Source organism: Methylobacterium sp. Leaf117 (assembly GCF_001422985.1).
GTDB lineage: Bacteria > Pseudomonadota > Alphaproteobacteria > Rhizobiales > Beijerinckiaceae > Methylobacterium.
Map to the genome: position 1 here is coordinate 174,952 of NZ_LMNL01000036.1, position 57,671 is coordinate 232,622.

Annotated in this window: 45 protein-coding genes (2 of these 45 only partly in view); 20 read left to right on the plus strand and 25 right to left on the minus strand. The window is 69.2% G+C overall.

All coding sequences use genetic code 11. From position 1 onward, the window contains the following. The 3 genes from ASF57_RS19900 to ASF57_RS19910 form a co-directional block, all read right to left on the minus strand. Positions 1-813, minus strand: the 5' portion of a protein-coding gene (locus tag ASF57_RS19900) for an adenosine kinase (protein WP_056486548.1). 201 nt of this gene lie to the left of the window's left edge; only the first 813 of its 1,014 coding nucleotides appear in the window; its start codon is at positions 811-813; the stop codon falls past the left edge of the window. 92 nt (positions 814-905) lie between these two features. After that, positions 906-1,181, minus strand: a complete 276-nt coding sequence (locus ASF57_RS19905) for a hypothetical protein (protein WP_056486740.1) — start codon at positions 1,179-1,181, stop codon at positions 906-908. A 271-nt stretch (positions 1,182-1,452) separates the two neighbouring features. Further along, positions 1,453-2,379, minus strand: a complete 927-nt coding sequence (locus ASF57_RS19910; RefSeq protein WP_056486551.1) for a protein-methionine-sulfoxide reductase heme-binding subunit MsrQ — start codon at positions 2,377-2,379, stop codon at positions 1,453-1,455. A gap of 244 nt (positions 2,380-2,623) precedes the next feature. Here ASF57_RS19910 and ligA point away from each other — a divergent pair, with 244 nt between their 5' ends. After that, a complete protein-coding gene (ligA, locus tag ASF57_RS19915; RefSeq protein WP_056486554.1) occupies positions 2,624-5,077 on the plus strand; it encodes an NAD-dependent DNA ligase LigA in 2,454 nt (817 codons plus the stop codon). Between the two features lie 88 nt (positions 5,078-5,165). Continuing rightward, positions 5,166-6,041, plus strand: a complete 876-nt coding sequence (locus tag ASF57_RS19920) for a 3'-5' exonuclease (RefSeq protein ID WP_056188541.1) — start codon at positions 5,166-5,168, stop codon at positions 6,039-6,041. Positions 6,042-6,106: 65 nt separating this feature from the next. Here ASF57_RS19920 and ASF57_RS19925 read toward each other — a convergent pair whose 3' ends face one another. Continuing rightward, positions 6,107-8,311: a 3-hydroxyacyl-CoA dehydrogenase NAD-binding domain-containing protein gene (locus ASF57_RS19925; protein WP_056486557.1), complete on the minus strand. Its 2,205-nt coding sequence runs from the start codon at positions 8,309-8,311 to the stop codon at positions 6,107-6,109. A 119-nt stretch (positions 8,312-8,430) separates the two neighbouring features. Here ASF57_RS19925 and ASF57_RS19930 point away from each other — a divergent pair, with 119 nt between their 5' ends. Next, positions 8,431-9,231, plus strand: coding sequence for an EAL domain-containing protein (locus ASF57_RS19930; protein WP_056486743.1), 801 nt, complete (start codon positions 8,431-8,433; stop codon positions 9,229-9,231). An 89-nt stretch (positions 9,232-9,320) separates the two neighbouring features. Here the strand turns inward: ASF57_RS19930 and ASF57_RS19935 are convergent, their stop codons facing one another. The 3 genes from ASF57_RS19935 to ASF57_RS19945 form a co-directional block, all read right to left on the minus strand. Continuing rightward, positions 9,321-9,812 (minus strand): hypothetical protein, encoded by a 492-nt coding sequence (locus ASF57_RS19935; RefSeq protein WP_056486560.1) that lies wholly within the window; start codon positions 9,810-9,812, stop codon positions 9,321-9,323. A 173-nt stretch (positions 9,813-9,985) separates the two neighbouring features. Continuing rightward, positions 9,986-11,194: an acetyl-CoA C-acetyltransferase gene (locus ASF57_RS19940; protein WP_056486562.1), complete on the minus strand. Its 1,209-nt coding sequence runs from the start codon at positions 11,192-11,194 to the stop codon at positions 9,986-9,988. Positions 11,195-11,399: 205 nt separating this feature from the next. Next, positions 11,400-13,187, minus strand: a complete 1,788-nt coding sequence (locus ASF57_RS19945) for an acyl-CoA dehydrogenase C-terminal domain-containing protein (protein WP_056486565.1) — start codon at positions 13,185-13,187, stop codon at positions 11,400-11,402. A gap of 307 nt (positions 13,188-13,494) precedes the next feature. Between ASF57_RS19945 and ASF57_RS19950 the strand changes: the two genes are divergently transcribed. Together ASF57_RS19950 and ASF57_RS19955 are read left to right on the plus strand one after the other, a co-directional pair. After that, on the plus strand, positions 13,495-16,794 hold the full coding sequence (locus tag ASF57_RS19950) for an SEL1-like repeat protein (RefSeq protein ID WP_156376250.1): 3,300 nt from the start codon (positions 13,495-13,497) through the stop codon (positions 16,792-16,794). A gap of 294 nt (positions 16,795-17,088) precedes the next feature. Then, positions 17,089-17,526, plus strand: a complete 438-nt coding sequence (locus ASF57_RS19955; protein WP_056188523.1) for a DUF3429 domain-containing protein — start codon at positions 17,089-17,091, stop codon at positions 17,524-17,526. A gap of 16 nt (positions 17,527-17,542) precedes the next feature. Here ASF57_RS19955 and pdeM read toward each other — a convergent pair whose 3' ends face one another. The 3 genes from pdeM to ASF57_RS19970 are packed head-to-tail and all read right to left on the minus strand — an operon-like array spanning position 17,543 to position 21,898. Further along, positions 17,543-18,256: a ligase-associated DNA damage response endonuclease PdeM gene (gene pdeM / locus ASF57_RS19960; protein ID WP_056188519.1), complete on the minus strand. Its 714-nt coding sequence runs from the start codon at positions 18,254-18,256 to the stop codon at positions 17,543-17,545. Positions 18,257-18,296: 40 nt separating this feature from the next. Continuing rightward, positions 18,297-20,939 (minus strand): ligase-associated DNA damage response DEXH box helicase, encoded by a 2,643-nt coding sequence (locus tag ASF57_RS19965; RefSeq protein ID WP_056486746.1) that lies wholly within the window; start codon positions 20,937-20,939, stop codon positions 18,297-18,299. Further along, entirely contained in the window at positions 20,936-21,898 is a 963-nt protein-coding gene (locus ASF57_RS19970) for an alpha/beta hydrolase (RefSeq protein ID WP_056188515.1), read from the minus strand. Before ASF57_RS19970 ends, ASF57_RS19965 begins: the two co-directional genes overlap by 4 nt. A gap of 214 nt (positions 21,899-22,112) precedes the next feature. On the opposite strand from ASF57_RS19970, the gene ASF57_RS19975 reads away from it, so the two are divergent. After that, positions 22,113-22,460: a DUF6460 domain-containing protein gene (locus tag ASF57_RS19975; protein ID WP_056188512.1), complete on the plus strand. Its 348-nt coding sequence runs from the start codon at positions 22,113-22,115 to the stop codon at positions 22,458-22,460. A gap of 93 nt (positions 22,461-22,553) precedes the next feature. Here ASF57_RS19975 and ASF57_RS19980 read toward each other — a convergent pair whose 3' ends face one another. From ASF57_RS19980 to ASF57_RS20005, 6 genes are all read right to left on the minus strand, one after another. Continuing rightward, a complete protein-coding gene (locus tag ASF57_RS19980; protein ID WP_056188509.1) occupies positions 22,554-23,216 on the minus strand; it encodes a L,D-transpeptidase in 663 nt (220 codons plus the stop codon). A gap of 193 nt (positions 23,217-23,409) precedes the next feature. Beyond that, positions 23,410-24,288, minus strand: coding sequence for a carboxylating nicotinate-nucleotide diphosphorylase (nadC, locus tag ASF57_RS19985; RefSeq protein WP_056486572.1), 879 nt, complete (start codon positions 24,286-24,288; stop codon positions 23,410-23,412). A 69-nt stretch (positions 24,289-24,357) separates the two neighbouring features. Then, positions 24,358-25,902 (minus strand): L-aspartate oxidase, encoded by a 1,545-nt coding sequence (locus ASF57_RS19990; protein ID WP_056486577.1) that lies wholly within the window; start codon positions 25,900-25,902, stop codon positions 24,358-24,360. Beyond that, positions 25,899-26,960 carry a quinolinate synthase NadA gene (nadA, locus tag ASF57_RS19995; protein ID WP_244477033.1) on the minus strand — a complete coding sequence of 354 codons (1,062 nt, stop codon included), beginning with the start codon at positions 26,958-26,960 and terminating at the stop codon, positions 25,899-25,901. Before nadA ends, ASF57_RS19990 begins: the two co-directional genes overlap by 4 nt. A 151-nt stretch (positions 26,961-27,111) precedes the next feature. Next, positions 27,112-28,110: a hypothetical protein gene (locus ASF57_RS20000; RefSeq protein WP_056486580.1), complete on the minus strand. Its 999-nt coding sequence runs from the start codon at positions 28,108-28,110 to the stop codon at positions 27,112-27,114. 125 nt (positions 28,111-28,235) lie between these two features. Further along, positions 28,236-28,799 carry a sugar O-acetyltransferase gene (locus ASF57_RS20005; RefSeq protein WP_056486751.1) on the minus strand — a complete coding sequence of 188 codons (564 nt, stop codon included), beginning with the start codon at positions 28,797-28,799 and terminating at the stop codon, positions 28,236-28,238. Positions 28,800-28,942: 143 nt separating this feature from the next. Between ASF57_RS20005 and thiE the strand changes: the two genes are divergently transcribed. The 3 genes from thiE (at position 28,943) to ASF57_RS20020 (ending at position 31,213) form a co-directional block, all read left to right on the plus strand. Next, positions 28,943-29,653 (plus strand): thiamine phosphate synthase, encoded by a 711-nt coding sequence (gene thiE, locus ASF57_RS20010; RefSeq protein ID WP_056486753.1) that lies wholly within the window; start codon positions 28,943-28,945, stop codon positions 29,651-29,653. 25 nt (positions 29,654-29,678) lie between these two features. Next, positions 29,679-30,485: a bifunctional hydroxymethylpyrimidine kinase/phosphomethylpyrimidine kinase gene (gene thiD, locus ASF57_RS20015; protein ID WP_056486582.1), complete on the plus strand. Its 807-nt coding sequence runs from the start codon at positions 29,679-29,681 to the stop codon at positions 30,483-30,485. Positions 30,486-30,583: 98 nt separating this feature from the next. Next, a complete protein-coding gene (locus ASF57_RS20020) occupies positions 30,584-31,213 on the plus strand; it encodes an XRE family transcriptional regulator (protein ID WP_056188490.1) in 630 nt (209 codons plus the stop codon). Between the two features lie 30 nt (positions 31,214-31,243). Here ASF57_RS20020 and ASF57_RS20025 read toward each other — a convergent pair whose 3' ends face one another. The 5 genes from ASF57_RS20025 to ASF57_RS20045 all read right to left on the minus strand — a co-directional run bounded on the left by ASF57_RS20025 (position 31,244) and on the right by ASF57_RS20045 (position 36,430). Beyond that, positions 31,244-31,795, minus strand: a complete 552-nt coding sequence (locus ASF57_RS20025; RefSeq protein ID WP_244477042.1) for an ABC-type transport auxiliary lipoprotein family protein — start codon at positions 31,793-31,795, stop codon at positions 31,244-31,246. A 179-nt stretch (positions 31,796-31,974) separates the two neighbouring features. Then, the gene (locus ASF57_RS20030) at positions 31,975-33,057 is read right to left on the minus strand and encodes an MlaD family protein (protein ID WP_056188485.1); all 1,083 of its coding nucleotides are present in this window, start codon (positions 33,055-33,057) and stop codon (positions 31,975-31,977) included. A 68-nt stretch (positions 33,058-33,125) separates the two neighbouring features. After that, positions 33,126-33,848 (minus strand): ABC transporter ATP-binding protein, encoded by a 723-nt coding sequence (locus ASF57_RS20035; protein WP_348528145.1) that lies wholly within the window; start codon positions 33,846-33,848, stop codon positions 33,126-33,128. A 136-nt stretch (positions 33,849-33,984) separates the two neighbouring features. Next, positions 33,985-35,094, minus strand: a complete 1,110-nt coding sequence (locus ASF57_RS20040; protein WP_244477034.1) for an MlaE family lipid ABC transporter permease subunit — start codon at positions 35,092-35,094, stop codon at positions 33,985-33,987. A gap of 88 nt (positions 35,095-35,182) precedes the next feature. Further along, entirely contained in the window at positions 35,183-36,430 is a 1,248-nt protein-coding gene (locus ASF57_RS20045; protein WP_082504209.1) for an MFS transporter, read from the minus strand. Positions 36,431-36,579: 149 nt separating this feature from the next. Between ASF57_RS20045 and ASF57_RS20050 the strand changes: the two genes are divergently transcribed. Together ASF57_RS20050 and ASF57_RS20055 are read left to right on the plus strand one after the other, a co-directional pair. Next, positions 36,580-37,749 (plus strand): hypothetical protein, encoded by a 1,170-nt coding sequence (locus tag ASF57_RS20050; protein ID WP_056486756.1) that lies wholly within the window; start codon positions 36,580-36,582, stop codon positions 37,747-37,749. 81 nt (positions 37,750-37,830) lie between these two features. Then, positions 37,831-38,283 carry a DUF1489 domain-containing protein gene (locus ASF57_RS20055; RefSeq protein ID WP_056486589.1) on the plus strand — a complete coding sequence of 151 codons (453 nt, stop codon included), beginning with the start codon at positions 37,831-37,833 and terminating at the stop codon, positions 38,281-38,283. Between the two features lie 94 nt (positions 38,284-38,377). Here the strand turns inward: ASF57_RS20055 and ASF57_RS20060 are convergent, their stop codons facing one another. Next, positions 38,378-45,982 carry a hypothetical protein gene (locus ASF57_RS20060; RefSeq protein WP_056486591.1) on the minus strand — a complete coding sequence of 2,535 codons (7,605 nt, stop codon included), beginning with the start codon at positions 45,980-45,982 and terminating at the stop codon, positions 38,378-38,380. Positions 45,983-46,302: 320 nt separating this feature from the next. Here ASF57_RS20060 and ASF57_RS20065 point away from each other — a divergent pair, with 320 nt between their 5' ends. Together ASF57_RS20065 and ASF57_RS20070 are read left to right on the plus strand one after the other, a co-directional pair. Next, on the plus strand, positions 46,303-46,617 hold the full coding sequence (locus ASF57_RS20065) for an Hpt domain-containing protein (protein ID WP_056486759.1): 315 nt from the start codon (positions 46,303-46,305) through the stop codon (positions 46,615-46,617). A 180-nt stretch (positions 46,618-46,797) separates the two neighbouring features. Beyond that, positions 46,798-47,118 (plus strand): 2Fe-2S iron-sulfur cluster-binding protein, encoded by a 321-nt coding sequence (locus ASF57_RS20070; protein ID WP_056188467.1) that lies wholly within the window; start codon positions 46,798-46,800, stop codon positions 47,116-47,118. Here ASF57_RS20070 and ASF57_RS20075 read toward each other — a convergent pair. Together ASF57_RS20075 and ASF57_RS20080 are read right to left on the minus strand one after the other, a co-directional pair. After that, positions 47,087-47,545: a VOC family protein gene (locus ASF57_RS20075; protein WP_056486594.1), complete on the minus strand. Its 459-nt coding sequence runs from the start codon at positions 47,543-47,545 to the stop codon at positions 47,087-47,089. The genes ASF57_RS20070 and ASF57_RS20075 overlap by 32 nt on opposite strands. Positions 47,546-47,591: 46 nt before the next feature. Then, positions 47,592-48,767, minus strand: a complete 1,176-nt coding sequence (locus ASF57_RS20080) for a VWA domain-containing protein (RefSeq protein WP_056486597.1) — start codon at positions 48,765-48,767, stop codon at positions 47,592-47,594. 240 nt (positions 48,768-49,007) lie between these two features. Between ASF57_RS20080 and ASF57_RS20085 the strand changes: the two genes are divergently transcribed. Beyond that, a complete protein-coding gene (locus ASF57_RS20085) occupies positions 49,008-49,538 on the plus strand; it encodes a hypothetical protein (RefSeq protein ID WP_244477035.1) in 531 nt (176 codons plus the stop codon). Between the two features lie 24 nt (positions 49,539-49,562). On the opposite strand, the gene ASF57_RS20090 is transcribed toward ASF57_RS20085, so the two are convergent. Beyond that, a complete protein-coding gene (locus ASF57_RS20090) occupies positions 49,563-51,413 on the minus strand; it encodes a cation:proton antiporter (RefSeq protein ID WP_056486600.1) in 1,851 nt (616 codons plus the stop codon). A gap of 301 nt (positions 51,414-51,714) precedes the next feature. Between ASF57_RS20090 and ASF57_RS20095 the strand changes: the two genes are divergently transcribed. From ASF57_RS20095 to ASF57_RS20120, 6 genes are all read left to right on the plus strand, one after another. Then, positions 51,715-52,968, plus strand: a complete 1,254-nt coding sequence (locus ASF57_RS20095) for a hypothetical protein (RefSeq protein WP_056188455.1) — start codon at positions 51,715-51,717, stop codon at positions 52,966-52,968. Beyond that, a complete protein-coding gene (locus tag ASF57_RS20100; RefSeq protein ID WP_056486603.1) occupies positions 52,965-53,615 on the plus strand; it encodes a hypothetical protein in 651 nt (216 codons plus the stop codon). The genes ASF57_RS20095 and ASF57_RS20100 overlap by 4 nt, the downstream gene beginning before the upstream one ends. Before the next feature lie 228 nt (positions 53,616-53,843). Next, positions 53,844-54,695 (plus strand): MoxR family ATPase, encoded by an 852-nt coding sequence (locus tag ASF57_RS20105; protein WP_056188445.1) that lies wholly within the window; start codon positions 53,844-53,846, stop codon positions 54,693-54,695. 112 nt (positions 54,696-54,807) lie between these two features. Further along, the gene (locus tag ASF57_RS20110) at positions 54,808-55,326 is read left to right on the plus strand and encodes a histidine phosphatase family protein (protein ID WP_056486606.1); all 519 of its coding nucleotides are present in this window, start codon (positions 54,808-54,810) and stop codon (positions 55,324-55,326) included. 226 nt (positions 55,327-55,552) lie between these two features. Beyond that, positions 55,553-56,689: a hypothetical protein gene (locus tag ASF57_RS20115; protein WP_348528144.1), complete on the plus strand. Its 1,137-nt coding sequence runs from the start codon at positions 55,553-55,555 to the stop codon at positions 56,687-56,689. Positions 56,690-56,823: 134 nt separating this feature from the next. Continuing rightward, positions 56,824-57,671, plus strand: partial view of a YcjX family protein gene (locus ASF57_RS20120; RefSeq protein ID WP_056486612.1) — the 5' portion only. 592 nt of this gene lie beyond the right edge of the window; 848 of the gene's 1,440 nt are visible here — the first part of the coding sequence; the start codon lies at positions 56,824-56,826; its stop codon lies off the right edge, out of view.

Consider the following 57,671-nt stretch of genomic DNA (forward strand, 5'->3'; position numbering starts at 1 on the left):
AGCGGGGACCGATTGCACGTCGCCGCCCTGGATTACCAGGGCGCCCTCGGCCGAGCGGGTGACGAGGCCAAGCAGGTCGTTGCCGCGCGCGGCGCTCTCGTCGCGCAATGCCCGGATCGCCGCATCGGCGTCCTCGGTCTCGTACAGGCTTTGCAATTCGGCCATGTTGGCGAACAGAATGTCGACGCTGCCGTCGCGGATCAGGCCCAGGAATTCCTTCCGGTAGCGTCCGACGCAGAAGGCATCCGACAGGGTGAGGGCTGCGGCGTTCCCGGCCTTGTGCGCGATGGTCACGGCCTTGCGGAACGCGTCCTTGGCGGCCGGCGGGTCCCACAGGTAGCCTTCGAGATAGACCACGCGGGCGGATGCCACCGTCGCCTCGTCAACATCGGCCGGGGACAGGCCCTGGCAGGCGCCCAGATAGGTGTTCATGGTGCGCTCGCCTTCCGGCGTCACCAGGATGAAGCAGCGGGCGGTGGCCGGCCCGTCGGTGGCGGCGGCGATCGGAAAGCGGACGCCCGTGGCCTTGAGGTCGTGGGCGAACAGGCCGCCGAGTTCATCGTCGCGGACCTTGCCGACGAAGCTCGTCCTAGCGCCCAGCATGGCGGCGCCCACCGCCGTGTTGGCGCCGGACCCACCCGACACGATGGTGGCCGGACCCATGGCGGCGAACAGGGACTCGGCCCGCGCCTCGTCGATCAGTTGCATCGCACCCTTGGGCACGCCCTGGGCCGCGAGGAAATCCTCATCGGTCTGGGCGATCAGGTCGACGATGGCATTGCCGAGGACGAGGAGGTCGAGGGATTCGGACATCGGGCCGTCCAGTCTGGCGTGCGGGATAAAAACTGCGTTGCGCTGTGGCATCGCCCCTCGCGGGGGTCAACCCGCGGTCCGACGCCAAGGGTTCACTGGAAAATCTTGACCTCGCACTGGGCGTACTCGTTGCTCGCCTTCACGTAGTTGGTCAGAGCCTGGATATAGGCCTCCAGCTTGGGTCGGAACGCGGCGATCTCGACGTTGTAGGCCTTGATCGCGTCATTGTAGCTGTAGGCTTCCCAGCCCGGGCATCCACCCTTTGCGTCCAGGCAAGGCGGCTTGGCGGGCAGCGTTGGCTTGACCGGACGCGTCGCGGTCGACGGGGCCTCCGGCAGCGTGCAGGCCGCCGAAGCCGCATCGCTCATCAGCAGGCACCCGAGCGCGAAAGCCCCGAGCGGGCCGCGGCCAATCCACTTGCGCATGCTAGGCGTTCCTTGCGTGTTGCTGGTTCGGTTCATGCCCGCGGGATGACGGGTCGACAAGCGCCACACTGGTAAACGCCTGAGCGCCGAGCCGACGCAACGCGTATCGGACCGGCTCGGCTTGTCATCGAGGGCATCCCGCTGGAACAGACCTGTCGCTGACGGGAATTTTCGATTGAAACGATCATCACGCAAAATTCCGGGTGCTCGGGGCTCAGCCGGCATGCACCGGCCGGCGCGCGGGCATCGCCGCGGCCGGCTCCGCGACCGGACCCGTAGCGGCCTTTCCGGATGCCCCCCGCCCCTTGCCGCCCAGGCCTACCCGCACCGCGTTGACCACCGGTACGCACAGCCCGAGGGCCAGTACCCACCAAGCCGGCCTGATGGTGTCCGGAACGTCGAGGTTGGCCGCAAGCACCAGGCTCGCTGGAATGCCGCTGGCCGCGCCGTACCAGGCTGCCTCGAGCAGGGCGGTGAGGAGAGCGACCGCCACGGCTAAGCCGAGCAACGTCAGCGGGTTGGTGGGCCACCGGAGCCGCTGCATGGCGCGATGGCCCATCAGCAACAGGAAGGCGCCGGTCCAGAACACCGGGTCGGAGACGTCGATCTTGGCCTGGAGATAATAGTGGATCAGGCCGAGGACAGCGATCGCGTAGACCATCCTGTGAAGGCGCGGCCAAGCCTTGCCGAGCCGGCGAATCATTCCGTCCGTCGAGGTGACGCCGAGCACCACGAGGCCGAGGAGCGCCACGAAGCCGATGGTCAGGTAGATCCGGGTCAGGATCTCCGTGACGACCTTGGTGAGCACGAAGTTCTGATCGACGACGTAGAGCATCAGGTGGATCAGCCCGTAGGCCAGCACGGTCAGCCCGAGCATGCGCCGCACCAGGATCAGCTTCGGCAGGTTCGCCACGCGCCGCAGGGGCGTCACCGCCAGCGACAGCATGAGGAATCGGACCGCCCATTCCCCGGTGCCGTGCAGCAGGGCGGTGATCGGCTTGGCCCCGAGCGCATCGGCCGCGTAGGCGCCCGCGAGCCAAAGGCCCGGCACCAGGGCGAACAGGAAGGTGGCGAGCTTCAGGCCGGAGACGCGACCGGCGCGGTCGCGCCAGGGCGCGGAGAAGGCGGGCGGGGCTGGCATGGCGATCCGGAATCGTTGATCGGTTGCGTGAAGAGATAGGGTCTGGGTGGACCCGGTGAGGCGGCGCGGCGTCGCAGGCAGGCAGGCGGGTCACGGCGATGCGACGGCACCAGGGACTCATTCGCCAGCGGCGCGCGCGGGTTACAGGCTGTGGAGGGCGGCGCGTCAGCCGGAACCTCTTCCCGTGCGGCGGCGGTTTCCGATTGCTATAAGCGCACCCCGCACCCGACCACGAAGCCGCTTCATGTCCGCAGACAACGCCGTCGACAGCCTCGAGACGATGACGCCGGAGGCGGCGCGGGCCGAGCACGCCGATCTCTCCGAGCGGATCGCTGAAGCTGACCGGCTCTATCACCAGGAGGACGCGCCCGAGATTACGGATGCGGAATACGACGCCCTGCGCCGGCGCCTGGAAACGATCGAGGCGCGGTTCCCGGATCTCGCCGGGACGGGTACTGCCAGCACATCGGTGGGTGCCAAGCCATCCGAGAAATTCGCCAAGGTCCGGCATGCCGTGCCGATGCTCTCGCTCGGCAACGCCTTCGCGGACGAGGAGGTGACCGACTTCGTCGCCCGCGTCCGGCGCTTCCTGAACTGGCCGGAGGCGGAGCCGCTGGCCTTTACGGCCGAGCCGAAGATCGACGGGCTCTCGCTCGCACTCCGCTATGAGGACGGGCGCCTCATCACCGCCGCGACCCGCGGCGACGGCGAGGTCGGCGAGGACGTCACCGCCAATGCCCGCACGGTGTCGGACATCCCGCAGCGGCTTGCAGGTCACGACGTGCCGCCGGTCTGCGAGGTGCGGGGCGAGGTCTACCTTTCGCACGCGGATTTCGCCGCCATCAACGCCCGCCAGGAAGCCGCCGGCAAGGCGCTGTTCGCCAACCCGCGCAACGCCGCGGCCGGATCGCTGCGGCAGCTCGACCCGGAGATCACCCGGTCGCGTCCGCTCAAGTTCTTCGCCTATGCGTGGGGCGAGGTGGTGCCGGCGCTTAACCGGACGCAGCACGGCGTGCTGGAGCGGTTCCGCACCTGGGGCCTGCCGGTCAACGACCGGACGAAGCTGTGCCCCGACGCAGAGGCGATGATCGCGCATTACCGCAGCATCGAGGCGGAGCGCGCCAGCCTCGGCTACGACATCGATGGCGTGGTCTACAAGGTCGACGACCTCGCGTTGCAGCGCCGCCTCGGCTTCGTCTCGCGCTCGCCGCGCTGGGCGCTCGCCCACAAGTTCGCGGCCCAGAAGGCGCTGACGGTGGTCGAGGACATCGAGATCAATGTCGGGCGTACCGGCTCCCTCAATCCGCTGGCGAAGCTCAGGCCGGTGACGGTGGGCGGTGTCGTGGTGTCGAACGCCACCCTGCACAACGAGGGCTACGTCCAGGGCGTCGGGGCCGACGGCGAGCCGATCCGCGACGGGCGCGACATCCGGGTCGGCGACACCGTCGTGGTGCAGCGCGCCGGCGACGTGATCCCGAAGGTCATGGACGTGGTGCTGGAGAAGCGCCCGCCCGATGCGAAGCCCTACGTCTTTCCAACCCGCTGCCCCGCCTGCGGCAGCCGGGCGGTGCGCGAGATCAACCCGCGCACGGGCAAGCCCGACGCCGTGCGACGCTGCACCGGCGGTCTGATCTGTCCCGCGCAGGGAGTGGAGCGCCTGAAGCACTTCGTCTCGCGCAACGGCTTCGACCTCGAGGGCTTCGGCCAGACCTATATCGAGGTTCTGTTCGAGGCCGGGCTGGTTCGCCAGCCGGCCGACCTGTTCCGCCTCGACTTCGAGCCTCTGAAGGCCGCCATCGTGGCCCGCCGCGAAGCCCTTTCGGCCGAGCGCCGGACGGAGGGCGCGCCGGCCCCGAAGAAGCCGACCAAGAAGAAGGGCGAGGAGGAGGACAAGGCGATCAAGAACCTCCTCGCCTCGGTGGAGGATCGCCGCAGCCTGCCGCTCAACCGATTTCTCTTCGCCCTAGGCATCCCGGACATCGGCGAATCCACCGCCAAGGCGCTGGCCAAACGGTTTTCCGACATGCCGGCGCTGATGGAGGGCGTCGCGGCTGCGAGCCACGATCAGGCCGGACCCGACTGGATCGAGCTGTCCGCGCTCTCGCGCATCGGGCCGACCACCCGCGACCGGCTCCTGGAATTCGGTTTTCCCCGCGACGGGACGGTGGTTGACGCGGTCGAGGGGGACGAGGCGCAGCCGCAAGGCCATGTCCGCCTCTCCGCCCCCCAGCGCGCCAGCCTTGTGACCCATTACGGCGACGCGGATGCCATCGCGGCGGGCTTGGCGCGGGCGGCCGGGCAGCGCCCCGGCGATGCGTATCGCCACTTCGCCGACGATGGCGAGATCGGCCCGGTGGCGACGGATTCGCTGATCGCTTTCTTCGCCGAGCCCCACAACGATGCGGCGGTCCGGGCCCTGCTCGCCGAAGTGAAGACCGAGCCGATGGCGGCCCCGGCCTCCGCCACGGCCTTCGCTGGCAAGACGGTGGTGTTCACCGGAAGCCTCGAACAGATGACCCGCTCCGAGGCGAAGGCCACCGCCGAGCGCCTGGGTGCCAAGGTCTCGGGTTCTGTCTCGGCCAAGACCGACCTCGTGGTGGCGGGTCCGGGCGCGGGTTCCAAGCTGAAGGACGCCCAGAAGCACGGCGTCGAGGTCATCAGCGAGGAGGCATGGCTGGCGCTCGTCGCCAGCGCTTGAGCCGGGAATTGCGGGCGCCTAGACTCCGGTGATCATCTTTCCGAGAGCCTGGCTGCGTTCGGCCGGGACAGGCCCCCGCGACCCCCGCATGACCGTCATCGCCATCGATTTCGAGACCGCCAACGAGCGGCGCGACAGCGCCTGTGCCGTTGGGCTCGCCTGGATCGCCGGCGGCCGGGTGGTGCGGCGGGAATCCCGCCTGATCCGTCCGCCGGAGCTGCGCTTCTCGCCCGGCAACATCCGGGTCCACGGAATCGTGCCGGCCGACGTGCGCCACCGGCCGGACTTCCCCACCGTGATGGCGGAGTTTTTGCCCGACCTCGCCTCCGGCCTGATCCTCGCGCACAATGCCGGATTCGACATGGGCGTGCTGCGCGCCTCGCTCGCGGCTTATGGCGTGCAGCCGCCGGCCTTCGCCTACCTCTGCACCCTGCAGATCGCCCGGCGGGTATTTCCGGCGGAGGAGGGCTGCGGCCTCGGCAAGGTGGCGGCGCGCCTCGGCATCCGCTTCGAGCACCACGATGCCGGCGAGGATGCCTATGCCTGTGCCGAGATCGCGCTTGCCGCCGCGCGGCAGACCGGCGCGCCGGACGTGCCCGCCCTGGCGCGGGCGATCCACCTGCCGATCACTCGGTTGCCGGAAGGGCCCGATGCGGCCGCGCGCGCCCCGAGCCGCCCGGGCTCGCTCACGGACCGCGCCCGGATGGCGGCGGGTGCGCGCTCCGCTTCGTCGCCCGGCCTGCACTTCGCGGTGCGCGGCAGCAGCGGCAACCGCTACGCCGTCACCCTCGAGGATCGCAGCACCGGGCCGCACCTGCGCTGTACCTGCATGGCCGGGCGCTACGGCACTCGCTGCCGCCACGTGAAGGCTCTGCTTGATGGCGACATCACCGACCTTCTGTCGAGCAACCACGACGACGTCGCAGTGCTGCGGGTTCGGATGACGGCAACTTCATCGGGGTGAGGCGCGGCGTCCGCCTCACCCGTCGTGGGGTCCGCCCGGAGACATGCCGGGCGGTAGTCTGCGGCCTACGCCGCCTTCTTCGCCGCCGCGTCGCCATAGAACGTGCCGCCCCGGGCGGCCATGTCCAGGAGGTTTTGCGGCACGGCGAAGCGCGGGCCGTGCTTGGCTTCCAGCCCCTGCGCCAGCGTCACGAAGGCCTGCGCGCCCATGAAGTCGATGTAGGACAGGGCGCCGCCGGTGAAGGGGGCGAAGCCGAAGCCCAAAATCGAGCCGACATCCGCTTCGCGCGGATCGGTGACTACGCCCTCGCCGACGGTGCGGGCGGCTTCCAGCGCTTGCACCACCAGCAGGCGCTGCTTCAGCTCCGTGAAATCCACCGCGTCGGGATCGACCTTGGTCGCCTGCAGGGCGGCGAGCCCGGGCCACAGGCGCTTCGGCGCGCCCTCGGGGTAATCGTAGAACCCCTTCTTGTTCTTGCGCCCCAATCGTCCCTCGCCCTCCACAAGGGTGGTGAGCAGCGCCTTCTGGGCCGGGTCGATGCTGCCGGCGCCGAGCTGCGCCTCCGTCGCCTTGACGATCTTCAGGGCGAGGTCGACCGCGACCTCGTCGGTCAGCGAGAGCGGTCCGACCGGCATACCCGCCTGGCGGCCGGCATTCTCGATCATTGCCGCCGGGATGCCCTCGTTGAGCATGGTGTGGCCCTCGAGCAGGTAGGCGCCGACGCACCGGTTGGCGAAGAAGCCGCGCGCGTCGTTGACGACGATCGGGGTCTTCTTGATCGCCCGGACGTAATCGAGGGCGGTGGCCAGCGCGGCGTCGCCGGTCTGGTCACCCTTGATGATCTCGACCAGCATCATCTTCTCCACCGGCGAGAAGAAATGGATGCCGACGAACTGCTCCGGCCGGGACGACGTCTTGGCAAGCCCGGTGATCGGCAGGGTCGAAGTGTTCGAGGCGAAGATCGTCTCCGGCCGGATCGCGGCCTCGACCTTGGCGATGACCTCGGCCTTGACCTTCGGGTCCTCGAACACTGCCTCGATAACGAGGTCGCAGGCGCCGAGATCCGCATAGTCGGCGCTGGTGCGGATGCGACCCAACAGGGCTTCGCGGTCGGCGGTCTTGGCCCGGCCCTTGTTGATCTGGTCGGTGACCAGCTTGTGGGCATAGGCCTTGCCCTTCTCGGCTGCCTCGATCGACTGGTCGACGAGCACCACCTCCATCCCGGCATTGGCGGAGACATAGGCGACGCCCGCGCCCATGAAGCCGGCGCCGACGACGCCGACGGTCTTCACCACCGTGGCGGGCACGTCCTTCGGGCGGCGCGCGCCCTTGTTCAATTCACCCATCGAGAGGAACAGCGTGCGGATCATCGCCGCCGCTTCCTTGGTGCGCAGAATATGGGCGAAGTAGCGGCTCTCGACGCGCAGGGCCTGATCCATCGGCAGCTGCAAGCCCTCGTAGACCGAGGCCAGGATCGCCTTCGCGGCTGGGTAGTTGTCGTGCGTCTCGCGCCGATAGATGGCGTTGGCCGGGGGCCAGATCATCATGCCGGCCGGCGAGTAGACCTTGCCGGAGGGCGCCTTGAACTTCGGCTGGTCCCAGGGGGCCACGGCCGAGCCACCGGCGGCGATCCAGGCCTTGGCCCTGGCGACGATCTCGTCCCTGGGCGCGACCTCCTGCGCGAGGCCCATGTTCTTGGCCATCGCGGGGCGGATCTGCTCGCCCTTGAACAGCATCTGCAGGGCGTCCCCGGTCTGCATCAGGCGGGCCACCCGCTGGGTGCCGCCGCCGCCCGGGAACAACCCGACCTTGATTTCCGGCAGGCCGACGCGGGTCTTCGGGTCGTCCGAGAGCACGCGGTGATGGCAGGCCAATGCCAGTTCGAAAGCGCCGCCGAGACAGATGCCGTTCACCGCCGCTGCGAAGGGCTTGCCGCAGGTTTCCAGCTTTCGGAATACCAAAGTGAGCTTGCGCGACTCGTCGAAGAAGTGGCGCATCGCCGCCTCCTCGCCACGTTCGGCCTTCAGCGCCTCGTAGGCGCGGCCGAGGCCCTGCAGCATCGTCAGGTCGGCGCCGCCCGAGAAGTTGTCCTTGCCCGAGACGATGACGCAGCCCTTGATGGCGGCATCCGCCACCACGGCGTCGATGATCTGACCCAATTCATCCATTACCGCGTCGGTGAAGACGTTCATGGAGCGGCCCGGCATGTCCCAGGTCGCCAGCGCGATCCCATCGGCATCGGTTTCGAGACGGAAATTGGTGAGATTCATCGCTGATCCTCGGATTCGTGACCGGTGGGCGGCTTTGGCTTGCGCGCTTAAGCCAATGTCAAAACTTGCGGATGCATGCCGAATTGCCGGGGGGCATGCTGCTGGGACAGGACAAGACCATGACCGCTCGGATCGGCTGCAAGGGCTGCAGCGAAGGAGCCGAACTCGACTTCACCTTTACCATGGCGTTCCAGCCGATCCTCGACCTCGCCGAACAGCGCGTCTGGGGCTACGAGGCCCTGGTGCGTGGCGCGGGCGGAGAATCCGCCGCCTCGATTCTCGGGCGGGTGACGCCCGAGACCGTCTACCGCTTCGATCAGGCGGCGCGGGTGAAGGCGATCGAGCTGGCCGGGCGTCTGTTCCCGGCCGACGACGCGACCCGGCTGTCGATCAACTTCATGCCGAACGCGGTCTACGAGCCGGCGGCCTGCATTCGTTCGTCCCTGGAGGCGGCGCGCAAGGCCGGCTTCGCCCATGACCGGATCATGTTCGAGTTCACCGAGAACGAGAAGTTCCGCGACACCGCCCATGTCACCCGCATCGTGGCGGAGTACCGCCGCCAGGGCTTCCTGACCGCCCTGGATGATTTCGGCGCCGGCTTCGCCGGGCTGAACCTGCTGGCGAATTTTCAGCCCGACCTGATCAAGATCGACATGGACCTCCTGCGCGGGATCGACAGCGATCACCGCCGCCAGATCATCGTGGCGGGCATCATCGGCATCGCCCGCTCGCTGGGCATTGCGGTGATCGCCGAGGGTGTCGAGACGGCGGCCGAACTCGACACCCTGCGGAGCCTCGGTGCGAATCTGTTCCAGGGCTACCATTTCGCCAAGCCCCATCTCGAAGCGCTGCCGCAGGTGTCCGGCTTCCCGGTGGCAAGCACCCCGAGACCCGCTTTGCAATGCCCGGTTTGGCAATGACCGGTTTGGCAATGACCGGCTCTTCCGGGGGCGGGCTCCCCCGCGCGCAAGTGGCTTGAGCCGGCCATCGGGACGCCCGCCTTTCCGCCTCAGCGCGCCGGCATCGGCATCGGCGCGCCCGGCGCACCGGTGCCTTGCGAATCTCCGGCCGACGCGATCGCCAGCATGTTGAGGAGCTTCGTGACCGAAGCCTGCGAGACCGCCGTCACGGTGGAGGCCGGATCGGCGTTCACCGCCTGAAACTTCTGGTAGGTCTTGTCGCCGTAGATCTCGGAGAGATGCTTCAACTCGTCGAGGCTGAACTTCTCCGCATAGGCCTTCGACAGGCCATCGAGCATGGTCTCGCGCTGCTTATCGAACTCGGCGCGGATCTCCTTGCGGACCGCCTCGGCCTTGTCTTCCTTCATCGGCGCCACGGTCTTTTCGAGGGCCGCCGAGAAGCCGACCTCCAGGTTCTTGAGCGTGGTCTTCTGAACCAGGTCCTTGGCAGCGGCGACCCGATCGGCCGCATCATCGGCGCGGGCGGCGATCGGCAGGCACAGGGCCGTGGTCAGGCAGAGGGTGGCGAGCAGGCGCGTCATCGTGGCGTGTCCTCGGAATTTCTCGGAAGCTTCTTGCTTGTGAGCCCATCGTCGAGCGACGGCGGGCGCCGCCGTCTAACCCACTTGGCCCCCCTTGGGGAGGCGACTCCCGCATCCGCGTGGTCACGGCCCGGTGTTCGCCAAACCCGCCGCATCCCGGATCGCCGCCCCGCTCACACCCGTTCGATGATGGTCGCGGTGCCCATGCCGGCGCCGATGCAAAGCGTGACCAGGGCGCGCTCCTTGCCGGTGCGCTCCAGTTCGTCGAGGACGGTGCCGAGGATCATGGCGCCGGTGGCGCCCAGCGGATGGCCCATCGCGATGGCGCCGCCGCAGACATTGATCCGTGCCGGATCGACATCGAAGGCCTGCTGGAAGCGCAGCACCACTGCGGCGAAGGCCTCATTGACCTCGAACAGGTCGATGTCGGACAGGCTCATGCCGGCGCGGGCCAGGACCTTCCTGGTCACGTCCACCGGCCCCGTGAGCATCAGGGCGGGGTCCGAGCCGATATTGGCGAAGGCGCGGATGCGGGCGCGGGGCTTCAGGCCAGCCGCGCTGCCGGCCTCGGCCGAGCCGATCAGCACCGCGGCCGCGCCATCGACGATGCCGGACGAATTACCGGCGTGGTGGACGTGGTTGACGGTCTCGACATCGGGATGCGCATCGACCGCGACCGCGTCGAAGCCGCCCATCTGTCCCATCTGGACGAAGGACGCCTTGAGCTGGCCGAGAGACTGCATGTCGGTCGAGGGCCGCATGTGCTCGTCGGTGGCGAGCAAGGTGATGCCGTTGATGTCGCGCACCGGCACCACGGCATCGGCGAAGCGGCCCTCGGCCCAGGAGGCGGCGGAGCGCTTCTGCGACTCGACCGCGTAGGCGTCGCAATCGTCCCGGCTGAAACCGTATTTCGAGGCGATGAGATCGGCCGACACGCCCTGGGGCATGAACCACGACTTGATCGCGATGGCGGGATCCACCGGCCAGGCGCCGCCAGAGGCACCGAGGCCGACGCGGCTCATGGATTCGACACCGCCGCCGATGGTCATGTCGTGCTGCCCGGCCATGACCTGCGCGGCGGCGAAGTTCACCGCGTCGAGGCCCGAGGCGCAGAACCGGTTGATCTGCACTCCCGGAACGTGATCGCCGTAATCGGCCACCAGGGCGGCCGCGCGGGCGATGTCGCCGCCGGCCTCACCCACGGGATCGACGCAGCCCAGGATTACGTCGTCGACGCGCCGGGTGTCGAGATCGTTGCGCTCCTTGAGCGCCCGCAGGGCCACTTCGGCGAGGCGCAGGGCGGTCACCTCGTGCAGCGAGCCATCGGGCTTGCCGCGTCCCCGGGGGGTGCGGACGTGATCGTAGATGAAGGCCTCGGGCATGCGCGCTTCCCTCTGGGTCGCTCCGATCGGGCGACGGCATTCAAAATCGTTCTCGTATCTCCGTCATTCCGGGGCCGCGAAGCGGAACCCGGAATCCAGAGCCGCAAACAGATCCAAGGTTTGCCGCGTCGGCGGTTCTGGATTCCGGGTTCGCTCTGCGAGCGCCCCGGAATGACGCGGTAGCCTGAAGGACTGTCGGTCCGGTCTAAAACGCCTCGGCGCCAAGCGCCATCGTCGTCTCGGCCCCGGCCTTGATCCGGACCAGCCGGGTCGCGGTCTCCGGCAGCATCCGTTCCATGTAGAAGCGCCCGACCACAAGCTTGGCGGCCATCGCCTCGGACGGCGCCTCGGCTTGGCGCGCCAGGGCGGCCTTGGCGATGCGGGCCCACATGTAGCCCAAGGCGACGAGGCCGAGCAGGTGCATGTAGTCGGTGGCACCCGCGCCAGCATTGTCAGGCTTGGAGAAGGCGTTCTGCATGAACCACATGGTGGCGCCCTGCAGGTCGTTGAGCCCGGCCTGGAGCGGCGCGACGTAGGGCTTCATCGCCTCGTCCTCGCCGTGGTCCTTGAGGAAGGTCTGGACCTCGCCGAGGAAGCTCATCATCGCCCGGCCGCCGTCCTTGGGCAGCTTGCGGCCGATCAGGTCCATGGCCTGGATGCCGTTGGCGCCCTCGTAGATCATGGCGATCCGGGCATCGCGCACGAATTGCGACATGCCCCATTCTTCGATGTAGCCGTGCCCGCCGAACATCTGCTGGGCCTCGACCGCGTTGGCGAAGCCGCGATCGGTCAGCACGCCCTTCACCACCGGAGTCATCAGCCCCATGTGGTCTTCCGCCGCCTGGCGCTGCTTCTCGTCATCCGAGCGATGGCCGATATCGGCCTGCAGCGCGGTCCAGAGCACGAGGGCGCGGGCGGCCTCGTTGAAGGCGCGGATGCCCATCAGGGTCCGGCGCACGTCGGGGTGGACGATGATCGGGTCGGCCGCCTTCTCGGGGGCCTTGGCGCCGGTGAGCGCGCGGCCCTGGAGGCGATCCTTCGCGTAGGCGACGGCGTTCTGATAGGCGACCTCGGACTGGCCCAGTCCCTGGATGCCGACCGCGAGGCGGGCCTCGTTCATCATGACGAACATCGCGTTCAGGCCGCGATTCTCCTGGCCGACCAGCCAGCCCTTGGCGCCGTCGTAGTTCATGACGCAGGTCGAGTTGCCGTGGATGCCCATCTTGTGCTCGAGGGAGCCGCATGAGACCGGGTTGCGCTCGCCCACCGAGCCGTCCGCGTTGACCAGAAACTTCGGCACCACGAAGAGCGAGATGCCCTTGGTGCCGGCCGGGGCGCCCTCGATGCGGGCGATGACGAGGTGGATGATGTTCTCGGACAGGTCGTGCTCGCCGGCCGAGATGAAGATCTTCGTGCCGGTCAGGCTGTAGGAGCCGTCGCCGTTGGGCACCGCCTTGGTCTTGAGGAGGCCGAGATCCGTGCCGCAATGGGGCTCGGTGAGGTTCATGGTGCCGGTCCAGGCGCCCTCCACCATCTTCGGCAGGTAGAGCGATTTCTGCGCCTCGGAGCCGTGCACCTCCAGGGCGGCCATCGCGCCCTGGGTCAGGCCCGGATACATGCCGAGCGCCAGGTTGGCTCCCGAGGCGAATTCCTGGATCGCGCTGTTGAGGGTGTGTGGCAGGGCCTGTCCGCCATAGGCCTCGGGCATCGACAGCCCCATCCAGCCGCCCTGCGCGTAGGCGTCGTAGGCGGCCTTGAACCCCTTCGGCGTCGTGACGCTGCCGTCCGGATGCCGGGTGCAGCCCTCCCGGTCGCCGATGGCGTTCAGGGGGGCCAGCACGGTCTCGGCGAGCTTGGCGCCCTCGTTCAGCACGGCCTCAATCACGTCGGGAGAGGCGTCCGAGAAGCCGCGCAGGTTGTCGTAGCGGTGAAACCCGAGCACGTCGTTCAGCAGGAACAGGACGTCCTCGACCGGTGCCTTGTAGCTGGGCATCGCGCATCATCTCCCGGAAACCGCTGCGGTCCTGACCACCCTTCCGGCCGCCGGCGCACCTGATGGTTCATATCTAAACTATTCTTTGACGAGTGCAATGGGCGTGAGCCCTGGCCGCGCACAGATTCGGAGTGCGAGCCGGTAGCGTTCCCCGGCTGTAAACCCGCAATCGACGGCATCTTAACCGGCTGTTTACCAAGACTACCAAATGTCACGGATGATGGATCTGACGTTAACCCGCCGTCTCGGTTCCAGCGGCGGGAGCATTCGCGGATCGAGCCATGGACTTCGCCAGTCAGGTTTGACGATGACACGCAACGCCACGCTCAACCTCGAAGGCTTCGATCCCGACGTTCTCGAGGCGGCGCGCGACGTCGCACGCCGCGCGGGCGTTCCGGTCGAGACTTGGATCGCCTCCATCGTCGAACCCAGCGCCCTCGTCGCGTCGCCGTCAGCCATCCCTTCCTCTGTCCACGTGCCGGCGCCCGAAAAGCCCCGTCAGGCCGAACCGGTCGACAGCCCGCACCCGATTCCGCCGGCGGTGGAATCACCGGCGTCGCCCCCCGGCATGAACGCGGCCCTCGCGGAGATGATGCGGCGTCTCGACGGCATCGACCAGCGCATCGCCTCGGAGACCAAGCCGTCCCCAAATATCGAGGCCCAGCCCGTCGCAGGCCTCGAGGAGTCCCGCATCGCTTCGGCCGGGACCGGTAGTCCCCCGGGCGACGCGATGGCCGAACGCCTCGCCGCCATTGAGCGCCGGATGAACGAACTCGGCGAGCAGATCGCCACGCCGCGTCCCCTCGGCCGTCGCGGCCGGCCGGCCGTCACCGAGGTCCGCGAAGCGGTCAGCGAAATCCGCCAGCGCCAGCGCGAACTCGCCGGTGGCGTCGTCGCATCCGCGCCGGTCGTCGCCCCCGAGCCGCGCTCCGACGCCGCAGTCGAGTCCGTCGCCATCGCCGAGTTGCAGACAGAGACCCTGCGGCTGCGCGAATCGATCGGAAGCCTCGCCAGCGGCCGTGATGTCGGCGCGCTCGAGAAGGCGATGCACGCCCTCGCGGCCGACGTCCAGAAGGTCCAGGCCCCGTCCGACCTCGCCGCCATCGCGGCCCCCATCGAGGCCATCCGGGTCCAGGTCGAGCGCCTGGCCGAGGATGTCGCCGAGAACGTCCACGCCCGCGTCGCTGCCGATGTCGAGCGCCTGGCCGCCAAGATGGACGGCGTCGCTCCCGGCTTCGCCGAACAGGATGTGCTGGCCGGCCTGTTCCGCGAACTCGACGAGATCCGCCGCCTGATCGGGTCGCTGCCCGGGCTCGAGCGGATTCAGAGCCTCGCCGTCGGCCTCCAGTCGATCAGCAACCAGATCTCCCAGCTCCACGAGGGGATGCCGGGCGAGACCACGGGGCTTGCCGAGCTTCGTCCGCTCCTGGAGGAGATCCGCCTCGGGCTCCGGTCGCGGTCGGATGCCGGCATCGGCGAGCAGATCAAGAAGATGAGCGTCAAGCTCGATGCCCTCCGGGGCAGCGGCGAGACGGTGTCGTACACTGATTCCGACGCGATCCTTCATCGCATTGATGCCCTGGCCGAGACGGTCGAGCGGGTCAGCATCAACCCGGTCGGCGACCTGATCGGCCGCCTCGAAGATCTCGGGGCGACCCTGCGCCGACCCGCGATGCCGGACGAGAATCTCGCCTCCATCCACGGCATGCTGCACGAGCTGACCGTCAAGCTCGATCGCATCGGCACGAGCGAGGGTCCGCGTGACGAGGGCCTCGACGCCCTGGAGCAGCAGGTCCTGGCCCTGGCCGGACGCATCGACACCCGCGACGCAGACCCGGCGCTCGCCGGTCTCCAGCGGACCATGACCGACCTGCTCGATCAGGTCTCGGCCCTGCGGGCCGAGGCGCCGATCGAGGCCGCGGTGGAGCGCGCAGCGCGCAATGCCGTCGCTGAAACCATGGGGTCGGCGGCCGAAACCGGCGAAGTCGCCCTACTGCGGGCCAGCCTCGCCGACCTGCGCGCCCATCAGGTCGCGTCCGAGCAGCGGATGCAGTCGACGCTTACCGGCGTCTACGCGGCTTTGGAGCGTCTCGTCGGCCGCGTCGGTCCGACGGATGCGGAGATCGCGGCCCCCGCCACCCCCCGTCCGGGCAAGGACGCGCCTGACACGGAAACAACCGAGACCCTTGCCGCTGCGGCGAGACCGGTTCGGCGCCCGGCCGAGATGCGCGCCGGCCGCCCGGCCTCTGCCGGTCCCGACCTGCCGCTGGAGCCGGGCGCGGGGCGTCCGGGCCGCGAGCGCTCCGCCGATCGGCTCGGCGCCGACGAGACCCAGAGCGCCGGCGACAGCGACATCAAGACCAGCTTCATCGCCGCGGCCCGGCGGGCCGCCCAGGCCGCCCAGGCCGAGGCTTCGGGACAGTCCGCAATCTCGGCGGCTCAGGCGCAGCGGGACAACACCCAGGCCTCCGATCCGCGCGGCCGTCTCGCGCGCTTCCGCAGCGGCATCGACCGCCGCCGCAAGCCGCTCCTGCTCGGACTGGCCGCCGTGGTGTTGCTGCTCGGCGCCCTCCAGGCCCTGACCACCAAGAAGACCGCCGACACCGATCAGCTCGCGGGCGAGCCCGTCGCGGCCGTATCCACACCCCAGGGTGGCCCCGCCGGCGTTGCTGCGAAGACCACGCAGGGTGCTGTCAATGCCGATGGGGTGGCGGCCGCATCGAAGCCGCAGGACGGCCAGGGCACGGCGACGGCGATCCCCGATCCCCAGACCACGCAATCCCTTGGCGACAATCGCGCGTCCCCCGAGAGTTCCGCCCCCAAGCCCGCGAGCGCGATCGGACCGGGCGCGGCCCGCCCCCCGCTGCCGCGCGTCGCCTCCATGGCGACCCTGTCCTCCGAGCTCGGCGTCGTTCCGGCAACCTTGAGCAAGCTGCGCCAGGCCGCCCTCGAGGGCGATACGGCTGCGGCCTACGATCTCGCCAGCCGGGCCAGCGAGGGCCGCGGCATGGTGCGCAACCCGGTTCTGGCCGGGAAGATCTACGAGCAGGTGGCTGCGAGCGGCTTCGCGCCGGCCCAGTACAAGCTTGGAAACCTCTACGAGAAGGGGATCGGCGTCACCCGCGACCTCGCACAGGCGAAACTCTGGTACGGGCGAGCGGCGGACCTCGGCAACGCCCGCGCCATGCACAACCTCGCGGTCATTCACGCCGAGAACCCCGCTGCGGCGGGCAAGCCGGACTTCGCCACCGCATCCGGCTGGTTCAAGCGCGCCGCCGAATTCGGCCTGCGGGACAGCCAGTACAATCTGGCGGTGCTCTATGCCCGCGGCATGGGCGTGCAGCAGGATCTGGTCCAATCCTACCTCTGGTTCTCCGCCGCTGCGGCGCAGGGCGACGAGGACGCCGGGAAGAAGCGTGACGACGTGGCGGCCAAGCTGGAGCCGAAGGATCTGGCCGCCGCCCGCGCCCAGGCCGAGGCTTTCAAGGCGAAGGTGCCGGAGCCGAGCGCCAACGCCGTTCCAGCGCCGGCCGTGACCGAGAACACCATGAGCCTTCTCGGAGCACCGCCACCGACCACGGCGATCCCGCCCGGCCGCCGGACCTGACGCTGCATCTCGCTTCGAAGCCCATGCTTCAGGCCGGCTGCCGCTGGGCGCACGCCACGGTGCCGGGTTCGGCAGGCCTGCGAGCTTCTGCCGCCGTCTCGCAATGCAGCGAACCGGGCTTTTCGGGCGTTGGAAAATCGGTGATCCTTTAAAAGGAGACCGGTGACGGAGCTGCACGCCAGACCCGGCCCGGCTTTCCCATCCTGGTAAATCCACTCCGGAATCATCCATCCCGGAGATATCCATGCCGGAATACATGCCGCCGGTCGCGGCGTTCGGAAGAGCGGAGAACTGATGGCGCGCCTGACGTCGGTCCCACCGGCCGCCCTCATCCTGGGGATCGCCGGGCTGATTCCTTTCCTGGGGTTCGCGCTGCTCTCGGTCAGCGGCTCCGATGGCGGTCTCAGCACCATCGGCCTCAGCCCACGCCTCGTGCTCTCGACCTACGGCGCCGTGATCGCGTCCTTTCTCGGCGGCATCCGCTGGGGAGCGGCCGCCGCACGGAATTCCGGCAGCGCCGACTACGCCATCGCCATCCTGCCCTCGCTGATCGCCTGGGCGGCCTTGGCCGCACCGGCCCCCTGGGATCTGCGCATCCTCGGTATCCTGGTCCTGGCCTGGGGCTTCGTCGACCAGGACTTGCCCCGCCGCGGCCTGGTCCCGGTCTGGCTCGGGCGCCTGCGCCTCGTCCTGTCGGGCGTCGCCGGCGCGTCGCTGCTGATCGCGGCCTGATCGACCGGACCCCGCCTCAATCCTTGCTGAGCATCGCCTTGCCGATGGCGAAGACGCGGCCGTCGCCGAGGAGATGAGCGGTGAAGCCGGCGGGAAACAGCGGCTCGAAGACTGGGTTGCGGACGTTGAGACCGCCCGCGTAGGCGCCGAAGGCCGGCATGATCATCCGACGGCCATCGGTGACGAAGCAGCGGCGGCGCACCGCCCGGCCGCGCATCGCGACCTTGCCGCAGGGGTGGAGATGCCCGGCGATCTCGCCCTCGGGCGCGTCGGGGGTCGGCTCGTGACGCAGGGTCAGCCCGCCGAGAAGCAGCGTCTCGGCGTAGCGTCCGCCGACGCCCTCGCTCACCGCATGATCGTGGTTGCCGGCGATCCAGACCCAGTCGCGCCCGTCCTGGAGCGCGGCCACCATGGCGCGGTCGCCGGGCTCCATCCGCTCGGGGCCACGCGCATCGTGGAAGGAATCGCCGAGCGCCACGACGCAGGCTGGATCGAGGCGGACCACCGCCTCGTGCAGGCACGCCAGGGTTTCGCGGGTGTCGTAGGGCGGCAGGAACTGGCCCGAGCGCGCCGCGAAGGCCGAGCCCTTCTCCAGGTGCAGATCGGACACGATCAGGGTCCGGTGAGCGGCGAGCCAGAGACCGCCGCAGAGGTCGAGGGCCAGGGTTTCGCCGGCGAGGGTCAGGCCGGGGGCCTTCGTGGTCTTCTCAAGTCTCTGGCCGAGCGCCAAAACCGCATCCTCTGTCTTCGGGAAGGGGGGCCTCACCCGCTCAAGCCAGCGCTTCTTCAAGCAACTGCGCCTCGGCTTCGGCCAGGATCTCGTCCGCGCCCTCGCCGTAGACCCGTTCACGCCCGATTTCGAGCATCACGGAGACGGAGAGCGGCGAAACGCGATCGAGTGCCTTGTGGATGATTCGCCCCTGGATGCGCCTCAACATCATACCGAGGCGCTTCACGTCGAGGAGTCCGGTTGCCGCATCCTGGCGCGCGGCCCTGAGCAGAAGGTGGTCCGGCTGGTGCTTGCGCAGCACGTCGTAGACCAGATCGGTCGACATCGTGACCTGGCGTCCGGTCTTGGCCTGGCCGGGATAGCGACGCTCGATCAGGCCGGCGATGACCGCGCATTGGCGGAAGGTGCGCTTCATCATGGCGGATTCGTCGAGCCAGGCTTCGAGGTCGTCGCCCAGCATGTCCTCGGCGAACAAACCCTCGAGAAAGTCGGTTTCGCGCCCGATGCGCTCGCCGACATCCCGGTTCAGCCAGATCGCGATGCCGTAATCGTTGGCGGCAAAGCCGAGGGGCCGCATCCGCGCCCGCTCCAGGCGCCGGGTCAGCAGCATGCCCAGCGTCTGATGCGCCAGCCGCCCCTCGAACGGAAAGGCCGTGAGGTAGAAGCGCCCGGCCCGCGGAAACGTCTCGACCAGCAGGTCGCGCGCGCCCGGCAGGATCGAGCGGCTGCGCTGCTGCACCAGATAATCGGCCACCTGCTTCGGCAAACGGTCCCATTCGAAGGGATCGGCAATCAGCGCCCGGACCCGGTCGGCGAGGAAGGTCGAGATCGGGAATTTGGCGCCGGCATAGGACGGGATAGCGGGGTCGGTGCCGGGACCGGCGCGGGTCGCCAGCGCCTCGTCCTCGGCGAGGCCCTCGAAGCGCAGGACTTCGCCGGCGAACAGGAAGGTATCGCCCGGGGTCAGGGTGTCAGCGAAGTCCTCTTCGATCTCGCCCAGCACCCGGCCGCCCTTCGGCAGGATTGCCCCGGGCTTGCCGCGCACCCCGCGCGCCAGCCGGACCTTGACCTTGGCCGATTCGACGATGGTGCCGACGTTCATCCGGTACTGCTGGGCGATGCGGGCATCGCGCACCCGCCACAGGCCGTCCGGCCCCCGCAGGATCTTGGCGAAGCGCTCATAGGCGCGCAGCGCGTAGCCGCCGGTGGCGACGTAATCGACCACCGCCTCGAAATCCTCCCACGACAACGTCGCGTAGGGCGCGGCCGAGGTGATCTCCTCGTAGAGCATGACCGGATCGAAGGCATCGGCGCAGGCCATGCCGAGGACGTGCTGGGCCAGGACGTCCGGGGCGCCGAGGCGGGCATCCGGCGTGTCCTGGGCGGCCGCTTCCACGGCGTCGAGGGCCGCCTGGCACTCCAGCATCTCGAACCGGTTCGCCGGCACGAGGTAGGCCTTGGAGGGCTCGTCCATGCGGTGATTGGCGCGGCCGATGCGCTGCATGATCCGGCTGGCGCCCTTCGGGGCGCCGATATTCACCACGAGGTCGACATCGCCCCAGTCGATGCCGAGGTCCAGGGTGGCGGTGCAGACGATGGCCCGCAACTGCCCGGCCGCCATGGCGGCCTCGACTCGCCGGCGTTGCGTCGCGTCGAGCGAGCCGTGGTGCAGGGCGATCGGATAGTTCTCCTCGTTGATCCGCCACAACTCCTGAAAGGTGTACTCCGCCTGGAGCCGGGTGTTGACGAAGACCAGTACGGTCCTGTGCTGTCCGATCAGGTCGTAGATCGCGGGCATCGCCTGCCAGGCCGTGTGGCCGGCGAGTGGCAGGGTCAGGCCCGTGTCGAGCATGCGCAGGTCGGGCGCCGCGCCGCCCTTGACGACCACCAGTTCGGCCATGGCCGGCCGAGACTCTCCCTCCCTTCCGGGGGAGGGCGGTCGCGGAGCGACCGGGAGAGGGGCCACGCTAATCCCTTCGGATGGGGCGGTGCTTCCCTCTCGCGACTCCATCCGTGGGTCACCCTCTCCCCCAGAGGGGGGAGGGTTGGGCGCCTGCGGGACCAGATAGCGACGCAGCTCGTCCGGCTCGCGCACGGTCGCGGACAATCCGATAGCGGTCAGGCCCGGACTGAGCCGATGCAGCCGCGCCAGGGCGAGGGCCAGCAGATCCCCGCGCTTCGAGGTCACCAGGGCGTGCAGTTCGTCGAGGACGACGCAGGACAGATTGGCAAACAGGTCGGCTGCCTCGCGATGGGCGATCAGCAGGGCGAGCTGTTCCGGTGTGGTGAGCAGGATATCGGGCGGACGCGCGATCTGCCGGGTGCGCTTGTGCGAAGGGGTGTCACCGGTTCGCGTCTCGACCTGGATGCCGAGCCCCATTTCGGCAACCGGCGCGTCGAGATTGCGCGCGATATCGACGGCCAGCGCCTTGAGGGGCGAGATGTAGAGCGTGTGCAATCCGGACCGCTCGGCCGAAGGCGGTCGCTCCGCCAGGGCGGTCAGGCTCGGAAGGAAGCCCGCCAGGGTCTTGCCCGCGCCGGTCGGCGCGACCAGGAGCGCCGAGCGCCCACCCCGCACGATGTCGAGCAGGTCGAGCTGGTGTGGACGCGGCGTCCAGCCGCGCGATGCGAACCAAGTCGCGAAGCGCTGCGGAAGCAGGGACCTAGCCGGGGGCTTGCTCAGGCCAGGGCCATCAGGAAGCGGTCGATCAGTTCGAGGGCGCGCTCCGTCATGGCCCCCGGATACCGGACGAAGACGTGGCATCCGCCGGCATAGATCGCCGTGTGCCCGCCATTGCCGGCCGCGGCCCAGCGGGCCGACATGTAGAGCGTGTCGTCGAGGAGCGGATCGTGGGTGCCCACCGTGAACAGCGCCGGCGGCAGGCCCTTCAGGTCCGCATAGACCGGCGACACGTCGGGTCGACGCCGATCGATGCCGTCGCGGACGTAGACGTCGGCGAAGCGGGTCAGGTCTTCGGTGTTCACCACCAGGCGCTGGTCGCCCCAGTTGCGCACGCTCGGGGTCAGCCCGAGATCGAAGAAGCCCGCGTTGAGGTTGGCACCCCGAAAGGCGCGCGGCAGCCCGTGCCGGTCCCGCAGGCGCAGCAGCACCATCACGGCGAGTTGCGCGCCGGCGGACTCGCCGCCGACGGTCAGCGCATTGACGCCGAACTCGGCGCGGCCCGGGCCGGCCAGCCACAGGGCGGCCGCCTCGCAATCCTCCAGGGCCGCCGGGTACGGGTGTTCCGGCGCCAGGCGATATTCCACCGACAGGCAGACGAAGCCGCACACATCGGCGATGCGCTCGAGCCACGGGTCCTGCTCGTCGGCGGAGCCCCACACCCACCCGCCGCGATGGATGTGCAGGTAGGCGCCGCGCAGCTTCGTCCACTTCTTCGGATCGGGGCGGATGACGCGCAGCGCCAGCGGTCCCGCCGGTCCGTCGATGGTCAGGATCTCGGCCCGTGCGCTGCGGGGCATGGCCGGAGAGGCCTGGGTGCCCTGGCGGCGGCGGGCGCGGACCTCGGTGATCGGGATCGTCCAGGGATCGGCCTGCGCCGCATGCGCCGCCACGATCTCCTCGTTGAGACGCTTGGTCTCGGGATCGATCATCGCCGGATCGAACAGGGCGTGGTCGATCATGAATCGGTTCGTTTCATTGACGCGTCAGTCGGCAGGGCGAAAATCTGATCGTAAGATGGGACCGTGCATGAAGCGGTGCCATCCATCCCATGTGCGAAACCGCCTAACGCGCGCATACGCGATGGGTTTCGTCGGACCTGTGTCGCTTCCGTCACGGTTCCGCCGGCTTCCCCGCGTTGGACAGGCGGCACAGCCCCGTCTCAGGACAGACCGCATGACCCTCGACCACGATCCACGGCGCCCGCCGCCCTATCCGGGGCAACCCTATGCCGGCGCGCCTTTCCCGGCGCACGACCGACGCTCGGCTGTGCGGCGCTTCCTCGGCGGCTCACCGGCGGCCGTATTCCTGAAGCTGCTGTTCCTGTCCGTCCTGGTCGGTGCCGTGATGGCGATGCTCGGCGTCACGCCCGGCCTGCTGTTCTGGCACGCCTACGACGCGATGCGCCGCCTGATCGACCTCGGGCTCGACACCTTCCACGATTTCGGACGCTGGATCCTGGCCGGAGCGGTGGTGGTGGTGCCGCTCTGGCTCCTGTCGCGCTTCTTCGCGGTCTCGAAATAGGCTGGGCCGGCGCGTGAACGAAACAGGGGCCGGCGTTTCCGCCGACCCCTCGTTCCACCGAGCCCGTGAAAGGTCGCTGACGACCGGAGTCGATCAGCGCTGGACGATGACCTTCGCGCCGACCTTGGCGCGGGTGTAGAGGTCGGCCACGTCGTCGTTGGTCATGCGGATGCAGCCCGACGACACGGCGGTGCCGATGGTCTCCGGCTCGTTCGAGCCGTGGATGCGGTAGATCGAGTTGCCGAGATACATGGCGCGGGCGCCGAGCGGGTTCTCGATGCCGCCCTTCATGAAGCGCGGCAGATCGGGGCGGCGACGCAGCATCTCCGACGGCGGGCGCCAATCCGGCCACTCGCGCTTCATCGTGATGGTCTGAACGCCACCCCAGGTGAAGCCCGGACGGCCGACGCCAACGCCGTAGCGCAGGGCCTTGCCGTCACCCAGCACGTAGTACAGGCGGCGCTCGGCGGTGGAGACCACGATGGTGCCGGGCGCGTAGCTGCCGGCGAAGGCGACTTCCTCGCGCTGGATGGCCGACATCTGCGGCACCGCCGAAGCCGGGCTCATCGGGTCGGCCGGCAGGGAGGCGTTGGCGGTCGGCAGGGCGACGGGCTCGTTCTGCGGACGCACCCGGATCACCAGGGCGTTGTCGAGCGGCTGCCGGGTCAGGGGGTCGATCTCGTAGGCGGCAGCGGGCGACGCCCACGCGCCCAGCGCGCAGACGAGCCCGGTCAGGGCGGGGGCGAAACGGCGCATCGGAGCCTCTCGAAGGCGAACGAAATCTATGGAAACGATCTGGAAAACTTGACGCACGCTACGGCGCGAAGTGTGCCCAAGACGTAAACGCTCACGCTTCAAAGCCAAGCTCTATTCGCACCGCAACGACGCTTGCGCGCGCGTCGTGATTTCATGGCAACACCGTGGCGTCGTTGCTGCTGCGCGAGGCGGCTCAGGCGGCGTCCAGGCCCAGATCGATGATCGGTGCGCTGTGGGTGATCCAGCCGCAGGAGATCAGGTCGACGCCCGACGCCGCGACAGCCCCGACGGTGTCGCGGTTGATCCGGCCGGACGCCTCGGCGATGGCCCGCCCGTCGATCATCGCCACGGCCTCGGCCAGTTGCTGCGGCGTCATGTTGTCGAGGAGCACCGCGTCGGCGCCGACCGAGAGCGCCTGGGCCAACTGTTCCAGGGTGTCGACCTCGACCTCGATCTTGACCAGATGGCCCGCATAGGCCCGCGCCCGCTCGATGGCCGGGACGATCCCACCGGCCACCGCCACGTGATTGTCCTTGATCAGCACCGCATCGTCGAGGCCGTAGCGGTGGTTGGAGCCGCCCCCGGCGCGGACTGCGTGCTTCTCCAGCGCCCGCAGCCCCGGCGTGGTCTTACGGGTGCAGACGATGCGCGCCTTGCCATGGGGGCGGGCCGCTTCGACGAGCGACGCGGTGGCGGTGGCGACACCCGACATCCGGCACAGGAGGTTCAGGGCGACCCGTTCCGCCGTCAGGATGGCTCGGGCCGGCCCGGCGAGGCGGATCACCACATCGCCCGGCTTCACCCGCGCGCCGTCGCCGCGCTCGACGCTGACCGATACGCTCGGATCGATCAGCCCGAAGGCGATCGTCGCCGCATCGACGCCGGAGATGACGCCATCCTGGCGCGCCGCGATGACGCCTTCCAGCCGCGCGCTGGACGGGACGATCGCGTCCGTGGTGATGTCGCCCGCCCGGCCGAGGTCTTCCAGCAGGGCCGCCCGGACGATGGGCTCCACCATGATGTGGGGCAGGGGCACGAGGTTGGTGCGGTCGGCGTTGGTGCGGTCGGGCATGATCCAGCTTCCGAAGAGGGGAACGAGGCGCGCGACCGCCGCGTCGTGGCAGGGCGGAGCGCGCCGGTGTCAGGCGGCGACGACGTCCCGGCCCGGTTCGAGGGCGTCCGCCGTCGCCCAGATTTCCGATAACGACATCTCCGTGTGCGCCGGCGCCACCTGCTGGGGATGATCGCTGCGCCAATGCGCGCCGCGGCTTTCCCGCCGCGACAAGGCGGAAGCCGCGATCGCGAGGCCCGTCAGGGCCGCGTCGCAACCGGCCCTGGCCGCGGGCGCGAGATGGCGGACCGCCTCGGTGAGCCCGTCCGCGTCGCGCACGACGCCGGCCTGACGCTCCAGGATGCGGCGCAGAGCCTCACGATCCGAGTCGAGACGCCGCTCCATCGGTTCGGCGCGGGCATAACCCGGCGCCGCCACACCGGAGACCGCCTCGGCGATCCACGGCGCGAACGCCATCGCTTCGAGGAGGGAGTTGCTGGCCAGCCGATTGGCGCCGTGCAGCCCCGTCGAGGCGACCTCGCCGCAGGCGAACAGTCCCGGTACGGTGCTGGCGCCGCTTCCGTTCACCTTCACGCCACCCATATGGTAGTGGGCGGCCGGTCGGACCGGGATCGCTTGTGTCCGCGGGTCGATGCCGGCCTCGGCACAGAGGCCGGCCACGGTGGGGAACCGCAGCGGCATCCGGGCACCGAGATCGCCCCGGCAATCGAGGAACACCCGGGCGCCGCGGGCCAGGGCCTGGAAGATCCCGCGCGCCACGACGTCCCGGGGCGCGAGATCGCCGCCGGCGATACCCGCCATCACGGGCGCGCCGGTCTCGTCGATCAGGCTCGCGCCTTCGCCGCGCAGGGCTTCCGTCGCCAACGGCATGGGATCGGCGCCGGTGGCGATGGCGGTGGGGTGGAACTGCACGAACTCCATGTCGCGCAGGATCGCCCCGGCCCGGGCCGCCAGGGCGAGGCCGCGCCCGGTGGCTCCCCGTGGATTGGTGGTCGAGGCATAGAGCGCGCCGACGCCGCCGGTCGCCAGAACCACGGCGCGTCCCGGCAGGGCGAAACGCGCGCCGTCGCGTTCGCAGATCACACCGGCCACGGCCCCTGACGAATCCCGCATCAGATCGCGGGCCGAGGCCACCAGGACGGAGATGGACGCTGTCCGGCCGACCGCGCGCACCAGTGTCTCGAGCACGATCCGACCGGTGGAATCGCCACCCGCCCGCACGATGCGGCGCCGGGAATGGGCCGCTTCGAGCCCGAGGGCGAGGGCACCGGCGGCATCCCGATCGAACGGCGCCGCCAGTGCGACCAGCCAGTCGATCAGGCCGGGGCCGGCGGCGGCCACGCGCAGAGCCACGTCGGCTTCCGTCAGTCCGGCGCCCGCCGCGACCGTATCCGCCGCATGGAGCGCCGGCGCGTCGTCATCGCCCATGGCGGCGGCGATGCCCCCCTGGGCCCAGCCCGTCGCGGTGCCGATCCCCAGGGGAGCGGCGGTGACGAGCGTGACGGGGCGCGGCGCGAGGCGCAGCGCCGTGGCGAGACCGGCGATCCCGGCGCCGACCACGATGATCCGGTCCGAGGCCGGCAGCGTGAAGGAGAACGGGGCGTGCGCGTTCATCGCGTCCGCACCGCGAGCATGCGTTCCACCGCCATCCGGGCGCGCTCGGCGAGTTCGGGCTCCACCGTGACCTCGTGCGTCATGGTCTCCAGGGCGTGGCGGATGTTCTTGAGGCTCATGCGCTTCATGTGCGGACACAGGTTGCAGGGCTTGATGAACTCGATGTCGGGATTGGCCGCCGCGATGTTGTCGCCCATCGAGCACTCGGTCACGAGCACCACCTGCTTGGGGCGCTTTTCCAGCACGAAGTTCATCATCATCGCGGTGGAGCCGGAGAAATCAGCCTCGGCGACGACCTCGGGCGGGCATTCCGGGTGGGTGATGACGGTGACGCCCGGATAGCTTTCGCGCACCTCGCGGATGTCGGCGGGCGTGAACTGCTCGTGCACCTCGCAATGGCCGGCCCAGGTCAGGATCTCGATCTCGGGCACCATCGCCTGGACGTTCTGGGCCAGGAACTCGTCCGGGATCATCAGCACGCGCGGTGCGTTCAGCGAGCGCACCACCTCGACCGCGTTGCCGGAGGTGCAGCACAGGTCGGATTCCGCCTTCACGGCCGCCGAGGTGTTGACGTAGGTCACGATCGGAACGCCGGGGTACTGGGCGCGGAGGCCGCGCACATCGGCTGCCGTGATCGAATCGGCCAGCGAGCAGCCGGCGCGCGTATCGGGAATGAGGACGGTCTTGCCGGGGTTCAGAAGCTTGGCCGTCTCCGCCATGAAGTGCACACCGGCGAGCACGATCACGTCGGCGTCGACCGTCACCGCCTCGCGAGCGAGCGCCAGGCTGTCGCCGACGATGTCGGACACCGTGTGGAAGATCTCCGGCGCCTGATAGTTGTGGGCCAGGATGACGGCGTTGCGGGTCTTCTTCAGTTCGAGGATTGCGGCGACATCCTCGGCCAAGGCCGGCCACTCGATCGCCGGGATATGACGGCTCACGCGGGCGTAGATGTCCGGCAGTGGGAAGCCGGCGGGGAGAGGTTGATTCGCGGGAACGCCCTGGCTCCCAGGAAGCCCCTGGAAAGTCGGCGTGATCGGGAGACTGGTCGCTGCCATTGCGCGTCCTCACTTATGCTCAATCTGAGCATTGTGCCGACTAACGTAGGCGGCGCCGGACCCGTTGTCCAGATATGCAGGGTTTGAGCATAACGTTTTTGCGGCGCGAAAATGACGCTGCACTGCAAATGTCATTGCGGCCTGTCGGGGGTCAGGCGGGGCGACGAACCGCGCGTAGACGGAACCCGGGGGCGGGGCGTTCGAGCAGGACTTCCCTCCGGAAGCGCACCAATCGGGCGGGTCGACCGGTCGCCCCGCTGGTGATCGCGTCCGTCTCTTCGACGAGTCCCTGCTGGGCTACGAGCCGTCGGAAATTCTGCTTGTGCAGGTTCGTACCGGACAGGGCCTCGACGGTCCGTTGAAGCTGGAACAGGGTGAAGGTGGGCGGCATCAGCTCGAACACCACGGGTCGATACTTGATCTTGCCGCGCAAGCGCCCGATGGCCGTGGCCAGCACCCGGCGATGATCGAGGGCCATGGGCTGGCCCGTCGTTCTCCGGTCCCCGTCCTGCGCCTCGCCGGACTGGCCCTGGGCTTCCGGGATCAGCCCGGCCTCGAACAGGAGTTCGTAGCGCTCCAGCACGCGCTCTTCGTTCCAGGTGCCGCCGCACAGCCCGAAGGTCAGGGCGAGCCGGTCCTCGCGCCGGCGGCGCAACTTCGGATCGGTGGCCGTTTCCATCCAGGACAGGAGCTTGGCCTCGATTTCGCCGAGCGATTCGGGTCGGCCCTCCCGCCAATCCTCCCACGGCAGGTAGCGGTACCAGTTCCGCCAGGACGCCTCGGCCAGGCCCCCGGGCCGGACCTCGCGCACCAGGGCGAGATAGGCGACCGAGAGCGAGTGCAGTCCCCCGGCATCGTCCCCCTGCCGGTCGCGGTCTCCGAAGGTGTAGAGTTGCTCGACGTAGCCGAGCCGCTGATGCGTCTGCCGCTCGACCCAGGCCCGCAGGCCGCGCTCCAAAGTCGGGTGTTCCGGCACGAGCGGCCCCGCCGGCAGCCCATCGGAGCGGCCCTTCGCCTGCCCGCCGACCTGGACGGTGAGGGCGCGCGGTTCGCCATCGGTGGCCGCGATGATGACGGCCACCAGTCCCACGGCCGACGGATTGGAAAGAGCCCCCTCCTGGTGCCGCTGGGTCTCCTCCGCCGTGGTCACGCCGTCCGATCCTCGCCCGATCCGATTGGTCCGCAGTGCTCATCGCATATCGGGGACGCGTGATGAACGTGGAAAATCGACTGCGGACGGGCGGTCCCTGCGTGATCGGCCTTCGAGGACAGGATTCAGCCCTGAGGGCCGGGGAGCGCGCGGGCCGGGTTCCCGACGACGGTCGCACCCGGCGCGACGTCGCGGGTCACCACGCTGCCGGCCCCGACGATGGCGTGATCGCCCACCGTGATCCCCGGCAGGATGATCGCGCCGCCGCCGATCCAGACGTTGCGACCGATCCGGATCGGCCGGGCGAACTCCAGGCCGGCTTCACGCGGACCCGGCTCCCGCGGGTGATCGGGCGTGAGGATCTGGACACCGGGACCGATCTGCGTGCGGTCGCCGATGCTGACGGGCGCGCAATCCAGGATGACGCAGCCGAAATTGAGAAACACATGCGCGCCGAGGTTGATGTGCAGCCCGTAATCGCAGTGGAACGGCGGACGGATCACCGCGCCCTCACCGACGGCGGCGAGGCGTTCGCGCAGGAGATCGCGTCGTATGGCGGGCGTTTCGGCGAGCGCCGCGTTGTAGCGCTGCATCCACGCCTTGCAGGCATGAGCGTCGGCGTGAAGCTCCGCGTCGTCCGGGTCGTAGATCTCTCCGGCCAGCATCTTCTGCTTCTGGGTTCGGCTCATGCGCGGATGCATCTCCAGGTCATGCAGGATTGAACGCCAGGTGCGACGGAAAGGCTCCGCATCGCGGTGGGACCCCAGAGCTTCCGATGATCCGGTCCCGGTCCTACAATGCGGCATCGAGCGATGAAACGAGGACTCTCAGCGTGATCGGACGGGACGAAGCCATCGGCCGGGGGCGGCCGGTCGACCTGCGCCTCTACGGCCTTCTCGATACGGGGGTGTCCGGGCTGGACGGTTCGCGGCTGGCGGCGATGGCGGCCGAGGCGGTGCAGGGTGGCTGCACCCTGCTCCAGTACCGGGAGAAGGCGATCGGGGACGCGCGCGCGGCGCTGGGCCGCATCCGGGCGATCCATGCGGCCCTCACCGGATCGGGCGTGCCGCTCCTCGTCAACGACCGCATCGATCTGGCGCTCGCCGCCGGGGTCGAAGGCGTGCATCTCGGCCAGAGCGACCTCCATCCGGCCGACGCACGCCGCCTGCTCGGGGGCGACGCGCTGATCGGCCTGACGCTGAAGACCGGCAATCAGGCCGACGAACTCTACCGCCTGCCCGTCGACTATGCCTGCATCGGCGGGGTCTTCGCCACGACGAGCAAGGACAATCCCGATGCCCCGGTGGGCCTCGACGGCCTCACCCGCATCGTGTTTCGCGCTCGGCTCGCCCGCGGCGCCGCCTTCCCGCTCGGCGCGATCGCGGGGATCGACGCCAGCAACGCGGCATCGGTGATCGCGGCCGGTGCCGATGGCATCGCGGTCATTTCCGCCCTGTTCGCGCGCGAGTCCATCGCCGACGAGGCCCGCCATCTTCGCAGCCGGGTCGATTCCGCTCTCGCCGCCCGCGGCGTGGCAGCCTAAGCTCCGCCGGCGCCGAGGACAGACCATGACACCCATTGCCGTCACCATCGCGGGATCGGATTCGAGCGGCGGCGCCGGCATCCAGGCCGACCTCAAGACCTTTGCGGCCCTGCGCGTCTACGGCGCCAGCGTGATCACCGCCCTGACGGCGCAGAACACGCGCGGGGTCCAGGCGATCCACGACGTGCCGGCGGACTTCGTCGCGGCGCAGATCGACAGCGTCTTCTCGGACCTCGCCGTGGGTGCGGTGAAGATCGGCATGCTGTCGCAGGTCGCGACCATCGAGGCGGTGGCGGCCGGTCTCGCCCGCCATGCGGGATCGATCCCGATCGTCCTCGACCCCGTGATGGTCGCCACCTCCGGCGACCGGCTGATCTCCGAGGCGGCGGTGGAGGCCCTGCGCCGGCACCTTCTTCCCCTGGCCGACCTCGTCACGCCGAATCTGCCCGAGACCGCGACCCTGATCGCCGAGCCCGATGCGACGAGCGAGAACGCGGCCGTCGCCCAGGGCCGTCGCCTTCTGGCGCTGGGCGCCCGCGCCGTCCTGGTGAAGGGTGGACACGGCGACGGCGACGAGAGCGTCGATCACCTCATGGGCACCGACGGGACGCTCCGTCGCTTCGCGGCCCCGCGCATCCGGACCCGAAATACCCACGGCACCGGCTGCACCCTGTCCTCCGCCGTGGCGGCGGGGCTCGCCCGCAGGCTGTCGATCGTGGAGGCGGTCGCCGAGGCCAAGCGCTACGTCTCCGCCGCGATCGCGGCCGCGGACGGGGTCGCGATCGGACACGGGCACGGCCCGGTTCATCATTTCCACGCGGTATGGCGATAGCCGAAGCCTCGCGCGACCCTTGCGCCGACCCGCCGTTTGCGTTTGAAGTACCGTACAAGCGTCCGGTTAACGGAACGGGTGCGCGGAAGTCAGGGACAATGGACGACCAGTTGACGACGCCCGAGCGCGGGCGGCAGCGTGATATCCTCACCGGTGCGCAAGTGCTCTCGGGCCAGCTCGGCAAGACGATCCAGCGCCTGCGCAAGGCCTACAACCTGTCGCTGTCCGAATTGGCCGAGCAATCCGGCGTCGCGAAATCGATCATCAGCCAGATCGAGCGCAACGAGACCAACCCGACGCTGGCGACAATCTGGCGCCTGAGCCAGGCCCTCGACGTGTCGATCGAGCGGGTTCTGGCGACCAGCGACGAGGAACCCTTCATCGAGAAGACCTCGCGGGCCGATACGCCAATCCTGGTCTCCGACGACGGCAAGGTCCGCCTCGCCATCATCGGGTGGATCAAGACCGTCGAGTGGCTGCAATGGTACGACGTCGCGGCCGATTTCGGCGGCGTGCTCGATTCCGATCCGCACCAGCGCGGCTCGGTGGAATCCCTGACCGTGACGGCGGGACAGTTCGAGGTGGAGGTCGCCGGAACCGTCCAGCGGGCGCGCGCCGGCGAGACCCTGCGCTATCGCTGCGACCGTCCCCACACGGTCCGCTGCATCGGACCCGAGCCCGGCAAGGCGATCATGGTGGTGATCATGAAGGCCGCCGTGATGGAGTGATCGGGCGTAAGACGAGGCGCCGAGATCGCCTCAGCGTCCCGAATTCACCCAGGCGACCATATCGGCGAGCACCCGGGCCAGGGCCGCATCGAGGCCGACAGCCGCATTGGCCGCGTCGACCTTCGACACCGGCAGGCGTGCAGTGAAGATGCGGGCGGCCACCACCTTGCCAGTGCCCTCGGCGATGATCTTGGCGGAGATGTCGACCACGGCCTCGCCCGAACCGGCGGCGATGTCGAAGGCCCGGATCTCGCTGATCAGCTGATACTCGGCCGTGATCTTGTCGCCGGGCCGGCTCACCGATTTCAGACGCCCCGAATTCTCCAGGCTCTGGATCAGGCGAGCCTGGATCAGGCGTGGCAGGCGATCGGCCCATTGGCCGCCGCCCAGGAACGACAGGGCGCCGCCCGGCTCGCGCACGATGATGCGATCCGCCTCGAAGGGCTGGAGGCCGGTCGGCTCCGTCACGACGAACGAGCGCGCGGTCCCGCCAACGCGTCCATTCGGGGGCAGAGCGGCGAGATCGAAGGTGAGCGGCACGGCGCCGCCTCCACACCCACCGAGACCGGCCGCCAGAAGCATCACGGCGAGCAGGCCGCGGGCCTGCGCGGGCGCCGCCCTGAAGCCCCTTGCCGTGTTGGTGATCGACATACGCATTCTGGAAAACCCATCGCTGCGCTGGAGCGCGGCGTGGCGGTAAACTAACCTAGCGCAGGATTGGTGGCGTGTGGCGCAGCACCGTCGGCTGCGGAAAACGCCGATCACCGGTTGCCGTTGTATTCCGGCAACGATGGCTTTCCGCCGAAGATCACCTGCGAAGGGTCGCGCTCGAGGCTCTTCACCGTTCGGTTCAGGGTGTTGAGCGTCCGCTGGCCATCGGTCGACAGGGCCTCGACCTCGCGCCGTCCCGTCCCGCTCAGGCGATTGAAGCTCGTGGCGATGTTGGAGGTGCGCTTGTCGAGGTTCTCGGACAGCGTGCGGAACGCGCGTCCCGCATCGCGAACCGAGATCGCGGCCTCGCGCACTTCGGTGAAGGTGCTGGTCCCGGCGGAGCCCGAGGCCGAACCGAGGAAGCCTTCCGCGCCCTTGAGCACCGCGTCGACGCGATCCGCGGAAGCGTTGAGCTTGGCGGCCAGGGAACGGGCGTCCTTCAGGGCCGCTTCGATGTCGCCGCTGCCGGCGGCGAGCGCGCCGGTGAACCGGTCGGTGTTGTCGATGACGCGATTGAGCTTCTGGCCGTCGATCGCCTTGACGAGACCGCTGACGGCGGGGCCGGCATCCGCCAGCGTCTTCGAAAAGGCCTCGACATTGGCCAGGGTGCGGTTGATCGCGCCCTCGTTGCCGGCAACCACCTTGTCGAGGCGCTGGAGCACGTCGTCGGCGCGTTGCGCGATCTGCTTGGCCGCCGCCATCATGTCCTGGATGTCGGAGCTGTCGGCGAAGATCGTCGGGATTTGATCGCCCGAGCCCGGCGTAAGGGCCGGCGCATCGGCGTTGCCGCCGGAAAGTGAGATCGTCGAGACGCCGGTCAGCATCGCCGAGTCGAGGCGAGCGCGGGTGTCGGCACGCAGGGGCGTGGTCCGCTCGACCTCCACGATGGCGACGACGCGGCGCGGGTCCTGCGGCAGAAGCCGCACATCGGTGACCTCGCCGACCTTGATGCCGTTGAAGGCCACGGTCGAACCCTTGGCGAGGCCTCCGACGCTGCCGGAGAAGACGATACGCACGGCCTGACGGACCTGGCTGCGGGAACCGCCCTGGAGCCAGAACACGAATCCGAAGGCCGCCACCAGCACCGCGAGGGTGAAGGCGCCGATGAGGGCGTAGTTCGCGCGAGTCTCCATCGGATCAACGATACCTTGGCGGGATGGGTCTGATGCGGTGCGAGGCCACACGCCGCGCGTCGCTGGTCTCAGGCGGGCGCATGATGCGGACCCTTGGTGACGACGGCACGTCCGCGTTTGCCATGAAAGTAGGAGCGCAACCAGGGATGGTCGCTCTCCAGCATCTCCTCGATGGTCCCCTGCGCGATGATCTGCCCATCGCCGAGGGCCGCGATGCGATCGCAGGCGGTGTAGAGGCTGTCGAGATCGTGGGTGACCATGAACACCGTCAGCCCGAGGGTCTGCTTCAGCGTCGCGACGAGTTCGTCGAACTCGCCGGCACCGATCGGGTCGAGCCCGGAGGTCGGCTCGTCGAGGAACAGGATCTCGGGGTCGAGGGCCAGGGAGCGCGCGAGGGCGGCCCGCTTGATCATGCCGCCGGAGAGTTCGGACGGCAGCTTGTCGGCCGCATCCGGCTTCAAGCCCACCATCTCGATCTTGAGGCGGGCGAATTCGTCCAGCAGGCGCTCGGACAGGTCCAGGTGCTCGCGCATCGGCATCTGGATGTTCTGCTTCACGGTCAGGGCCGAGAACAGGGCGCCTTGCTGGAACAGCACGCCCCAGCGCTGCTCGATCTGCCGCCTGCGGGCCACGGTCAGGCCATCCATGTCCTCGCCGAACACCTCGATGGTGCCGGCCCGCTTCGGAACCAGCCCCAGAATCGTCCGTGTCAGGACCGACTTGCCCTGGCCCGACGGCCCGACGAAGCCCAGGATCTCGCCGCGCCGGATGTCGAGGTCGAGGCCCTTCATCACGATCTTGCTGCCGAAGCCCACGACGAGGTCGCGGACCCGGATGATCGGCTCGGGCGCGGCGGCGCTCGCCGTGGCGAGACTGGCCGTCCTGACGTTTGCCGGCGTGTGGGGGGCGGAAGCGGTCTGCATGGCCTCAGAAATCGATCGCGGCGAAGAAGACGGCAAACAGTCCATCGAGGACGATGACCATGAAGATAGACTTGACGACTGAGGCCGTGACGTGGCGCCCCAGAGACTCGGCCGAACCCTCCACGGCGAAACCCTCGATCGTCGCAATGATCCCGATGATGAGAGCCATGAACGGGGCCTTGATCAGCCCGACGGCGACGTGATGGAGCGACACGGCCGCCTGCAGGCGGGCCAGGAAGGCGTCCACGGTCATGCCGCCATAGAGGGAGGCCGTCAGGCCGCCGCCGGCCAGCGCCGCGAGTGACGCCAGGAAGGTGAGGATCGGCAGGCCGATGACCAGGGCGAGGATGCGTGGCACGATCAGGATCTCGATCGGGTCGAGCCCCATGACCCGCAGGGCATCGACCTCCTCGCGCATCCGCATCGAGCCGATCTCGGCCGTGAAGGCCGAGCCCGACCGGCCCGCCACCATGATCGAGGTGAGGAGCACGCCGAGTTCGCGCAGGATGAGCAGCCCGATCAGGTTCACCACGAAGCTCTGGGCTCCGAAGCGCTGCAACTGAAAGATGCCTTGCTGCGCGACGATGCCGCCCACGAGGAACGAGATCAGCACGATGATCGGCACGCCCCGGAAGGCGACCTGTTCGATCTGATTGATCAGCGCGGTGCCACGGAAGGTGCCGGGACGCGCGGCGACGCGGATGCAGGCGAGCACGACCTCGCCGAAGAAGGCGAGACCGGTGACGAGGTCCGACTTGGCGCCGACGACCCGCCGGCCGAGATCGTCCAGGAATCCGGCGATGCGCCCGCGCGACGCCGGGGCGGGCTCGGCGACCGGGAGCTTCACTTCGCTGAGGAGGATACGATGTTCCGGTGCGGCCCCGGCATAGGCGACGTGTCCGCCCGCGGCCTCGACTTCGGCCCGGGTCCGTTCGAGCACCCACGCGCCCAGCGTGTCGAGACGTGCCACGCGGCTCAGGTCTATGAGCAAGGTGATGCCCGGGGCGCTGGCGGCGATGCGGGCCGCTGCCCGTTCCACGGCCGCACCCTGGTCGGCGGTCCAACGTCCGGACAGGCCGATATGCCCGTTCTCGAGGAACGCGGCGTCGGCCACTTCCGGATTGGTCCTGATCTCGGCTCTACCCAATGACGCCGCACTCCCATGCCGCGATCATCTATCACCGCGTACGGTTACCGGACGGTCAAGGTTGATCCCGCGATCCGGTGTGCTGGCCCACAAACGTGGTGGTGTGAAGGCCGAAAGCGCGGGCGGATCGCGCGGCGCGTGCCACGAGGCACAAGCCGAGTCCGGCCAGCGGGGCCATCAGCGCGAAGGTGAGCGGGCCGCCTCCGGCCTGATAGGCGACCCCCGTCATCAGCGTGGCGGAGGCCGAGGCGAGGGCGCCGGCCGAGCTCACCGTGCCCTGCGCCCGGCCGCGCGCTCCGTCCGGTGCGAACCGGGACACCGCCGCCATGGCGCCGAGCTGGGTCGCCCCGAAGGTGAGGCCGTGCAGCATCTGCAGGACGATCACCGGCCCGAGCCGGTCGCCGAACCAGGCGAGGCCGAGCGCGCGCACCAGCGCGGCCCCGCCCCCAAGGGCGAGAAGGACGAACGGGTTGCGCCAGCGCGCCGGAAGGCGGCCGATCAGCGCGAACAGCACGATCTCCGATGCCACGCCGATCGCCCAGAGCGTGCCGATCCAGGCCGTCGAGATGCCGTGGGTCGTCCAGTGGATGCTCCCGAACGCATAGATCGCCGCATGGCTCGATTGGATCAGCGCGGCGGCCCCGATGGACAGCCACAGCACGCCGGGTAGGCGCGGGCGGCCACCGTCCGGGTGAGGCGGCGGCGTCGGTGGAGCATCGACACGCGCCAGCACCACGACCGCGGCGGCGATCAGCGCCAGGACGGTGAGCAGGAGCGGGACCGCCAAGCGCTCGCCCAGCGCCCCGAGGGCGGCACCGCCCGCGAAGTTCGCCAGCAGGAAGCCGATCGAGCCGGCCATGCGGATGCGGGCATATTCGAGGTGCCGGCTCCGCCGCACCGCGCTCAAGGTCAGGTAATCGATACTCGGCACCAGCGGCGCCGCCGCCACGGCATTGAGCGCGATCAGGAGCGCGAGCAAAGGCCATCCGATCGCTGCCCCCGCCGGCATCAGCACGTAGGTCGCCGCCAGGACAAGGCTCCCGACCAGGAGGATGCGAGGGGCCGCGATGCCCCGGTCGATGAGACCCACCAGCGGCGCGGTCGAGACGATGCGGATCGCGATCGGCAGAGCGAGCAGGGCGCCGATGACGGTGGGGTCGAGTCCGAGGGCGTTCAGCCAGACCGGCATGAACGGCATGGCGATGCCGATCTCCACGAAGACGACGGCGTACAGGACCGAGAGCCGGGCGGCGTTCGGCTCCGGATGGGCCTGGCGGGTGTCGGCAGAGGCGGTGTCGGACAAGTCGACCGGATCGGGGCGAGGGGGCCTGTGGATACGTCGCGTCAGGCGGAAGCTGCGTAAAGCCGGCGTTAAAACGATCCTGTCAACCTGCGGTGGCTTTGACCCAGGCACCACGTGCCGGTCACAGCACCGGCAAGGACGAGTGCTTGATGTCGAGTTCCCAATCGCTGACGTCGATCGACGTCTCCGAATACGACCGTATCGAAGCGGCGATGACCGAGAGCGAGCGTGGGCGCTGGTTTCTCGACGCCTACCTGCGCCGCAACCGCACCAGCGACACCGGAATTCTCCTCGACGCCATCGCCCGGCTCGAGGCTGCCGTGACCAGCGACCGGGACACCAGCCAGATCGGCCGGGTCCGCGGCGACCTGATGGACATGGCCCATGCCATCGCCCGCACGAAAGCCGAGATCGCGGCGATCAAGTCGCCCGATCAGGACCAGAGCAGCCTGGGCGGGGCTTCGGCGGCCCTCGACGCCATCGTGCGCTCCACCGAGCGGGCGACTTCGGACATCCTGAGTGCCGCCGAGAACGTCCAGGAAACCGCCTGGAACCTGCGCGAATCCGGCTCCGACGCAGCGGCCTGCGACGAACTCGACCGGCGGGCCACCGCGATCTACACCGCCTGCTCGTTCCAGGATCTCACGGCTCAGCGCATCGCCCGCGTCATCCACACATTGCGGTATCTGGAGGAACGCCTCGCCGCCATGATGGCGATCTGGGGCGATGCGCTCGATCCGGTGCCGACGGCGCCCGGCGGCTCCGCGACACCGGAGGTTCCGGCCGATCTCTGTCAGAGCGATGTCGACCGCTATATCGCGATGGACACCTCCGCCGCAGAACCGAGGGCGTCGACCCCCGTACCTCTGCCGGATGGACCGATGGCGGACGACATCGTCTTCCTGGAGGTGACCGATGCCGTGATGGAGCCCGACCGGGAGCCGGATGCGGTGGAGGTGCCCGATCTGGAAGCCTCCGATCTGGAAGCCTCCGATTTGAATGCCTTCGAAGCGGACGCTCCCGAGATGGATGCTTCCGAAGGAGACGCTCCCGACGTGGATGCCTCGGGTCTCAGCACCGGGCTTCCCGAAGCCGCCGCCTCGTTCGACACATCCCTCGATGCCGATGAGGGGCGCGGCGACGCGCAGATCCGGCCGGACGCGGAAGACCAGCCGCAAGTCGCATCGGTCGACGATGTGGCCGACCGGATGAGCCCCCCCACGGTTCAGGTCTCGGAGAAGGCCCAAACCGATATCGCCACGGCCTTCGCCGAGATCGATGCGCTCACCGATGACGAGAAGCGGGCGCTGTTCTCCTAATCCCGAGAGGCCCGAGCGACGCGGCGTCGCGCGCCCCAACCAGCGCGCGCCTCGAAACCGGATGGCTGGTACAACGCCGCCATGGCCGCCCCTCAAACCCTCCACCTGCTGAAACTCTGCGTCGGCCCCGCCAGCATCGCGGAGCTGGAAGCGCGGATCGCACATCATCGCGAAGACGCGCTGCGCCAGGGGCGTGATCCATCGCCGGTGCACACCACCCGGATGGTGCCGACCCGGGCCACCGACATCGCCGGACGCGGCTCGATCTACTGGGTGATCAAGGGGACGTTGCTGTGCCGGCAATCGGTCACCGCCATCACGCCGTTCACCGATGCGGACGGCATCGGCCGGTGTCGGCTGGTCCTCGAGCCCGCCGTAACCGCCGTCTCGCCACGGCCGTGCCGGCCGTTTCAGGGCTGGCGCTATCTGAAGGCCGAAGACGCGCCTGCGGACCTCGATGCCGGCACCGCCGGGGGCCTCGCCGAGATGCCCGAACCCCTGCGCCGTGAGCTTGCGAGCCTCGGCCTGATCTGAAGGCCGCATCCCGGTTCTCGGCTCGAAAAACAGAAACCCCCACCGTCCCGGAGGAGGGTGGGGGCTGCCGCTCCCGGCCGTGCCTGATCGGGGCTCAGGCCCCGTCGAAGCGCCCGCTGGCATGGGCCAGCATGGTGTAGACCTTGCCGGTCTCCGAGGTGAGGTAGGCATCGGCCCGCGACGAGTCGCGGTCGTTCTTCGAGACATCCCCGAGCAGGCGCTCGAACTCGCCCACGTAGCGATCCACCGTGCGCCGGAAATCCGCGTCGCCGGCGTAGCGGCGACGGACCTCCTCGAAGGTCTGCCGACCCTGCGCCGTGTAGATGCGGCGGTCGAACAGGTTCGGCTCACCCCGGCGATAGCGCTCCCACAGGTCCACCGCGGTCTGGTGGTCGATCATCTTGGCGATGTCGCTGGAGATCGTCTCCAGGGCGGTCCGGCCGCGCTCGGCCGCATTCTTCTGCGCCTCGCCCTGCAGGGTCGGCGTCGCCTTCACGGTGGGGCTTTGCGAGCCCAGCCCTTGCGTGCCGAGCCCTTGGGTGCCGAGCCCTTGCGCGTCCGTCTCCGGGTCCGCGTCGTCGTCGAGGGAGGCGCGCGTCAGCAGGTCGGAGAGCCAGCCGCGGTTCTCGGACCCCCGCGCATCCGGGCGTGGGGCGGTGCCGGGACGAAGCACTTCGCCGGTCCGGGACGCCGGGGCGGAGACGACGTTGATCGACTGGCCGGGACGGGAGGCGGGCGCCGGCTTCGCCGGGGCCGGGGCAGACGCCTTGGCAGGCGCGACCTTGGTGGGCGCGGACTTGGCCGGCGCGATCTTGACCGGTGCGGACTCGGCCGGGACGGGCGCCGGGGCCTCGGGGCGTCGCGGCTCCGAGACTTTCGGTGCGACCGCATCCACCGCCCGCCCCGAGCTCTGCACCAGGGTGGACAGCTCGGTCAGGGCCTTGAGCTGCTCGGAGACCACGCGGCGCATCGCGCCGGTCGCCTCCTGCGTGTCGCGCGGGATCTCGAGGACGCCGCGCTGGAGATCGGCGCGGGTCGCGTCGAGCTCGCGCCGGATCTCGGCCGCCATCTCGCGCAAGCCCGAGACCGACTCGCCGAAGCGGCTGGAGGCCGTCTCCAGGACGGTCATCATCTGCTGCGAGGCCGCCTCGATCGCGGTCCGCACGGCCTGGGCCGTCCGCTCGCTCTCGGTGTCGGCTCCGGCGCGCAGGCCTTCGAAGGCCTGGGTGACGGTGGCGCCGGCGCCGGTCGCTGTCTCGGACAGGCTGGCCCCGAGGGCCTTCGTGCGCGCCTCGGCCGACCGCAGGGTCTGGCCGATCAGGGCGTCGAAGCGCGCGGTCTGCTCTTCCAAGGTCCCGGAGCGCTCCTCGATGCGCGACAGCACATCGGTGATGGCGCGCTCGCGCTCGGCGAGACGATCGCCCAGGCGCCCCTCGACGCTCTCGAGTTCGCCGGTGGCGCCCTTCAGCTGGCCCGCAGCGCCTTCGAGCTGGCCGACGGCCTGACGCAGGATCCCGGCCTGGTTGCGGCCGATCTCGTTGAGCGCGCGACCGCGATCGTCGAGGGATGCGGTCAGCTCCGCCGCATCCTGCAGCGCCCCTTCGGCGACCGCCTTGAGCTGCGCGACCTGCTCGGCCACGCCGGTGCTGGCGCGCTCGGTCTCGCTGGCGATCGCCGAAAGCCCTTCGCGGATGTCGGCGATGCGACCCGACAGGCCCGCCTCGATCCGCCCGAGGTTTTCACCCGTTCCGGCCAGCAATTCCCTGAGGCCGTCATTCGACCCGTCGATCCGCTCCAGGACCTTGTAGAGGTCGCCGCGCATCTGATCGTTGGCGTTGGTGAGCGCCGCGATCGCCCGCGCCGCACCGCCGTCGATGACCGACAGCAGGGCCTCGGCGGAGGCCCGGGACTGGGCCGCCAGGGCGTCCGTCCGCTCGCGGATGGCTGCGACCAGCGGGGCGCCGCTCTCGTTCAGGGCCCGCTCGATGGCGTCGCCGCGCAGGGTCAGAGCCTCGGCCAGCTGCGCCGCCGGCCCGTCCACGATCTCGCGCAGGCGCTCCGACTGGTCGGTGAGCGCGGTGACGACGGCCTTGCCGCGTCCGTCCAGGGTGTCGAGGAGAGCGCCGCCGCCCTCCTCGATGGCGCGCGTGATCGTCTCGGCGCTCTCGGCCAGACGCCGGGCGAGAGACTGCCCGCGGGCTTCGACCAGACCCGCCAGCGCCGTCGAGCGCCGGTCGAACGCCTCCGTCATGGCGCCGGTGCGGCTGTCGAGCAGGGACGCCACGGCCTCGTTGCGCTGATCGAGCGTCGCGGCCAGGGCCTGACTGTGGGCTTCGGCCAGGGTGGCGTGACGCGCGACACGCTCGTCGAGCGCCGTGAGCATCGCCGCGGTGCGCTCGTCGACCAGGGTCGCATAGGCATCCTGGCGATCGTCGAAGGCCGAGGCCAGGGCGTCGCCGCGCGAGGCGACGAGGGTCGCAAACACCTTCATCCGGCTGTCGATGCGGCTGGTGAAGGCGTCGGCGCGGCTGTCGACCGCTTCCACCAGGGCATTGCCCTGCGTGTCGATGGTGCGGGAGAGTTCGGTGGCCCGGGCTTCCACGAGGGCATCGAGGGCCGACAGGCGCTCGTCGAACAGCGTGGCGAGGGCGCGGCCGCGGATCTCGGCCTGCTCCGCGAGACCGTCCGCCCGATGCTCCACGGTCTCGTCGAGGGTCCGCAACTGCGTATCGAACACCGAGGCCAGGTGCCGGACCCGCTCGTCGACCCGGTCGGTGAGCGTGCCGGTACGACCGTCAACAACCTGCGTGAGCGTGGTGAGGCGCTCGTCGAGGATCGCCACGAGAGTCCGGGTCCGGTCGTCCGTCTGGGCCACCAGGGAGGTCGCCCGATCCTCGACCAGATGGTCGAGATTGCGCAGCCGCTCCTCGAACAGCGAGACGAGGGTGTGGGTGAGGGCTTCGGCCTGCTGGCGCAGAGCGCGCGCCCGCTCGTCGACGAGCTGATCGAGGTGCTCGACCCGCGTGTCCATGAGCGAGACCAGCGCCTTGGCGCGGGCATCGACCTCGTCCGACAACGTGCCGGTGCGATGGTCGACCAGTCGGTCGAGGGCGCCGATCCGCTCGTCGAACAGCGTCGTCAGGCCGCGCGTCCGGGCCTCGACCCGATCGGTCAAAGCGTCCGTGCGGGTGTCGACCACCGAATCGAGGGTGCTCAGAACCTCGTCGAACAGGCTGCGCAGGCCGTGGGTCCGCGCGTCCAGGGCCTGATTCAGATGGGCGCCGCGACCGCCGATGATCTCATCCAGGGCGCCGATGCGCTCAGCGAGGAGATTGGCGAGGATCTCGGTCCGGTTCTCCAGGGTCTCGGTGAGGGTCGCGCCGCGGTGGTCGACGAGCTGGCCGAGGATGTTGATGCGATGGTCGAACAGGTTGGCCAGGGCCCGCGTCCGCTCGTCCACGGCCTGTGCCATCTCCCCGCTGCGGCGATCGGTGAGTTCGTCCAGGGCACCGATGCGCTGGTCGAAGGTCTCCGCCAGCGCCCGTGTGCGCGCCTCGACGGCGTCGGACAGAGTGCCGCCACGGCGATCCACCACTTCGTCGAGGTGTTCGATGCGCTCCTCGAAGAGCGTGGCCAGGGCCTGGGTGCGGGCCTCCACGGCCTCGGCCGCGCTGCCGAGGCTCGCCGTGATGGTGTCGACCAGGGCGCGGCCACGCTGATCGAGCGTGTCGTGCAGCGGAGTGAGGCGGTCGCTGAAGCTGGAGCCCAGGCTGTTGGCGTGGGTGTCGAGCAGAGCGCGGATCTCGCCGGTCCGGTCGTCGAGGAGCTGGTGAACGGTGCGAACGCCCTCGTCGAGCAGCGAACTGATGTCGAGGGTGCGGCGATCCAGGGTCGAGCCGAGGCGGCCTTCGCCGTCGGTGAGCTGGCGATCCGCCTCCGCCACCATCTCGCGCAGGCGGGCCAGGATCGACTCGCCGCGCTGCTCCAGCACCTCGCCGAGCGAGTTGCTGCCGAGATCGAACAGGCGCGCCAGTTCGGTGATCCGGCCGCCCAGGGCGCCGAACACGGCCCGGCCCTTCTCGTCGAGCTCCGAGCCCATCGCCGCCGTACGGGCGTCGATGAGGCGGACGAGTTCGTCGGCGCGCTCGGCGAAGGCCTGGCGGATGGCGCCGGCCTGGGTGTCGAGGGCCGTGTTGGCGCCGTCGGTCCGGGCGACGATCATGTCCACGAGTTCGCGGGTGCGGTTGGCGAGATCCTCGTCCACGGCCCGGGTGCGGCTCTCGATCAGGCGGATCGCTTCGAAGGCCTGCGCCCCGAAGGATTCCTCGATCAGGCGGCTGCGCTCTTCGAGCGCGGTACCGATCGCCTCCAGGCGCCCGAGCACGCCGGCATCGAAGCGCCCGGCCCCCTCGTCGAGGCGGCGGGACAATTCGAGGGTCTGCTCGTCGAGGCGGCGGGCGATCTCGGCGGAGCGCTCGCCGAGCACGTCGCCGAGATCGGCGCTGCGCTGCGCGAGATCGAGCGCCATGGTGTCGGCGCGGGCATCGAGGGTCTGGACAAGGTCGCGGCCGCTCTCGACCATGACGCGCGCCATCTCGGCGGTGCGCACGATCAGCGCTTCGTTGAGGGCCGTGGCGCGGCCGCCGAGATGGCCGTCGATCTGGGCCACCAGATTGGCAAAGGTCTCGCCGATCTCGGTGGAGCGACGGTTCGAACGCTCCTCGAGGGCGCCGAGCTGGCTTTCCACGGCCGCCTGCGCTTCGCGCGTCCGCTCGGCGATGCGGTCGGCGACGGCGTTGCCCTGCACGGTGATGACGCGGTCCATCTCCTCCAGCCGCCCGGAGACGGATTCGGTGAGGGCGGCGGTGTCGCGCGAGATGCGGTCGGCGAGGATGTCGCCGCGGGCGATGGTTTCCTGAAGGGTGGCGAGCCGATCGTTGAGAACGCGGTCGATGGCCTGCACACGCGTCTCGGTGGTGTCGGCAAAGCTCGCACCGGTCTGGCTCAGCGCATCGTTGACGCGGGCCCCCTGAGCGGTGACGGCCAGCACGATGTCGCGGCCGGTATTCGCGAGCTGGGCCTGAGCCTCCTGGGCCTGGGCGGCAATCAGCTCGCCGAGGGTCTGGCCATGGCTTCCGAAGGCGGATTCGACGTCGCGAACCCGGGCGGTGAGATCGCCGCCCAGACCATCGGCCGCACGGGCGATCAGGCCGGCCGCTTCCTCGGCGCGCCGGACCAGTTCGTCGTTGACCGCGTCGAGCGTGGTCCGAAGGGCCTCAATCGAAGCCGTCGCGCGGGCGCCCACGGCGCCGCCGACGCTATCGGCGGCATGGCGCAGGAGTTCGGCGGCCTCGGCCGTCCGAGCCGCCAGATCCGCCGAGGTGGCGGAAAGCCGGTTCTCGAAGATCTGAACGGCTTCGACGGTACGGGCTTCGAGTTCGCCCGTGGCGCTCGCCGAGGCGCGACGCAGGGCCTGCGAGGCTTCGGTCGTGCTGGCGCCGAGGGAAACGGTGGTCTCTTCGGCGCTGCGCCGGAAGGTTTCGGCGGCCTCCGAGGTCCGGCTGCCGATCTGCTCGTCGAGCGTCGCGGCGGTCGAACGCAGGCTTTCGAGGGCGCCGAGGGTCCGCGTCTCGAAGGCCTGACCGAGCCCGCTCAGGGCGCCGTCGAGAACCTCCGTCGCCTCCTGGGTCCGATGGCGGATGAGATCGCTGACCCGATCACCCGTGGCGCCGAGGGTGGCTTCCAAAGACTGCCCCTCGACGGAGACCGTTTGATGCAGGCGGTTCGCGACCGACTCGATGCGGTCGGCCAGGGCGCCGCCGTGCTGGTCGAGGCCGGTGGCAATGCCTTCGACGGACCGGAGCAGGGTTTCGCGCAGGGCGTCCGCCCGCGTGCCGAAGGTCTCGACGATGGCGCTCGCCGCGAGGGCCAGCCCCGCCTGCGTATCGCGGCCGCGCGTCTCGAACAGGTTCGAGATTTCGGAGCCATGGACCGTGATGGTCTCGTGCAGACGTTCCGCCGCCGTCTCGATGCGTCCGGCCAGGGTCCCGCCGTGATTGTCGATGCCGGACGCGATGTTCTCCACCGACCGCATCAGGTCGTCGCGCACGCCTTCGGCGCGGTTCGCGAAGGTCTCGACCACGGCGCTCGCCGCCAGGGCGAGGCTGGCCTGGGCCTCGCGGCCCCGGGTCTCGATCAGGTCCGACACCTCGGTGCCCGCCGTCTCGATCTCGCTGCGCAGAGCGGCGCCACGGGCGGTGATCTCCTGAGTCAGGGCCGCGCCGGTCTCGGCGAAGCGGGCGGTGATCTCGCCGCCGGTGGTGGAGAACTGCGCCGTCAATTCGGAGCCGCGCGTGAGGAACGCGTTTTCCAGGCCGCGGGTGGATTGCTCGAAGGTCTCGCGAACCTCGCCGCCCTGGCGGTTGAGGGCTTCGATGACCTCGGAGCCGGTCTGGGCCAGGGTACGGGCGACCTGCCCGGCGTTTTCCGCCAGCGTGGTGGTGAGGATGCCGCCGGTGCGCTCGAAGGCGCGGGTGACTTCCTCGGCCCGGGTCTCCAGGGACTGGGTCAGGGCCGTGCCGACCTCCGCGAGGTTGCCGCGCACGCCCTCGCTGGTCGATGCCAGGCGCTGAACGAGATCGTCGCCACGGCCGGAGACCAGTTCGACGACGCGGTCGCCCGCCTCGCCGAGGGCCGCCGTGATCGCGTCGCCGCGCTCGCCGAGCGCCGAGGTGATCGCTTCGCCGCGCGCGTCCAGGGCGGTGGTGACCCGGTCGCCCGCGCCGTTCACCGCCGACACGATGCGCTCGGCTGCGCCGTCGAGCTCCGCCGTCAGGCTCTGATGCGTACCCGTGATGGCCCCGCGGACGCGCTCGGCATTGGCGATGATCGATTCCCGCTGGGCGATCAGCTCGTCGACCAGGGAGCGGATGCGGATCTCGTTGTCGGAATAGGCACGCTCCAGGGTGGCGATCTCGCCGCGCACCAGGGTTTCGAGCTCGCCGGCGCGCGCCAGGGCCCGCTCGACGCCGTCACCGACCGCCGCCACCTCGCGACGGACCGTCTGCGACATGGTGAGCACCGCGTCGGTGGAGAAATTCTCGGGCTCCGCGAGCCGGATCGCGACCTCGCCCACGGCGCGGGCGACGAGGCGCATTTCCTGGGCGCGGACCGCCAGCATGGCCATGATGGCGAACAGGACGACGGGGCCGACCAGCGTCGTCGCCGCAACGGCGCTCTGGATCGCGGTCAGGCCCTGGAAGAAGCCGCGCAGATCACCGCCGGACTGGCTCCAGGCGAGACCCAGCAGGCCGGCGATCCAGAGCGCTCCGGCGCCCGCCGCCACGAGGTAGGGGGCGCCCGACGGACGGACACGCAGGGTCTGTTGCAGGATGCCGATGTTCTGCCGGTCGTCGTTGGCGACCATGGAGCGGTCGGGCGGCAGCAGGCCGCCCTCCCGGCGCGGCCGGTTCCGGTCCGGCGGCGGCAGGTCGGAAGCCAGGGGCTGGTCGAGATCGAGGCGGGGCGGAGCCAGGCGTCCGGTGGGATCGCGCAAAGGATCGCCGTCGCCGACGTCGGGGAGCCGCGGCTCGACCCGCGATGCGTCGTCGCCCTGGGCGAACGCGTCGAGGTTGAGAGCCTGCTCGATCGCCGACAAAGCCGCCTCGGCCGGGTCCTTGAGCTTCTTTTCCGTGGCCATACAACGCCTCGTTACGCGTATCCCGACCGCCGGCCGCACCCGACGATCAAGGTTACTTTTACCAATTTACCAAGGAACTTTAGACTTTGGCACAGGGCTCGGATACCCGAGCCCGCCGCGGCGCCCAAAAAACCTTAACGGAATGGTTACCAAGCCAGGGGCCGGCGCCGCTCCGTCGTCTTTCCGCATGATGCCTCAACGCTTAAACGGAAGCGAACGGCCCCGAGCCTGAGCTGTGGATAGCCGGGAGGGCGCACAGGCGCGGTCTCGTTCGATCCCCGGAAGCCGAAGGACCCGACGTGCCGGATACCGACGCAGCGATGCTGATCGACCGCGAGTTCCTGGCGCGCCAGACCTTCGGGGATATCGAACTCGCATCCGAACTGCTGGGCCTGTTCGCGGACCAGTGCCGTCGTCTCCTGCCGTTGATCGGGGAGGCGGCGCGTCCCCTGGGCGAGCGGGCCGATTTCGCCCACACCCTCAAGGGGTCGGCCCTCGGGGTCGGCGCCGGACGGGTCGCCGCGCGGGCCAGTGCCGTCGAGGACGCCCTGCGGGCCGGAGACGCCGCCGTCTCCACCGAGGCGCTCTCGGAAGCGGTGGCGGACACCCTCGCGGCGCTGCCGGCAACGTCCTGAAATCGGCACGCGGACGTCGCGTCGCGGAGGTCCGATGGAACGGGGCGGCCTCTGCGGCGTAAGCGCAAGAATCCTCAGCCGGCCGGCGAGCGCGCTTGCATTCGGAGGCCTGCCCCTTCAAGGCAGGCGATGCGCCGCACAACCGGCTGTTCTACGCGTTGTCCGAGCCCGGAGCCCCCGATGCCCAAGATCACCTACGTCGACCATGCCGGAACGGCCAGGACCGTGGAGGGCGACGTGGGATCGACCGTGATGGAAGCGGCGATCCGCAACAACGTCCCGGGCATCGATGCGGAGTGCGGCGGCGCCTGCGCCTGCGCCACCTGCCACGTCTACGTCGATGCGGCCTGGGCGGAGGTCGTCGGCCCCGCCGAGGCGATGGAGCAGGACATGCTCGACTTCGCCTCCGATGTGCGCGCGACCTCGCGCCTGTGCTGCCAGATCCGGATCACGCCGGACCTCGACGGGCTCAGTGTGACGACCCCGGCACGACAGGGCTGACCGGCCGGACCCCAAGGCTTTCCTGAAATCGCAGCAGATAGCCGTCCGGGTCCTGGATCAGGAACTGCCGGCAACCGACCTCCCGGGCTCCGACCCGATACCAGGCCTCGTGCGCCGGTCGGAAGAGCGGCCAACCGAGCGTTGCGAGGCGTTCGAGCATCGGGTCGATGCCGCGCACGGTGATCTGAAGGTTGATGCCGCGTCCGAACGGTCGGGCGAGCGGACCTGTTTCCCAGGCGCCGTTGATCCGGTTCAGCATCACTTGGCTTCCCGCGTGCTCGAGATAGGCGAAGCCGTTCTCGGGGCGCTGGTAGGCGATGTCGAAACCGAGGCCTTCGCACCAGAAGGCGAGGCTTCGTTCGAGATCCGTCACATCGAGTTCCGGGACGAGGGGGGCGAACCCGCCCTCCGGCATCCGGTCGAGCATCCGTCAGCCTCCCGCTCCCGAACCGATTCGGCGTTCCGGCGTCACCCTATCGGATCAGCGCCCGCATGGCTGCGTCGATGCCCTCGAGGTTGAGGGGGAACATGCGGTCGCCCACCAGCCGCCGCACCATGCCGATCGACTGGGTGTAGGCCCAGTGCTCCGGCGGCACCGGGTTGAGCCAGACCGCCTTGGGGAACCGCTCGAGGATGCGGCCGAGCCAGACCGCGCCGGGCTCCTCGTTCCAGTGCTCGACCGAGCCTCCCGCCATGGCGATCTCGTAGGGGCTCATCGAGGCATCGCCGACGAAGACCACGCGATAATCCGCCGGGTAGGTCCGCAGCACGTCGAGCAGCGGCAGCGTCTCGTCGTGCCGCCGGCGGTTCTCGCGCCAGACCCGCTCGTAGGGACAATTGTGGAAATAGAAGTGCTCGACATGCTTGAACTCCGAGCGGGCGGCGGAGAACAGCTCCTCGGCGAGCGCCACGTGCCCGTCCATCGAGCCGCCGACGTCGAGGAACAGCAGAACCTTCACGGCATTGCGTCGCTCGGGCCGAAGCTTCACGTCGAGATAGCCCTTCGCCGCCGTCTCCCGGATGGTGCCGTCGAGATCGAGTTCCTCGGCCGCGCCGGTGCGGGCGAAGCGGCGCAGGCGGCGCAGGGCCACCCGCATGTTGCGGGTACCGAGTTCGACGGTGTCGTCGAGATCCTTGAAGGTGCGCTTGTCCCAGACCTTCACCGCGCGGAAGTTGCGGTTGCCGTCCTGGCCGATGCGGATGCCCTCGGGATTGTAGCCGTAGGCCCCGAAGGGTGAGGTGCCGCCGGTCCCGATCCACTTGTTGCCGCCCTGGTGCCGCTCGCGTTGCTCGGCCAGGCGCTGCTTGAGGGTCTCGAACAGCTTGTCCCAGCCGAGCGCCTGAAGCTCCGCCTTCTCGGCCTCCGTCAGGTATTTCTCCGCGAGCTTGCGCAACCACGCTTCCGGGATCGCTGCGGGGGCCGTCGCCTCGCCGAGGGTTTCGAGACCCTTGAATACGGTCCCGAACACGCGATCGAACCGGTCGAGGTTGCGCTCATCCTTCACCAGGGCGGTCCGGGCGAGAAGGTAGAATTCCTCGACGCGCTTCTCGGCCAGATCCCGGTCCAGGGCACCGAGCAGGGTCAGGAACTCCCGGAGGGTGACCGGAACCTTGGCCTCGCGCAGGGCGGTGAAGAACTGGAGCAGCATGGGACGACAACGGAGGAAGCGATGCCCGGGGTCAAGGGGCCGCCCGGCCAGCGCGACGGGCCGACTGACATAGGTTAAACTGGGTATAACCCGGAATTTCTGTTGATAGCTCCTGTGGGAGGTTATTCCGGCGGAGAGGACTTGTCATCTGAATCGAACATCTTGGTCCCACGGTCTCGTGCAAGTCAGGGCAAGTCGTCAGGGCGCATGGTCTTTGGGTAGAGTAAAGGAGTGACCGACATGGCGCTCGCGCTGCGCTCGTTGAGCGATTTCAAACGGTTCCTGTCCGAGCCGGGCGCGACGATTCAGGTGGTGCGCAACACCTTCATCGATCGCCAGCCCGCCTCCTTCGCCGACGCCTATCGGGCCAAGGGGATGTACGAGCCGCGCACCATCCGGGCCGTCTCGAAGAAGGCGGCGATCTTCTCGGTCCAGGGCCACCCGACCACGATCTGGCTGTACTGGGACAAGGGCACGCGCAAATGGCGGTTCAACGACGATACGGTGACCATCCCGCTCGACACCGGTCTCGGGCCGCCCGACGAGATCGTGTATCGCTGTAGCTACGCGCCCGGCATGGACCCGAGCCTGAATCCGCCCGTGCGCCGGGCCAAACAGCGGAGCCCGAAGCCGCCCGACGCCCTGAAGCCTGCCACTCCGAGACCTCCGCCCGCGCTCAAGACCGCTCCGGGCGGCACGTCGCCGTCGGCGGGCGCCACCGTGCTGCCGGCGCCCATGATGCCCCTGCGCGGGCAGGGCCGCCTGCTCTGAGTGATTCGTCCGCCCGCATGCGTCTCAGGCGCTCTTGATCGCGGGCTTGATGGCGGACTCGTCCGCGACGGCCGGCGTCTCCCGTCCCTCCTGGCCCTTGCCGACGGTGCGGCGCGCCCGGAACGCAGGACGGACCTCGGTCTCCTTCTTCCGCAACATCGCCCGGTACTCGTCGCGCCGCTCGTGGATCGAGGCGATCACGAGGCCCATCGGCACGCCGACATCGACGAGGACCGCCTCGGAGAGTTGCAGCGACGCCTCGATGGTCTCCGGGACCGCATCGTCCACACCCATTTCGTAGAGGGCGGTCGCGTGGCGGGCGTCGCGCGCCCGGGCCACGATGGTGATGTCGCGCCGCTCGGCCCGGGCCGCCTCGACCACCGCTTCGACGGCACGCGGCGTATCCAGCGTGACCACCAGCGCCCGCGCATTGGCGATGTCGCAGCGCCGCAGCAATTCGGGATTGGCCGAATCGCCGAAATAGACCGGGTTGCCGAGGCGGCGGTGTTCCGAAACCCGGGCGGCATCCGCGTCGAGCGCCAGGTACGGGATCTTGTGGCGGGTCAGCATCTCGCCGACGAGGCGGCCGACCCGGCCATAGCCGGCGATGATGACGCGGTTCTGCTGGCGATCGGGCACTGGTTCGGCCCGGGCGCGACCCAGCTGCGCGGTGATGAAGCGCTTACCGAGGCGCCGGCCGACGACCGCGAGCGCGGGAATCGCGATCATGGTCACGGTGGTGACGATGAGGGCGGCCTGTCCGACCTCCTCGGGCACGAGCCCACCGGCGAGCGCCCCGCCGATCAGCACGAAGGCGAACTCGCCGCCCGGTCCGAGCAGCAGGGCGGCCTCGATGGCCACCGATCGGGAGAGTTTGAGAAAGCGGGCGGCCGCGACGATCACCGCGCCCTTGATCAGGATCAGCGCCATCGCCAGCCCCAGCACGGCACCGGGCGCCGACATCAGATGGGCCGGATCGAGGTTCATGCCCACGGAGACGAAGAACACGCCGAGGAGCAGGCCCTTGAACGGATCGATCGTGGCCTCGATGGCGCGGCGATACTCGGTCTCGGCCAGCAGCAGGCCGGCGACGAAGGCGCCGAGCGTCATCGACAGGCCGGCCGCCGCCGCGGTCACGGCCGTGCCGATGATGACCAGGAGACAGGCCGCCATGAACAGTTCGGGTGACCGCGTCCGGGCGACGAGCTGAAACAGCGGCCGGAGGGCGAGACGCCCCACCACCACGATCACCACGATGGCGATGGCCGCTTGGCCCAGAGCGAGGGCCAGGGCGCCGCCCACGTCGGAGCCGTCGTTGCGGCCCAGCACCGCGATGGCGAACAACACCGGGGCTACCGCGAGATCCTGGAACAGCAACACGGCGAAGCTGGCGCGGCCCGCCGGCGTGTTCAGTCGCTTCTGGTCGGCCAGGACCGGCAGGACCACGGCGGTCGACGACAGGGCCAGGGCGAGGCCGACGATGATCGCGGCGGCCAGGGGAACCGAGAGCGACAACAGGATGGCGCCGATGACGGCCGATGAGGCCAGGACCTGGATCGAGCCGAGGCCGAAGACCAGGCGGCGCAGCGTCCGCAGGCGTTCCCAGGACAGCTCGACCCCGATCATGAACATCAGGAAGATGACGCCGAATTCCGCCAGATGGGCGATCTCCGACCGGTTCGCGATCGTGAAGGTCGAAACCCAGGGATACGTCTCGGCGAAGCGCCCGAGACCGAAGGGGCCGAGCAGGGCGCCGGCTCCGATGAAGCCGAGGACCGGGCTGATCCGCAGGCGATGGAACAGCGGCACCACCACGCCAGCGGTGACGAGGAACAGAATCGCTTCCTTGTAGGAGCCGGCGTGCACGTCCGTCATCGGTTCGAGATGTCTCCTGAAGCGCGGAACCGCCGGGCGGCGTCGCGGAGAGCGGCCGGGTTCCTCGCCGCACGGTTCTTCGCAGCACGGTTCCTCGCAGGACCATGGCCGCTGGCGACCGGTCGACGCAACCGTGCACGGGGCGCGAAATCACGAATTGGCTGGCTGCGGCAATTGGAATGGGGGCGACCGTGCCGTCGGCGTCTCTGATGCGGCGCAAAAACGGCACAATGCGCGCATAAGGCGAAGCGTTAATGAACGGTGAAGCGCGCGATGGCGCGTTTCGAGACACGAGTGCCCCATGCGAAAGACGCCGCCCAACCGGGACGTGCAGCGGGAAGCCCGCGAATGGCGCCGGGAATCCGAGCGCTGGACCCACGAGCGACACATCGAGAAGGGCTACCGCATCAAGTGGGGCTACGTCTCGATCGCCTACCTCGTCGAGTTCATGGTGATCGGAGCGTCGCTCTGGGGCGCCTGGCTGTTCGCGGGCGTCTACAGCGACGGTGATTCCAAGGCGTTCTACTTCATGCTCCTGGCACCGCTGGTCTATGCGGCGGTGGAGCTGTGTCGCGTCCCCCTCGGCATCCTGGCGCGGACGCAGCGCTCGTACGTGATCCGAATGCTGGCGATCGTCGGCATCATCTTCGCGGCAGGCGTGACCACCAAATCGGTGTCGCAGCTCGGCGAAATGATGTTCCACCCCCGCCTGATGGATGCCGCGAAAGCCAAGACGGCGCTCAAGGATGCCCAGGCCGATCGCGGGACGATCGACAACCGGATCGCCGCGGCCGATGCTCGGGTGGCCCAATATACGACGGAACTGGATCAGATCGAGAAACGCAGCGCCGAGAATGCCAGCCAGCTCGCCGGCCTGCCGCCGCAGCGCTGCGAACGCGTCTACGGCACCAACAGTCGGGGCCAGCGCTACTCGAACATGAAGTGCGTCACCGATCCGCGGACCGCGACCCTGAATGCCAGCGTCGCCAAGGCCGGCACGGACCGCGGCGCGGTGATGAAGCTGCTGGAGGACGCCCGCAAGGCGCGCGGCGAACTCGACCGCGGCGCCGCCGAGCGCAAGGTCGCCGATGCCGAGCAGGCCTACCGCAATTCGGTCAACCGATCGCAGCTGCACTCCTTCACCGCGATGGTCTACGGCGTCGATCCGATCGACGTGAGCGAGGCGCAGGTCCACGCCTTCCTGCGGATCTTCGTGTTCGTGCCGGCCCTCTGCGCCGCCTTCGCGTCGACGATCCTCGCCCTCTGCGCCGTGTCGGTGCGCAAGACCTTCATGGACGAGGACGATCTCGGCGCCACCGTCGATCCGGCGGCGACGCCCTACATGCTGGATTCGATCACGGACGCCCTACGCCAGGAAATGGCGCTGACCCAGCCGCGCCCCGTTCCGGAGGAAGCGGCGGTGCAGCCTGCGGCGGCTAGCGTCGCCCCGGTGGTGGCCCCGGCCCCGGCCCCGGCCGCAGCGCCGGGCGGCGCGGTGATCCCGATGGATCGGCGCCCGCCCGCCCAGGCCGTCAGCGCGGGAGCCGGCGCATGAGCATTCACACGCCCGGCACGCCGGAGAATGTCGTTCTCGCCCAGAGCGTGAACGGCCGCCTGCGGGCGGAAGCGCGGATCATCGCGGCGCGGGCCTTCCTGTTCCGCGCCCTCGGGGCAGGGGCCTTCACGCTCCTCGCCGGAATGGGGATCGGCGCGGCATCCTACGGCTACGCCTATATGAACCAGTTCGACTCGGCGGCCGAGAAGATCGCTGCCGCGATGCAGGCGGCCCTCTCGGATGTGACGCTGAAGACCAAGGGCGAGGTCACGCTGACCGACAACGTTCTGAAGCTCGAGGGCGGCCTGCCCAAGGCCGGCGGGGCTCCGACTCCGACCAAGGCCCAGCTCGGCGCCGATGCGGCGCCCGCCTCGAAGGCTCCCGTGAACACCACCTTCACGGTGTTCAAGCAGGTGCCCTACATGGATGGCCAGATCGTCACCGGCTGGAACTTCCGCGCCAACGAGGAGCAGCCGTTCCAGCAATATTGCTATTTCTCTCGCCGCCAGAACGAGCAGAAGGGCCAGGTCGAGATCAAGATCGACCTTGCGATGGATGGCAAGACCCTGCCGCAGCCGCAGAAATCGGACGTCAACCTCGGCATCCTCGCGTCGAACTGCGTCTGGCACGACGGCAAGACGCTCTGAACGGCAAGACGCCCTGAACGGCAAGACGCTCTGAACGGCGAGACGCTCTCGGCAGCAAGCCGCTTGAGGCACCAAGATGCTTGAGATCGTCAGCGCTTCGAAACGGCTGATCTCTCAAGGCGCATCGTCCCATCTCGGCTGCGCCGGGTGCCTTGCGGGGATGGCGGCCGCGCACTAACCCGGCCGTGTCCGCGTCCTGTTTCCGGCCCCCCTCCCGCGAGTTCCGCCATGCGCTTCACCGGCACCGCCGACTACGTCGCGACCTCCGACCTGACCACGGCGGTCAATGCCGCGATCGTGCTGGAACGGCCGCTCCTGGTGAAGGGCGAGCCGGGGACCGGCAAGACCGTCCTGGCCGAGGAGATCGCCAAGGGCCTCGGCGCTCCGCTGCTGACCTGGAACGTCAAATCGACGACCAAGGCGCAGCAGGGTCTCTACGAGTACGACGCGGTCTCGCGCCTGCGGGACAGCCAGCTCGGCGACCCGCGCGTGTCCGACATCGGCAACTACATCCGGCGGGGCAAGCTGTGGGAGGCCTTCACGGCCCCCGAGCGGCCCGTGCTGCTGATCGACGAGATCGACAAGGCCGACATCGAGTTTCCGAACGATCTCCTGACTGAACTCGACCGGATGGAGTTCCACGTCTACGAGACCGGCGAGACGATCCGGGCCGAGCGGCGCCCCATCGTGATCATCACCTCGAACAACGAGAAGGAGTTGCCGGACGCGTTCCTGCGCCGTTGCTTCTTCCACTACATCACCTTCCCCGATGCGGAGACGCTGAAGGCCATCGTCGAGGTGCATTACCCCGGCATCAAGCACCGCCTCGTGGAGGAGGCTTTGCGCGTCTTCCTCGAGACCCGCGGGGTCCCCGGCCTGAAGAAGAAGCCCTCGACCTCCGAACTGCTCGACTGGCTCAAGCTCCTCGTCTCCGAGGACGTGACGCCCGAGACCTTGCGCGAGCGCGATGGCCGGAAGCTGATCCCGCCGCTGCACGGCGCGCTCCTGAAGAACGAGCAGGATGTCAGCCTCTTCGAGAAGCTCGCTTTCATGATGCGCCGGGATCAGCGCGGCGGCTGACGTCAAACGCCGTAGGGCATGGGCACGGCGCCGGACCAGGACGGGATTCTGGTTCTCGGCAGCCCTCGATCCCGGATCCCGTCCTCTCCTCGCGCCGAAAGCTGCTCCCCGCATGCGTCGCTTGATCCTCCTGCGTCACGCCAAGTCCGACCGCGCCCCCGGGGTGACCGATCTGGACCGTCCGCTCAATCCGCGCGGCCAGCGGGCCGCACCGCGCATGGGCGCCTACCTCGTCGCGGAAGGCCTGACCCCGGATGCCGTCGTCGTCTCGCCGGCGCTGCGCACCCGCCAGACCTGGGACGCCGTCCAGACCGTCCTGAAGGGTCCGGAGCCGAAGATCGTCGCGTCGATCTACGAGGCCCCGGACTCCGCACTTCTCGCGGTGGTGCAGGCGACTCCCGACGAGGCCGGAAGCCTCCTGATGATCGGACACAACCCGGGGCTTCAGGAACTCGCACTGCGCTTGGCCGGCACCGGCGACAAAGCGGGTCGAAAGCGCCTGATGCTGGAGTTTCCGACCGCGGCCGTCGCGGTGATCGACTTCGACGCGGCACGCTGGAGCGCGATCGGCTCCGGCACCGGTCGCCTGGATCGGTTCGCCACGCCGAAGGATCTCGACATCGACGATTGATTCCGGGCGGCCTCCAGTGGGAGCGGCTTTGCCAAGCGCGCGCGGTTGAACGGGTGCGGGCGGATCGAACCCTAGCCGTTGGATCGAACCCTTGCCGTCGGATTGAACCCTTGCCGTCCACCGCTCGTTTCACCCGTCCCCGGCAAGCTTCGCAGATCCCGTGCTCCTTACCACGCTTCTCGTTCTCACAACGTTGCTGCCGGGCCTCGAAGGGCCGGTGCGAAGCGTGTCGAAGAATGTCGCGGACTTGAGCGCCCGTTTGGCGCCACCTCCACGCGTCCTTCCGGTATACGAGGCTGAGACGCGCGTCGTTTCCAACTGGCAGTTCGAGGCCGGGGCCAGCCTCCAGCCGACGTCCCTCGCGCTCGTCGCGCGCTACGCCACCGCAGCCCCCGCCTTTGTGGCGCGCTGCGTCAAGCTGAACAACTACTGGTGCATCAAGCGCGCGCGCTGGTCCGGCGAAATCGGCGGTGACACCGAGGGGCATACGGGCTTCGCGACCGCCAGTGACGGGGCAGACGCCGCTGCGCAGTTGCTGCGTCGATACTATCGCGAATACGAACGCCGCACGGCCCTATCGATCGTAAGACGCTGGGCGCCGGCGGAATGTCGGATCGGCGGCGCCCCTCTTGCTGGACGTGTACCATCGACCAAGGTCGCCACCGACCTCGCACCGCGCGGCATCAATCGAACGCTGCGGGCCCGGTTCCTGGCCCGGCATCCGCGCGGTGGCGCGTCGCGGCCCGCGAATACCAGTCGAGGCGGCCCGCTCCGCGTCCAGCCCTGGTCCCCCCTGGCTCGGATGGCCCGTCCGAAAGCGCCACAAAGCGGCTTATTAGTCAGGCACTCCGAGCTTCTCGTTAAGCCCTCCACCCTGATTGCAAAGCCATCGGTCCTGCTCGTGGAACCCGCTGCCGTTCTCGGTCAGTCTGTGCTTGGCAACAGGACGCTGGAGAAGGAGGCGATGAAGAAGAAGGCACGCCTGACACCGGTTTCTTCATCCCGTGTCGCGTCGGATATTGGGCTGCAAGAGCGTTTCGTGATCGAATCTGCTCAGCTGCCGCCGATCGTGGCAGGCTCTAACCTCCTGGATCTCAGCCCGCCCACACCGCTTTGCGGGAACGATGAGACGCGGATACGGAATTATGCCGCTCGGATCGCCGCAAGCGTCGGCCTGAAGGTCGAAGACGACCTCAAGCTCTTCGGTCCCGAGGGGCAGCCGCTGATCAATCTGCAGCCTGTCATGCTCGCCATGTCGAGCGTCGAACTTGGAACTCTGCGTGCCAGCCCAACCCTGGTGGGGGCTGCCATGGCTCGCATGAACGTGAATACACGCTCGGCAATTGCGGTCTCGCCGCCCTGACCATACGAGCAACCGGGACCGTCTTCTCGCGGAGTCTTGCGCTGATCGGGTCCGGCCGCCACCTCAACGCCACGCTCGGCGCTTTCTCCGCATCGCCGTCTCAGGAAGCACCGTTACGCCATGAACAGGTTGCCATGAACAGCTTTGCCGCGCGCGCGGGTTCCGCGGTCAAGGCCTTCGCCGAAGCGTCGAGTGATCTTCTGATCCAGCCGACCCTTCGGCTCGGCGTCACCGGACTGGCGCGTTCGGGCAAGACCGTGTTCACGACCGCGCTGATCCATCATCTCGTGGAAGCGCATGCGTTGCCCGCCTTCGCGCCCGCGCATGAAGGGCGGCTGCGCCGGGCGCGCCTGGTGCCTCAACCGGACGACGATATCCCGCGCTTCCCCTACGAGGAGCATTACGCAGCGCTGACCGAGCAGCGCCTGTGGCCCCGCTCCACCGACCGGATCAGCCAGTTCCGTCTGGCCATCGAGTACGAGCGCGCAGGCTCCTGGCGTTCCGGGCCGGGGACGTTGATGCTCGACGTGGTGGATTATCCGGGAGAATGGCTCCTCGACCTTGCGCTGATCGACCAGACCTACACCGCCTGGTCACGGGCGACGATTGCCGGCACACGGCGCAGTGGACGTGCCGCGATGGCTGGACCCTGGCTCGAAATCCTCAAGGGACTCGATCCACTGGCGCCCCTCGACGAGGTCGTCGCCGAGCATGCCAGCACAGCTTTCAAGACCTATCTGTCAGCCTTACGGGCTGGCCCCGAAGCGGTCGCGACCACGCCGCCAGGACGGTTCCTCATGCCGGGCGACTTGGCAGGTTCGCCGGCGCTGACCTTTGCGCCGCTCGACCGTCTCCCGGAGACATTGCCTTCCGACAGCCTCGCCGGGCTGATGGAACGTCGCTTCGAAGCCTACAAGGCGAAGGTGGTGGAGCCGTTTTTCCGGAATCACTTCCAGCGTGTCGATCGCCAGATCGTCCTGGT

Bases quoted from the DNA above. Each gene is read 5' to 3' on its own strand.
- ASF57_RS20095 (WP_056188455.1), top strand. From the start codon at position 51,715: ATGCGAAAGACGCCGCCCAACCGGGACGTGCAGCGGGAAGCCCGCGAA.
- ASF57_RS19990 (WP_056486577.1), bottom strand. From the start codon at position 25,902: ATGAACGCGCACGCCCCGTTCTCCTTCACGCTGCCGGCCTCGGACCGG.
- ASF57_RS19925 (WP_056486557.1), bottom strand. From the start codon at position 8,311: ATGAATCTCACCAATTTCCGTCTCGAAACCGATGCCGATGGGATCGCG.
- thiD (WP_056486582.1), top strand. From the start codon at position 29,679: ATGACACCCATTGCCGTCACCATCGCGGGATCGGATTCGAGCGGCGGC.
- ASF57_RS20085 (WP_244477035.1), top strand. From the start codon at position 49,008: ATGGCGCTCGCGCTGCGCTCGTTGAGCGATTTCAAACGGTTCCTGTCC.
- ASF57_RS19975 (WP_056188512.1), top strand. From the start codon at position 22,113: ATGACCCTCGACCACGATCCACGGCGCCCGCCGCCCTATCCGGGGCAA.
- ASF57_RS19935 (WP_056486560.1), bottom strand. From the start codon at position 9,812: ATGACGCGCCTGCTCGCCACCCTCTGCCTGACCACGGCCCTGTGCCTG.
- ASF57_RS19930 (WP_056486743.1), top strand. From the start codon at position 8,431: ATGACCGCTCGGATCGGCTGCAAGGGCTGCAGCGAAGGAGCCGAACTC.
- ASF57_RS20090 (WP_056486600.1), bottom strand. From the start codon at position 51,413: ATGACGGACGTGCACGCCGGCTCCTACAAGGAAGCGATTCTGTTCCTC.
- ASF57_RS20035 (WP_348528145.1), bottom strand. From the start codon at position 33,848: ATGAAGGGCCTCGACCTCGACATCCGGCGCGGCGAGATCCTGGGCTTC.
- ASF57_RS20065 (WP_056486759.1), top strand. From the start codon at position 46,303: ATGCTGATCGACCGCGAGTTCCTGGCGCGCCAGACCTTCGGGGATATC.
- ASF57_RS20080 (WP_056486597.1), bottom strand. From the start codon at position 48,767: ATGCTGCTCCAGTTCTTCACCGCCCTGCGCGAGGCCAAGGTTCCGGTC.
- ligA (WP_056486554.1), top strand. From the start codon at position 2,624: ATGTCCGCAGACAACGCCGTCGACAGCCTCGAGACGATGACGCCGGAG.
- ASF57_RS20110 (WP_056486606.1), top strand. From the start codon at position 54,808: ATGCGTCGCTTGATCCTCCTGCGTCACGCCAAGTCCGACCGCGCCCCC.
- ASF57_RS19950 (WP_156376250.1), top strand. From the start codon at position 13,495: ATGACACGCAACGCCACGCTCAACCTCGAAGGCTTCGATCCCGACGTT.
- ASF57_RS19970 (WP_056188515.1), bottom strand. From the start codon at position 21,898: ATGATCGACCACGCCCTGTTCGATCCGGCGATGATCGATCCCGAGACC.
- ASF57_RS20030 (WP_056188485.1), bottom strand. From the start codon at position 33,057: ATGGAGACTCGCGCGAACTACGCCCTCATCGGCGCCTTCACCCTCGCG.
- ASF57_RS20075 (WP_056486594.1), bottom strand. From the start codon at position 47,545: ATGCTCGACCGGATGCCGGAGGGCGGGTTCGCCCCCCTCGTCCCGGAA.
- ASF57_RS20100 (WP_056486603.1), top strand. From the start codon at position 52,965: ATGAGCATTCACACGCCCGGCACGCCGGAGAATGTCGTTCTCGCCCAG.
- ASF57_RS19945 (WP_056486565.1), bottom strand. From the start codon at position 13,187: ATGCCCAGCTACAAGGCACCGGTCGAGGACGTCCTGTTCCTGCTGAAC.
- ASF57_RS20025 (WP_244477042.1), bottom strand. From the start codon at position 31,795: ATGCTTCTGGCGGCCGGTCTCGGTGGGTGTGGAGGCGGCGCCGTGCCG.
- nadA (WP_244477033.1), bottom strand. From the start codon at position 26,960: ATGGCAGCGACCAGTCTCCCGATCACGCCGACTTTCCAGGGGCTTCCT.
- nadC (WP_056486572.1), bottom strand. From the start codon at position 24,288: ATGCCCGACCGCACCAACGCCGACCGCACCAACCTCGTGCCCCTGCCC.
- ASF57_RS20020 (WP_056188490.1), top strand. From the start codon at position 30,584: ATGGACGACCAGTTGACGACGCCCGAGCGCGGGCGGCAGCGTGATATC.
- ASF57_RS19920 (WP_056188541.1), top strand. From the start codon at position 5,166: ATGACCGTCATCGCCATCGATTTCGAGACCGCCAACGAGCGGCGCGAC.
- ASF57_RS20070 (WP_056188467.1), top strand. From the start codon at position 46,798: ATGCCCAAGATCACCTACGTCGACCATGCCGGAACGGCCAGGACCGTG.
- ASF57_RS19955 (WP_056188523.1), top strand. From the start codon at position 17,089: ATGGCGCGCCTGACGTCGGTCCCACCGGCCGCCCTCATCCTGGGGATC.
- ASF57_RS19940 (WP_056486562.1), bottom strand. From the start codon at position 11,194: ATGCCCGAGGCCTTCATCTACGATCACGTCCGCACCCCCCGGGGACGC.
- ASF57_RS19980 (WP_056188509.1), bottom strand. From the start codon at position 23,216: ATGCGCCGTTTCGCCCCCGCCCTGACCGGGCTCGTCTGCGCGCTGGGC.
- ASF57_RS20050 (WP_056486756.1), top strand. From the start codon at position 36,580: ATGTCGAGTTCCCAATCGCTGACGTCGATCGACGTCTCCGAATACGAC.
- ASF57_RS20060 (WP_056486591.1), bottom strand. From the start codon at position 45,982: ATGGCCACGGAAAAGAAGCTCAAGGACCCGGCCGAGGCGGCTTTGTCG.
- ASF57_RS20105 (WP_056188445.1), top strand. From the start codon at position 53,844: ATGCGCTTCACCGGCACCGCCGACTACGTCGCGACCTCCGACCTGACC.
- ASF57_RS20055 (WP_056486589.1), top strand. From the start codon at position 37,831: ATGGCCGCCCCTCAAACCCTCCACCTGCTGAAACTCTGCGTCGGCCCC.
- ASF57_RS19905 (WP_056486740.1), bottom strand. From the start codon at position 1,181: ATGAGCGATGCGGCTTCGGCGGCCTGCACGCTGCCGGAGGCCCCGTCG.
- ASF57_RS20005 (WP_056486751.1), bottom strand. From the start codon at position 28,799: ATGAGCCGAACCCAGAAGCAGAAGATGCTGGCCGGAGAGATCTACGAC.
- ASF57_RS19910 (WP_056486551.1), bottom strand. From the start codon at position 2,379: ATGCCAGCCCCGCCCGCCTTCTCCGCGCCCTGGCGCGACCGCGCCGGT.